Origin of the sequence: Paraburkholderia monticola (assembly GCF_001580545.1) — a bacterium.
In the GTDB taxonomy this organism is placed as follows: Bacteria; Pseudomonadota; Gammaproteobacteria; order Burkholderiales; family Burkholderiaceae; genus Paraburkholderia; species Paraburkholderia monticola.
Genome location: NZ_LRBG01000009.1, coordinates 55,966 through 113,636, shown reverse-complemented (window position 1 = coordinate 113,636; position 57,671 = coordinate 55,966). Strand labels below are relative to the sequence as shown.

At 65.1% G+C, this 57,671-nt stretch carries 45 protein-coding genes and 2 pseudogenes (2 of these 47 only partly in view); 14 read left to right on the top strand and 33 right to left on the bottom strand.

Annotation, left to right across the window (positions count from 1 at the left end):
* Window positions 1–1,716, bottom strand: the beginning of a protein-coding gene (locus CI15_RS12475; protein WP_062128166.1) for a DUF748 domain-containing protein. It extends 2,055 nt beyond the left edge of the window; only the first 1,716 of its 3,771 coding nucleotides appear in the window; it begins with the start codon at window positions 1,714–1,716; its stop codon lies beyond the left edge, outside the window.
* Window positions 1,717–1,929: 213 nt separating this feature from the next.
* On the bottom strand, window positions 1,930–3,345 hold the full coding sequence (locus CI15_RS12470; protein ID WP_062128164.1) for a DUF1254 domain-containing protein: 1,416 nt from the start codon (window positions 3,343–3,345) through the stop codon (window positions 1,930–1,932).
* Window positions 3,346–3,615: 270 nt separating this feature from the next.
* Between CI15_RS12470 and CI15_RS12465 the strand changes: the two genes are divergently transcribed.
* Both CI15_RS12465 and CI15_RS12460 read left to right on the top strand, forming a co-directional pair.
* A complete protein-coding gene (locus CI15_RS12465; RefSeq protein ID WP_062128163.1) occupies window positions 3,616–4,263 on the top strand; it encodes an FMN-binding negative transcriptional regulator in 648 nt (215 codons plus the stop codon).
* Between the two features lie 95 nt (window positions 4,264–4,358).
* On the top strand, window positions 4,359–7,001 hold the full coding sequence (locus CI15_RS12460) for a heavy metal translocating P-type ATPase (RefSeq protein WP_062128160.1): 2,643 nt from the start codon (window positions 4,359–4,361) through the stop codon (window positions 6,999–7,001).
* An 82-nt stretch (window positions 7,002–7,083) separates the two neighbouring features.
* On the opposite strand, the gene CI15_RS12455 is transcribed toward CI15_RS12460, so the two are convergent.
* A complete protein-coding gene (locus CI15_RS12455; protein ID WP_062128316.1) occupies window positions 7,084–7,737 on the bottom strand; it encodes a glutathione S-transferase family protein in 654 nt (217 codons plus the stop codon).
* A gap of 239 nt (window positions 7,738–7,976) precedes the next feature.
* Between CI15_RS12455 and CI15_RS12450 the strand changes: the two genes are divergently transcribed.
* Entirely contained in the window at window positions 7,977–9,410 is a 1,434-nt protein-coding gene (locus CI15_RS12450; RefSeq protein ID WP_062128158.1) for a polyhydroxyalkanoate depolymerase, read from the top strand.
* 50 nt (window positions 9,411–9,460) lie between these two features.
* Here the strand turns inward: CI15_RS12450 and CI15_RS12445 are convergent, their stop codons facing one another.
* From CI15_RS12445 to CI15_RS12420, 7 genes are all read right to left on the bottom strand, one after another.
* Complete coding sequence (locus CI15_RS12445; RefSeq protein WP_062128156.1) at window positions 9,461–9,895, bottom strand: cupin domain-containing protein; 435 nt, start codon at window positions 9,893–9,895, stop codon at window positions 9,461–9,463.
* 97 nt (window positions 9,896–9,992) lie between these two features.
* Window positions 9,993–10,604, bottom strand: coding sequence for a flavin reductase family protein (locus CI15_RS12440; protein ID WP_062128154.1), 612 nt, complete (start codon window positions 10,602–10,604; stop codon window positions 9,993–9,995).
* An 88-nt stretch (window positions 10,605–10,692) separates the two neighbouring features.
* Entirely contained in the window at window positions 10,693–11,568 is an 876-nt protein-coding gene (locus tag CI15_RS12435; RefSeq protein ID WP_062128152.1) for a 3-hydroxyacyl-CoA dehydrogenase family protein, read from the bottom strand.
* A gap of 215 nt (window positions 11,569–11,783) precedes the next feature.
* Complete coding sequence (locus CI15_RS12430) at window positions 11,784–12,095, bottom strand: hypothetical protein (RefSeq protein ID WP_062128149.1); 312 nt, start codon at window positions 12,093–12,095, stop codon at window positions 11,784–11,786.
* A gap of 451 nt (window positions 12,096–12,546) precedes the next feature.
* The gene (locus CI15_RS37275) at window positions 12,547–12,705 is read right to left on the bottom strand and encodes a hypothetical protein (protein WP_162842048.1); all 159 of its coding nucleotides are present in this window, start codon (window positions 12,703–12,705) and stop codon (window positions 12,547–12,549) included.
* Between the two features lie 247 nt (window positions 12,706–12,952).
* Window positions 12,953–14,296 (bottom strand): hypothetical protein, encoded by a 1,344-nt coding sequence (locus CI15_RS12425; RefSeq protein WP_062128147.1) that lies wholly within the window; start codon window positions 14,294–14,296, stop codon window positions 12,953–12,955.
* A 154-nt stretch (window positions 14,297–14,450) separates the two neighbouring features.
* The gene (locus CI15_RS12420; RefSeq protein ID WP_062128145.1) at window positions 14,451–15,134 is read right to left on the bottom strand and encodes an MgtC/SapB family protein; all 684 of its coding nucleotides are present in this window, start codon (window positions 15,132–15,134) and stop codon (window positions 14,451–14,453) included.
* 220 nt (window positions 15,135–15,354) lie between these two features.
* On the opposite strand from CI15_RS12420, the gene CI15_RS12415 reads away from it, so the two are divergent.
* Both CI15_RS12415 and CI15_RS12410 read left to right on the top strand, forming a co-directional pair.
* Window positions 15,355–16,488: an AGE family epimerase/isomerase gene (locus CI15_RS12415; RefSeq protein WP_062128315.1), complete on the top strand. Its 1,134-nt coding sequence runs from the start codon at window positions 15,355–15,357 to the stop codon at window positions 16,486–16,488.
* 301 nt (window positions 16,489–16,789) lie between these two features.
* Window positions 16,790–16,993, top strand: a complete 204-nt coding sequence (locus tag CI15_RS12410; RefSeq protein WP_062128144.1) for a cold-shock protein — start codon at window positions 16,790–16,792, stop codon at window positions 16,991–16,993.
* Between the two features lie 132 nt (window positions 16,994–17,125).
* Here CI15_RS12410 and CI15_RS12405 read toward each other — a convergent pair whose 3' ends face one another.
* On the bottom strand, window positions 17,126–18,748 hold the full coding sequence (locus tag CI15_RS12405) for a methyl-accepting chemotaxis protein (RefSeq protein WP_062128142.1): 1,623 nt from the start codon (window positions 18,746–18,748) through the stop codon (window positions 17,126–17,128).
* Window positions 18,749–19,030: 282 nt separating this feature from the next.
* On the opposite strand from CI15_RS12405, the gene CI15_RS12400 reads away from it, so the two are divergent.
* Window positions 19,031–19,465, top strand: a complete 435-nt coding sequence (locus tag CI15_RS12400; protein ID WP_062128139.1) for a PaaI family thioesterase — start codon at window positions 19,031–19,033, stop codon at window positions 19,463–19,465.
* 84 nt (window positions 19,466–19,549) lie between these two features.
* Here CI15_RS12400 and CI15_RS12395 read toward each other — a convergent pair whose 3' ends face one another.
* From CI15_RS12395 to CI15_RS12380, 4 genes are read right to left on the bottom strand one after another with little or no spacing between them, the layout of a single operon-like run.
* On the bottom strand, window positions 19,550–20,398 hold the full coding sequence (locus tag CI15_RS12395; protein ID WP_062128137.1) for an ureidoglycolate lyase: 849 nt from the start codon (window positions 20,396–20,398) through the stop codon (window positions 19,550–19,552).
* Between the two features lie 52 nt (window positions 20,399–20,450).
* On the bottom strand, window positions 20,451–21,194 hold the full coding sequence (locus CI15_RS12390) for an SDR family oxidoreductase (protein WP_062128135.1): 744 nt from the start codon (window positions 21,192–21,194) through the stop codon (window positions 20,451–20,453).
* Window positions 21,195–21,227: 33 nt separating this feature from the next.
* The gene (locus tag CI15_RS12385) at window positions 21,228–22,058 is read right to left on the bottom strand and encodes an amidohydrolase family protein (RefSeq protein WP_062128133.1); all 831 of its coding nucleotides are present in this window, start codon (window positions 22,056–22,058) and stop codon (window positions 21,228–21,230) included.
* Between the two features lie 7 nt (window positions 22,059–22,065).
* Window positions 22,066–23,106 carry an aldo/keto reductase gene (locus tag CI15_RS12380; protein ID WP_062128131.1) on the bottom strand — a complete coding sequence of 347 codons (1,041 nt, stop codon included), beginning with the start codon at window positions 23,104–23,106 and terminating at the stop codon, window positions 22,066–22,068.
* Between the two features lie 258 nt (window positions 23,107–23,364).
* Here CI15_RS12380 and CI15_RS12375 point away from each other — a divergent pair, with 258 nt between their 5' ends.
* Together CI15_RS12375 and CI15_RS12370 are read left to right on the top strand one after the other, a co-directional pair.
* The gene (locus tag CI15_RS12375) at window positions 23,365–24,150 is read left to right on the top strand and encodes an IclR family transcriptional regulator (RefSeq protein WP_062128313.1); all 786 of its coding nucleotides are present in this window, start codon (window positions 23,365–23,367) and stop codon (window positions 24,148–24,150) included.
* 129 nt (window positions 24,151–24,279) lie between these two features.
* Complete coding sequence (locus CI15_RS12370; protein ID WP_062128129.1) at window positions 24,280–24,825, top strand: hypothetical protein; 546 nt, start codon at window positions 24,280–24,282, stop codon at window positions 24,823–24,825.
* Window positions 24,826–24,867: 42 nt separating this feature from the next.
* Here the strand turns inward: CI15_RS12370 and CI15_RS12365 are convergent, their stop codons facing one another.
* The 7 genes from CI15_RS12365 to CI15_RS12335 all read right to left on the bottom strand — a co-directional run bounded on the left by CI15_RS12365 (window position 24,868) and on the right by CI15_RS12335 (window position 34,154).
* Entirely contained in the window at window positions 24,868–27,288 is a 2,421-nt protein-coding gene (locus tag CI15_RS12365) for a bifunctional acetate--CoA ligase family protein/GNAT family N-acetyltransferase (RefSeq protein WP_062128126.1), read from the bottom strand.
* Window positions 27,289–27,458: 170 nt separating this feature from the next.
* Window positions 27,459–29,060 carry a peptide chain release factor 3 gene (locus CI15_RS12360; protein WP_062128124.1) on the bottom strand — a complete coding sequence of 534 codons (1,602 nt, stop codon included), beginning with the start codon at window positions 29,058–29,060 and terminating at the stop codon, window positions 27,459–27,461.
* A gap of 723 nt (window positions 29,061–29,783) precedes the next feature.
* Entirely contained in the window at window positions 29,784–30,083 is a 300-nt protein-coding gene (locus CI15_RS12355; RefSeq protein ID WP_062128311.1) for an H-NS histone family protein, read from the bottom strand.
* A 125-nt stretch (window positions 30,084–30,208) separates the two neighbouring features.
* Entirely contained in the window at window positions 30,209–31,408 is a 1,200-nt protein-coding gene (locus CI15_RS12350) for a serine hydrolase domain-containing protein (protein WP_062128122.1), read from the bottom strand.
* 166 nt (window positions 31,409–31,574) lie between these two features.
* Complete coding sequence (locus tag CI15_RS35295) at window positions 31,575–31,778, bottom strand: hypothetical protein (RefSeq protein ID WP_075643694.1); 204 nt, start codon at window positions 31,776–31,778, stop codon at window positions 31,575–31,577.
* A 543-nt stretch (window positions 31,779–32,321) separates the two neighbouring features.
* On the bottom strand, window positions 32,322–32,588 hold the full coding sequence (locus CI15_RS12340; RefSeq protein WP_062128118.1) for a hypothetical protein: 267 nt from the start codon (window positions 32,586–32,588) through the stop codon (window positions 32,322–32,324).
* Window positions 32,589–32,687: 99 nt separating this feature from the next.
* Entirely contained in the window at window positions 32,688–34,154 is a 1,467-nt protein-coding gene (locus CI15_RS12335; protein WP_062128116.1) for a sigma-54 interaction domain-containing protein, read from the bottom strand.
* A 254-nt stretch (window positions 34,155–34,408) separates the two neighbouring features.
* Between CI15_RS12335 and CI15_RS12330 the strand changes: the two genes are divergently transcribed.
* The 4 genes from CI15_RS12330 (at window position 34,409) to CI15_RS12315 (ending at window position 39,860) form a co-directional block, all read left to right on the top strand.
* On the top strand, window positions 34,409–35,809 hold the full coding sequence (locus tag CI15_RS12330; protein ID WP_062128114.1) for a GntP family permease: 1,401 nt from the start codon (window positions 34,409–34,411) through the stop codon (window positions 35,807–35,809).
* Window positions 35,810–36,359: 550 nt separating this feature from the next.
* Entirely contained in the window at window positions 36,360–36,611 is a 252-nt protein-coding gene (locus CI15_RS12325) for a hypothetical protein (RefSeq protein ID WP_008921056.1), read from the top strand.
* Window positions 36,612–37,018: 407 nt separating this feature from the next.
* Window positions 37,019–38,011: a DedA family protein/thiosulfate sulfurtransferase GlpE gene (locus CI15_RS12320; RefSeq protein WP_062128112.1), complete on the top strand. Its 993-nt coding sequence runs from the start codon at window positions 37,019–37,021 to the stop codon at window positions 38,009–38,011.
* A gap of 118 nt (window positions 38,012–38,129) precedes the next feature.
* Window positions 38,130–39,860 (top strand): FAD-dependent oxidoreductase, encoded by a 1,731-nt coding sequence (locus CI15_RS12315; protein WP_062128110.1) that lies wholly within the window; start codon window positions 38,130–38,132, stop codon window positions 39,858–39,860.
* Window positions 39,861–39,877: 17 nt separating this feature from the next.
* Here the strand turns inward: CI15_RS12315 and CI15_RS12310 are convergent, their stop codons facing one another.
* The 4 genes from CI15_RS12310 to CI15_RS12295 all read right to left on the bottom strand — a co-directional run bounded on the left by CI15_RS12310 (window position 39,878) and on the right by CI15_RS12295 (window position 44,253).
* Window positions 39,878–40,477: a LysE family translocator gene (locus CI15_RS12310; RefSeq protein ID WP_062128109.1), complete on the bottom strand. Its 600-nt coding sequence runs from the start codon at window positions 40,475–40,477 to the stop codon at window positions 39,878–39,880.
* Between the two features lie 91 nt (window positions 40,478–40,568).
* Window positions 40,569–40,826, bottom strand: coding sequence for a hypothetical protein (locus CI15_RS12305; protein ID WP_062128107.1), 258 nt, complete (start codon window positions 40,824–40,826; stop codon window positions 40,569–40,571).
* A gap of 94 nt (window positions 40,827–40,920) precedes the next feature.
* Window positions 40,921–43,104, bottom strand: coding sequence for an NHL repeat-containing protein (locus CI15_RS12300; RefSeq protein ID WP_062128105.1), 2,184 nt, complete (start codon window positions 43,102–43,104; stop codon window positions 40,921–40,923).
* A gap of 246 nt (window positions 43,105–43,350) precedes the next feature.
* Window positions 43,351–44,253, bottom strand: coding sequence for a DMT family transporter (locus tag CI15_RS12295; protein ID WP_062128103.1), 903 nt, complete (start codon window positions 44,251–44,253; stop codon window positions 43,351–43,353).
* 192 nt (window positions 44,254–44,445) lie between these two features.
* On the opposite strand from CI15_RS12295, the gene CI15_RS12290 reads away from it, so the two are divergent.
* On the top strand, window positions 44,446–45,363 hold the full coding sequence (locus tag CI15_RS12290; protein WP_062128101.1) for a helix-turn-helix domain-containing protein: 918 nt from the start codon (window positions 44,446–44,448) through the stop codon (window positions 45,361–45,363).
* Between the two features lie 25 nt (window positions 45,364–45,388).
* On the opposite strand, the gene CI15_RS12285 is transcribed toward CI15_RS12290, so the two are convergent.
* The 4 genes from CI15_RS12285 to CI15_RS12270 form a co-directional block, all read right to left on the bottom strand.
* A complete protein-coding gene (locus CI15_RS12285) occupies window positions 45,389–48,433 on the bottom strand; it encodes an FAD-binding and (Fe-S)-binding domain-containing protein (RefSeq protein WP_062128099.1) in 3,045 nt (1,014 codons plus the stop codon).
* Between the two features lie 53 nt (window positions 48,434–48,486).
* Entirely contained in the window at window positions 48,487–49,236 is a 750-nt protein-coding gene (locus tag CI15_RS12280; protein ID WP_062128097.1) for a 2-keto-4-pentenoate hydratase, read from the bottom strand.
* Window positions 49,237–49,239: 3 nt separating this feature from the next.
* On the bottom strand, window positions 49,240–50,526 hold the full coding sequence (locus CI15_RS12275; protein ID WP_062128095.1) for an MFS transporter: 1,287 nt from the start codon (window positions 50,524–50,526) through the stop codon (window positions 49,240–49,242).
* 194 nt (window positions 50,527–50,720) lie between these two features.
* Window positions 50,721–51,941, bottom strand: coding sequence for a pyridoxal-phosphate-dependent aminotransferase family protein (locus CI15_RS12270; protein WP_062128093.1), 1,221 nt, complete (start codon window positions 51,939–51,941; stop codon window positions 50,721–50,723).
* Between the two features lie 171 nt (window positions 51,942–52,112).
* On the opposite strand from CI15_RS12270, the gene CI15_RS12265 reads away from it, so the two are divergent.
* Complete coding sequence (locus CI15_RS12265) at window positions 52,113–52,844, top strand: GntR family transcriptional regulator (RefSeq protein ID WP_062128091.1); 732 nt, start codon at window positions 52,113–52,115, stop codon at window positions 52,842–52,844.
* Between the two features lie 201 nt (window positions 52,845–53,045).
* On the opposite strand, the gene CI15_RS12260 is transcribed toward CI15_RS12265, so the two are convergent.
* The 3 genes and pseudogenes from CI15_RS12260 to CI15_RS35290 form a co-directional block, all read right to left on the bottom strand.
* Window positions 53,046–53,924 (bottom strand): hypothetical protein, encoded by an 879-nt coding sequence (locus CI15_RS12260; RefSeq protein ID WP_062128090.1) that lies wholly within the window; start codon window positions 53,922–53,924, stop codon window positions 53,046–53,048.
* Between the two features lie 39 nt (window positions 53,925–53,963).
* A pseudogene (locus CI15_RS12255) lies at window positions 53,964–55,334 on the bottom strand (ShlB/FhaC/HecB family hemolysin secretion/activation protein); the annotation flags it as partial.
* Window positions 55,335–55,338: 4 nt separating this feature from the next.
* Window positions 55,339–57,671: pseudogene (locus CI15_RS35290) on the bottom strand (two-partner secretion domain-containing protein); its annotated part runs 298 nt beyond the window's last position; the annotation flags it as partial.

Here is a 57,671-nt window from a genome sequence, read left to right as displayed (position 1 = left end):
GCTGCCGTCTTTCAGTCGCTGCGCGTCGACTGCGAGGCCGGTGACGTCCACGCTCGTCACGTCGGCCGTGCGCGCCGTGAGGTCCACGTGCTTGACGACGACGTTGCCCTGCGCGAGCGAAAGCACCGGCGCCTTCTCGCCGCGTGCCGCGAGCTTCACCGTCTGCATGTCCAGTTGCGTGTCCGCGACCGTCAGGGCCATCGGCGATTTCGACCAGTTCGCGTCGATGTTCGTCGTCGCCGACAGCGCGCCGTCAAGCGCCTGCGCGGATGTCGCCATGTCGAGATATGGCTGCAACGGCGGCAGCTTCAGCGACTTCAGATCGAGCTTCGCGCTCGCCGTCTTCGCGGCGAGGCCGACCGTGCCGTCGACGGCGAGCGAGCCGCCGCTGTTCGTCAGGTTCGTGCTCAGCGTGTAGTGCGCGGGCGCCGACGCGAGCGTCGAGAAATCGGTCACCGTGACCGCGAGGTTTTGCAAACCGGCGTCGACCGGACGCGATGCGGCTTCGTCGTGCACGTTCACCGTGCCATCGGCGAGTGTGAAACGTTTGATCGCCAGGTCGATCGGCGGGGTGGCTTTTTCGGCGGCAGCGGTTTTGGCGTCGCCCTTCGCGTCCGCCGTTTCCTTTGGCGCCGCTTTTTCCGGCGCGGACGCGAACATATGCTCGACGCTCAGTACGCCGTCCTTGTCGCGCGCGAGACTCGCGTTCGGCGCGTCGATGCGGATCTCGTCGAAGCGATAGACGCTCTTCAACGGCTCGAGCGATGCCGCCGCCACATGCACCGCGCGAGCCGCGAAGAATGGCGCCTTGCCCTGATCCTTCACGTCGACGTCGTTCAGGTCCACGGTACCGGCGACGCGCAGCGACGGTGTGTCGTCCGACATCACGAAGTTCAGCTTCAGATCGGTCGACAGCTTGCCCGATTGCACGATCACCGGCAGCTTCGACGGCACATAGGACACCAGCTTCGGCACGTCGAGCTCGTCGAAGCGCAGCGACACTTCCGACTCGCGCGATGCCGCGAACGGCTTGGTCCTGCCGTCGATCGCGATCTGACTATCGCCGTCGATGCGCGCGCGCAGCAGCGGCTCGACGAAGATGTCGGTCTTCGACGGCAGCGTCGCGATGAACGGAATGCCGAGCTTCCATTGATCGATCACGTGGCTCGTGCCGAGCAGCCGGTCGTCGAAGGTGATCTGGCCGTTCTCGACGCGAATGTTGGACACGGAGAATTGCGTCGGCTTGCTGTTGGGTTTTGCCGGTTGATTCGCGAATTTCTCGATCAGATCGCTGAAATTGAAGTGCTGCGCGTCGTAGCGCACGAGATGAAAGCGCGGCGAATCGACCTGCACTTCATTGACGATCGGTGCGCCGCGAAACACCGAACTCCACGACGGCTGGACGATGAGCCGGGAAATATCGACGAAGTCCCCCGCGCCGCCGCGCTCGCCGATATGCACGTTGTCGGCCTCGAAACGCAGCGTGTACGGATTGAGCGCGATGCGGCCGATCGAGGCCGGGCGGTCGAGCTGCTTGCTCAGTTGCTGGCTCGCGATATGGCGAATCAGCGGCGGCGCCGCGAAAAAGCCGAGCAGGCCGAACACGACGAGGAAGATCAGCAGGCCGATCAGAATCCGACGCGTGCGGTGCGACTGCGCGACTTCGCGCACGGCCTGCATGGAGGAGGATAAGGATGCTTTATTGAGGCTTGCCATGCTCGATCTGGGTGAATGCGGCGGCAAGCCCGCCGCTAAAAACAGAGATCCCGCAAGCGGCAGTATAAGTCGTGAATCAATGGTTAGACAGGAATGTCAGGACCCGTCTGACGATTCGTGCTGCCGACCGATTTGCTTTGCAGACCTGGCGATTTTCGACAGCGTTAGGTAACGAAGCCGAACGGCGCGCGGTGTGCCCACGCGCCGCTCATCTCACTGCCGCACGACTGCTGGTGGCTGCCAGCTGCCGTCGGTGGCTTGCGGCTTCGGCGCATACAGGCGCAGCACCAGTTGCATGTCCGCTCGCGGTGCCGGCAGCCAGTTGCCGGTCCGGCTACGCGTCGACGACACCACCACGTCGAGCGAACCATCGCGGTTGCGGCGTGCGCCATTGCGATCGCCGACCGCGAGCCGCGCCGCTGCGTTCTCGCTCAGCGCGCCGTCTTTCGTGTACGCGGTGATCGTCCAGAACCCGCGCACCGGCGGCAACTGATTCGCCGCGAAGTGGATCACGTAACGATTCGCGCCGTTCAGCGTGTTGCCGTCGCTGTCCTGCGTGACGACCGCGCGTACTTCGTCGTCCTTCGTACCGATGCCGAGCTGCGTGCTCGCCGCATACGCGCGCAGCCCATAGTCGGGACCGTAGTTGCCGACGGCGTCGCCGAACCAGCTCCAGCCGTTCGCGCTCAGCAGATTCGACGGCGGCGTCGCGACGCGATCGCGGCCGTCGGCGAGACCGGCCGCAAGCGCATCGGACGCCTTCGGCAGCTTCACCGGATCGCCTGGCGTGACGCCGAGATCGGCAAGGAATTTGAGCGCGTGCGGATCGGCCGGTGTCGGCGGATTGTCGGGTAACGCGTCGGCAAGACGGCTGAAGAAGCCGCTCGCGTCGAGCGCGGCGACCTGCTGCGCCGGCGTCCCGCCCGCGACGCCGCTCGCGTTGCCGCGCGGCGGCAGCGCCGCCGGCTCCGCGTCGCCGACGAAGACGCTCAGCGGCTCCAGACGGATCGCATGTTGCAGCTTACGCACCGCGTTCAGATCGCGCGCGCCGTTCGACTGGATGCGCACGCTGATCCACGCGTTGCGGGTCGGCACTTCGACGCGCTTCGCGCCCTTCGGCAGTTCGCCCTTCCAGCCCGGCGCGACGAACGCGAACGTTTGCGCGCGCAGGCCCTTTGCGGCGGCCGTGCCCGCGCCGAGCTGCGGCCCGGTCGACCACACGACGTTGGTCCACATGTCGAGCACGCGTGCATCGACGTAGCGGCCATGTGAATCGGGTAGCGCCAGGATCACCGGCTCGTCGCCGAGGTCGAGCCAGCCGGTCGAGTCAAGCGTATCGAGGCTCGGCAGCGGCGGGTTGATCGCGCCGATCGGCGGCAGCGCCTGCGCGTGACGAAGCGTATTGAAAGGCGCCTGGCCCGGAGCGGTGCCAACCGCCGCGTCGCGCGTGGCGCTCATCAGCACGAGCGGATAGCCGAATACGTAGGAGTCGGCGACTTCGTCCTTGATCCAGCCGGTGCTTTGTTGCGTCGCAATGGGGGTCGATGCGCAGCCGGCGAGCAGTGCGAGACCCGCGAGCGATGCGCAGGTTCGTTGAAGCAAAAACAATTCTCGGCGATTTTTTATCATTCGTTCAGAGTGCGGAGCGTGCAGTCCTATGTGAGATGCCGGTGTGCAGCGCCAGGTGCATGCGCGGTTCTCCCGAAAACACTGCGCAGCTGGTCCGCGGATTGCGATTCCGACAACATCGCGTTGTATCGTATCCTTGCTAACCAGGCAAGCACAAAGCGGGGATTTGCGCCTGGCAACGCGCATGCAGTTCACCAATGTGACAAACGGCCTCCCTGTCTGTCGATTCGCCCCCACTCTATATCGTCGTCCCGTATCCGGAGCGCTTCAATGTATATGCCCGCCCATTTCGAAGAGAACCGTCCAGAGGTTCTTCACCGCCTGATCGCCGAGCAGTCGTTCGGCACGCTGATTACGAACGGCCCCAATGGGCTCGACGCGAATCATTTGCCGTTCGAGGCGCAGGCGGACGCGGCGGATTCGTCACGTCTGGTGTTGCGTGCGCACGTCGCGCGGGCCAACCCGGTCTGGCAGGAAGCCGCGACCCATCCCGAAACGCTGGTGATCTTTCAGGGGCCGGCCGCCTATATTTCGCCGAGCTGGTATCCGAGCAAACACGACACGCACAAGCAGGTGCCGACCTACAACTATATGGTCGTGCATGCACATGGCAGGATTGTGGTCCGCGACGATGAATCGTTCCTGCGCGGCCTCGTCGCGCGACTCACGCGCAAGATGGAAGCCGGCGAGCCGGTGCCGTGGAAGATGGGCGACGCGCCGGCCGACTACATCGCGCAGATGCTCGGCGCGATCGTCGGGATCGAAATCGAGGTGACGCGGCTCGTCGGTAAATGGAAGCTCGGGCAGAACAAGGCGGCGGAAGACCGGCGCGGCGCGGCGCAAACCCTGCTCGCGCGCGACGGCGATCAGCAGCAGGCGGTGGGACAGGCGATGCTGGACGCGCCACCGGCGTTTTGACGGCGGCGGCATAATCCGGCCTTGACCTTCCAGTGATGGGAAGGTCGATACTGGATTGACTACGCGGCCCAATGCCGCCACGAGCCTTGCCTGCCATGACCGGACTTGCCAACCCGCAGCGCCCCGCCGACGCTGCCGCCTCCTCTGCCACGCGCGTCGTCGAACTCGAGATCGGCGGGATGACTTGCGCGTCGTGCGCGAGCCGCGTCGAAAAGGCGCTGGCGAAGCTGCCCGGAGTCGCGCGGGCCTCAGTGAATCTCGCGACCGAGCGTGCCCGCGTGGAAAGCGACGCGACGCTCGAACCTCGCCAACTGGCCGATGCCGTGCGCAAGGCCGGATACGAAGCGACGCCGCTCGCGAACGCCGATTTCAGCGAGCCAGCCGCGACGTATGCCGCGGCGCCCGCATCTGCGCTGCAACCCACTGAACTGGAAATCGGCGGCATGACCTGCGCCGCCTGCGCGTTGCGCGTCGAGAAGGCGCTCGCGAAAGTGCCTGGCGTCGCGCGCGCGTCGGTCAACCTGGCGACCGAAACCGCCACCGTTCATCCGCAAGACGCCGCGTCAGCCGATGCCGAAGCACTGATCGCCGCCGTCAGGAAAGCCGGCTACGAAGCGACGCTGAGCGCGCCGCCCGTCCCTACCGCCCCGGTCGATACGACGGCGACCATCGCCGCGACCGGCGAAGTCGGCGGCATGCTCGACACGCCGCAGATCCCCGCCGTCGACCGCAAGCAGATTCAAACCCGCCGCGACCTCGCGAGCGTCGTCGCTTCCGCGCTGCTGACGCTGCCGCTCATCGCGCCGATGTTCGGCGAATGGTTCGGCCTGCACGCGATGCTGCCGCCCTGGCCGCAGTTCGTGCTCGCGTCGATCGTGCAGTTCGTGTTCGGCGCGCGCTTCTATCGCGCCGCCTACCGCGCGGTCCGTGCCGGCGCCGGCAACATGGACCTGCTGGTCGCGCTCGGTACGTCGGCGGCGTACGGCATCAGCGTCTACGAACTCGCGATGCATCCGGGCGACGTGATGCATCTGTACTTCGAGGCATCGGCCGTCGTGATTACGCTGGTGCGCTTCGGCAAATGGCTCGAGGCGCGCGCGAAGCGCCAGACCACCGACGCGATCCGCGCGCTCAACGCGCTGCGCCCCGAGCGCGCGCGCATCCGCGACGGCGCCGGCGAGCGCGAGGTGCCGCTAGCGCAAGTGCGGGTCGGCACGCTCGTGATCGTGCTGCCGGGCGAACGCGTGCCGGTCGACGGCGCGGTGCTCGAAGGCCGCACGCATATCGACGAAGCGCTGATCACGGGCGAAAGCCTGCCGGTGCCGAAGCAGGCCGGCGACGCCGTCACGGCCGGCTCGATCAACGGCGAAGGCGCGCTCGTGGTGACGACCACCGCGATCGGCGCGGAGACGACGCTCGCGCGCATCATCCGGCTCGTCGAAAGCGCCCAGGCCGAGAAGGCGCCGATCCAGCGGCTCGTCGACCGTGTCAGCGAAATCTTCGTGCCGGCGATTCTGGCGCTTGCCGCGCTCACGCTCGTCGGCTGGCTGCTCGCCGGTGCGGGCGGCGAAACCGCGATCCTGAACGCCGTCGCCGTGCTGGTGATCGCCTGCCCGTGCGCGCTCGGGCTCGCGACGCCCGCCGCGATCATGGCCGGCACCGGCGTCGCGGCGCGCCACGGCGTGCTGATCAAGGACGCGGAAGCGCTCGAAATCGCGCATCGCGTGTCGATCGTCGCGTTCGACAAAACCGGCACGCTGACGCTGGGCCAGCCATCGGTCACGGCATTCGAGCCGGTCGGCGATGTGAGCCACCAGGAAGCGCTCGCACTTGCTGCGGCGGTGCAGCGGCATAGCGATCATCCGCTGGCGAAGGCGGTGGTGCGCGCCTACGAAGCGCAGTCTGGACAAACGGCCGACGGCAACGATGGCGCGGTCAGCGCCACGGCCGCTCGGGCCGTCGCGGGCCGCGGCGTCGAAGCCGAGGTCGGCGGCCGCAAGCTTGCGCTCGGTAGCACCCGCTGGCTGCGCGAGCTCGACATCGCGCTGCCGCCTGCGCTCGCCACCCGCGCGCAGGAACTCGAAGCGGCCGGCAACACCGTGTCGTGGCTGATGACCCTCGCGCCTCATGCGCCTCACGACCGCGAAGCTCTCGCGCTGATCGCGTTCGGCGACACGGTCAAGCCGACCGCCCGCGAGGCGGTCGCGCGGCTCGCGCGCATGGGCATCCGCAGCGTGCTCGTGACCGGCGACAACCGCGGCAGTGCGGCCAGCGTCGCGCAGGCGCTCGGCATCGACGAATTCCACGCCGAGGTGCTGCCCGACGACAAGGCCCGCGTGATCCGCGACCTGAAGATGAGCCACGCCGGCATCGTCGCGATGGCGGGCGATGGCATCAACGACGCGCCCGCGCTCGCCGCCGCCGACATCGGCATCGCGATGGCGACCGGCACCGACGTCGCCATGCACGCCGCCGGCATCACACTGATGCGCGGCGACCCGGCGCTCGTCGCCGACGCAATCGACATCTCGCGCAGGACCTGGCGCAAGATCCAGCAGAACCTGTTCTGGGCCTTCGTGTACAACCTGATCGGCATTCCGCTGGCCGCGCTCGGCTTGCTGAATCCGATGCTCGCGGGCGCGGCCATGGCGTTTTCGAGCGTCAGCGTCGTCACGAACGCGCTGCTGCTGCGGACGTGGCGCGCGACGCCGGGCCACGCCGTCGTGCAGGCGCGCTGAGCCTCGCTAGAGGTAGAGGTAGAGGGCCTGCCCGGATTCCTCCGGGGGTGGGTGGGCGTCGAGCGAACCGCGCCCGCTGCGCTCAAAACTCGACGTCCAGTTCGTCGATCTCCTCCACCTCCTGCCGCGCAAGCCCGATCCATTCGCGCATCTCGGGCAGCGCCATGATCCGCTGCCCGTATTCGACGATATCCGGATCGAGTCGCACGTCATAGGTCACGAATCGCGTCACCACGGGCGCGTACATCGCGTCCGCCGCGGTCCGCTCGCCGAACAGGAACGGGCCGCCATACTCCTTCAGACATTCGCGCCAGATCGTCACGATCCGCTCGATATCGGATTGCGCGCGCGCCCACACCTTGAAGCCCGGGAAATGCGCCTTCAGGTTCATCGGCAACGCCGAGCGCAACGACGCAAAGCCCGAATGCATCTCGCCGCAGATCGAGCGGCAATGCGCACGGGCGCCGATCTCCCCCGGCAGCAGCGCCGCTTCGGGCTTCAGTTCGTTCAGATATTCGGCGATCGCCAGCGTGTCCCAGACCTTGACGCCGTCGTGCACGAGGCACGGGACCAGAATCGACGGCGACAGCAACAGGAGTTCGGCGCGCGCCGAGGGGTCGTCGATCGGCACCACGATCTCTTCGAACGGCAAGCCGCTGAACTTCGTCAGCAGCCAGCCGCGTAGTGACCACGAAGAGTAGTTCCTGCTGCTGATCGTAAGCGTAGTATTGCCCATACGTGTGTCCTCCAGATCGGGCATCGCGCCGCACTTGCCGGTATCCATGCACGCCACCGTGCGCGCGCGCACCAAAGCGCGGCAAGGCCGGCCCATCTCGCAGACGCATGCAAGGGATATGCCGATGCGCCAGGACAGGTGGCAACGTTAGGCGACATGCGGACCAACCCGCGCGAGCGCCTGGCGCATCACTTGCTTTTATTCGGGTTCCTTTCTTTCAGTCGGGTTCGCGTGAAAGTATGAATCTGTTCACCTATCCCGCCTATCAGGCCTGCGCCGACATGCTGCTACCGATACGGCACGGCGCGGCGCTGGCGAACCGTTCGCTCGATGCGTGGTCCGCGTTCGCGGCCACCTCGCACGGACGCTCGCTGCGCGCCGCCTGCGAGTTGCTGATCCTCGGCGGGCTCACGTCGAAGCGGCCGCCGTTCGGCATCGACAGCATCGTCACGGAAGGCAAGCCGGTTGCCGTGGTCGAGGAAGTCGTCGCGCGCACGCCGTTCTGCTCGCTGCTGCATTTTCGTAAGGACGCCGTGCTTTCGAGTCCGCAGCCGCGCGTGCTGATGATCGCGCCGATGTCGGGCCACTTCGCGACCCTGCTGCGCGCAACCGTGCGCACGATGCTGGCCGAGCACGACGTCTACATCACCGACTGGCACAACCCGCGCGACGTGCCGCTCGGCGAAGGCCGCTTCGGCTTCGACGAATTCGTGCGCCACGTGATCGACTTCACCGCGCGGATCGGGTCCGGCACCCACCTGCTCGCGGTCTGCCAGCCCACCGTCGCGGCGCTCGCCGCCGTCTCCCTGATGGCCGCCGACGATCATCCCGCGCAGCCGGCCAGCATGACGCTGATGGCGGGCCCGATCGACACGCGCATCAATCCCACGCGCGTCAACGACCTGGCCAAGAGCCAGCCGATCGAGTGGTTCGAGCGCAACCTGATCAGTGCGGTGCCGTTCGGCTTCGCCGGCGCGCAGCGTCGCGTCTATCCGGGCTTCGTGCAACTGGCCGCGTTCATGTCGATGAATCCAGGCCGCCACGCCGACTCGTTCGAAACGATGTACTACGAGCGCGGCAAGGGCGATCCGCAGAAAGCGGACACGATACGTACCTTCTATGAAGAATACTTCGCGACGATGGATCTGACGGCCGACTTTTATCTGGAGACCGTCGACACCGTGTTCCAACGCCATGCGCTGCCGTTGCGCACGCTCGAGGTGGAGGGGCGGTTGGTGCAGCCGTCGAAGATTCGCCGCACCGCGCTGCTGACCGTCGAGGGTGAAAAGGACGATATCTGCGCGGTCGGTCAGACGCTCGCCGCGCAGGACATGTGCGAGCATCTGCGGCCGTATCTGAAGACGCATCATGTGCAAACGGGCGTCGGCCACTACGGCGTGTTCAGCGGACGTCGCTGGGAGCAGCAGATCTACCCGCGCGTGCGGGCCGTGATTTACGACAACGAACCCCGCGCGGTGCTCGTCAGTTCACGGGCGCGTCCGATCCAGCCGGTGCCCGCGGCGACCGCGGCCGAAGTCACGGCGGCCGCGCCGGTAGCGGCGGCCGTCGTCGGAGTGGAAGTGGAAGCGGGCGGCAGTGCCAGCGTCAACAGCGATTCCGGGGCAACCGAGCCCACTCCGTCCTCAAGTAGACGGCCGCCCGCGACGCCCTGAGCGTTGCGCGCGGCCGCGCGCGTCGCTTCGAGGCGCGCGTCGCCGTCCCGTCAAACCGTCGCATCACGCCAGGGCGTCGGAGCCGGCACTGCGCAGGGCGGCTCGGCGTCGATCGATCTGAAGTCGGCCGGCGACACGATCTCCAGGTACTCCATATCTTCCGAATAGTCGAACAGGTAATGGACGATGCCGGGCGCCTGATGCACGCAATCGCCGGCCGCGACGAGCGTCTCCTTGTCGCCGTACATGAAGCGCGCCCAGCCCTTCAGCATGATCACGATGTGGAAATCGGCCTCATGACGGTGCCAGCCGGTGCCTTGCTCTGGTGCGTGATTCGCCTTGACGAGTTGCGCGAGCACCTTGCCGCCGGTCGCCTCGGCGATCCCCAGATCGCGGTAAAGGAAGAAGTCGCGCAAGCCCTGATCCACGTACGACGTGTCCTGCGGACGGTTGTGGCTGAATTGCGTGGCGAATGAGGTGGACATGATCGCGCTCCAGGAAGGTAAGCCGGTACCGCAACCGGCACGATGGAGCGCCGGTTGCAAGCATCAAGCAGGCCAGTGGAGCGAGTGGGAAACGGGTTCAGGCCGTCGGCCGGATCATCTGGAACATCTCGCCGATCTGCGCATAGTCGGCGCGATAACCCGCGCGCATGATCGGTTGCGCGGCCTGCGTGTCGAACAGGCCGTCCTTCAGATACGCCTCGTCGATATGCACGCCGACCACCTGGCCGAGCGACAGATAGTTGTCCATCGGCTTGCCGTCGATGTCATGCAAACGCACGATCTGCAGCAGCTTGCATTCGAGCGCGGCCGGCGATTCGGCGACGTGCGGCACCGCGACGTTGCGCCCCGGCGCGGGCGTGAGTCCGGCCAGCGCGAACTCGTCGACGTGCGACGCGACCGGCGCCGACGAGCGATTCATCTGCTCGGCGAGCGGACGGGTGGCGAGGTTCCACACGAACTCGCCGGTCGCCTCGATGTTGGCGAGGCTGTCCTTGCGGCCCTCGCTGCTGAATCCGATGATCGCCGGAAAGGTCGCGAACGCGCCGAAGAAGCTGTACGGCGCGAGATTGAGGTTGCCCTCGGCATCGCGCGACGAAATCCAGCCGATCAGCCGAGGCGCGACGATCGCCTTGAAAGGATCATGCGGCAGGCCGTGACCGGCGGCGGGGTCGTAGAAGTAGTGGGACATGAAGTGGCTTTGGGTTGACGTGTGACGGTTGGCGCAACAGGAGGCGCAGAGGCAGAGCGCTGGGCACAAAAGGGCTATTTATACCGTACTAGCCGCGCTCGATCACGCGCTTGCGCCCTTCCCTGACGCGCGCGAGACGCGCTTCGTCCCAGTCATGGAAACCGGCGCCGCTGCGCACGCCGACACGCCCCGCGTCGACCTGCGCGCGCAGCAGGTCGATCACGTCCTCGTCCTTCGCGAGTTGCGGCATCAGATGCGACGCGATGTCGACGAACGTGTCGAGCCCGCCCATATCCGCGCCCTCGAACGGCCCGACGATGCCCCAGCGGCGCCCCAGCGACGCCTTCATCACCCGATCGACGACCTCGGGCGTCGCCGCCCCCGAACGCACGATGTGCAAGGCTTCGCGCAGCACCGCGAATTGCAGCCGATTGCCGACGAAGCCTGGAATCGCCTTGGCGAGCACGACTGGCTCCATGCCGATTGCGCTCATCAGTTCGGCGGTCTGTTGCACCACCTCGGGCGCGGTCGCGCTGCCGGGTACGACTTCGACGAGCGGAATCATGTGCGGCGGGTTCCAGAAATGCGCGATCACGAAGCGCTCTTTCGAGCACAACGGCGTGGCGAGCTGATCGGGTGGAAAGCCGCTGGTGTTGCTCGCGAGGATCGCATCGTCGGCGAGCAGGCCGGTCAAGGTCGCGTAGAGCCGATGCTTGAGCTCCAGCACTTCGGGAATCGCCTCGATCACGAAGCGCGCCTGCGCGATCACGTCGAGCTGCGCATGCGTTTCGATGCGCGCGAGCGCCGCCTGCTTGGCGGCATCATCGATGCGGCCCGCGTCGATCAGTTCGTCGAGCACGGCTTGCGCTTTCGGCACGACGCTCGCGAGGCGCGCCGGATCGACGTCGTGCACGATCGTCCGATACCCGTGCAACGCGGCCTGCGTCGCAATGCCGACGCCCATCAGCCCCGTGCCTACCACCCCTATCGCTACGTCCTGCAGTGTCTTGTCCACACGCGCTCCCGCTGCCGTCGATGAAAGCCCCGAAGCATAGCGCAGCACGTCGCAATACCACGGTTGGACTCGCACGCCCCAATGCGACGAAGCCGGTCTTCCCGTCACGGGAAGGCCGGCTTCGTGGACTTCACGCCGCCTGCTGCGGCGCCGTCAGACGCGCATTAGTAGCGCGGCGGCGGGCGGTGATCGTCACGATCGTCGCCGTGGTGGTGCGGATCGTATTCGTGCGGATGATGGCGCATCCACTCGTCGTGCTCCCAATAGCGATGGCCGTCCCAGTAACGATCGCCGTGCCAGCCGATGTTGACCGACACGCCGACCGGCATCATGTGCGGTTGACCGTACACGACCGGCGCCGGACCGTGCTCAACGATCACGCGCTCTTGCGCGAATGCGCTACCAGCCGCGATGAGTGCGCCGCCCGCGAGCAGCGTTGCGATAAGCGAACGCGATGTTTTGCCCAAGGTTTTCATAATGACCTCCCGTCAAAGTTTTGTTCCTGGCTAGCGTCCGTGTTTGCTCGGGTCCCGCGATTCGATTCGCTTGCGATCCGAACCAGACGCCGTACGCTTGAGACCCACTTTAGCGGCCCGAATCGCACGAATACGTGAGCACTTGTAAGCGCGGATTTCATAGATGGGGACGGATGACGGAAGCCCGATTTCGCTTTCGAGCCGCATTCAGCAAGGCTTACGAGGCGACGCTGTCGCTCGGATCGCAGAATCAGCGTGAAAGCTGGTTACATTCATTTCGGGGACGAAACATTTGGGAAGGAGTTGGGGCGCGCAATGATGCGTCGCGTTAGCAGCGGCCCAAAAACAAAAAGCCACGATCCGCGTTTCGCGAATAGTGGCTCAATGAAAAGCGCACCCGAGGTGCGCGGTCCCGGCGCGTTGTCTCGCGCCCGGGACGATCCTGCTGGTCTTAGTCCGTCAGCTTGATGCCGAACAGCGTGGCCTGTGCGCGGCGCACACGCTCTGCTTCGCGGGCACGCGCTGCATACGAGTAGTCCGAATCCAGCGGCAGATGGGGCGACGCAAAGAGGTCGCTGACCTTTTGGAACAGTGCAAAGATGTAGCTCATGGCGACTCCCGGTTAGTGACTGCATTGCTAGGGTTTTCCCTTAAGACGGATTATAGGGGTTTTCCCTAGGAAAAAGCTAGTGCAATGCAGCAAATTTTCGGCGTGGCGCAATGACGCGGTCTCGTTGGGCCGGAAGCCGTTGCGTCGACACAACATCTCCGATTTTGCTGATCCGGGCGGCCGGGCGTGCTTCGCGGAAACCGTTGGCCATCGAGCCGCACCGGGGCGGGGCGGCAAGACCTGTCGGTCAGTTCGAGCTCGAAGCTCTCGCTTTATGGCCGTGCAGAGTGTGAGCGTGTCTCGCATGCGCCGGCATCGCGCCGGGCTGGGAGGGCACGGTGGGCGCCGTCGCAGTGGGCGCCGAGGCAGCATTCGCTGTCGCTGCCGCTGCAGCCGGCGCGGCCATCGCCGTGTGCGCGTCGAGCAGGCTCACCATCGCTGCCTGCTGGTTCTGCATCATCTGTTCGATGCGCCGTTGTTGGGCCGTCGTCTCGCGCGTGAGGCGCATCAAAAGCAACGTCTGCGCGATGCCGATCGCCACCGTCGCCAGCAGCGCACCGACCACGATCGACAGCATCCATTTCATGCGTCGCGAATGATCGGTCGCGGCGTGGCGTTGATCGGCGATCACGCCGTAGAGCGCATCGACGGTGTCGGCGAAGGCCGTGGCTCGCGCGAGATCGAGCTCCGGCTCCGAGCGCGTCGCGGCGGCGGCTGCATCGGTGCGGGGTGCGTCACGCCAAGGCGTGGCGAATACGGCGTGGTTGTCGTCGTCCCGTTTCGGGGTCGCGGGTTCTTGCGATGGGGGCTGGACACCCGTCGCTGCCTCGTCGGTGGACTCGCCAGCGCCGCTGCCCTCGGTCACGGCGGACGTTGCAACCGAAGCCGAAGCCGAAGCCCCTGCCACAGCCGCGCCGCGCGATGCCGTCGCGGCTTTCGCGAAGGTCGCGGCAAAGCGCTGCGACGGCTTGCCAGCACCGGCCTTCGTTGCAGAATCCGCCTCCGCCGCCTTGCGCAACGCGGTCACGCTGCGCGCGACGGTCGCGGCGGCCATCGCCGAACTGAGCGGCGCAGATGCCTCGCGTGACGTTGCCGTCGGTGTGTTATTGGGCTTGTTGGCCTCGGCGATCGGCGTCGCAACGTGAGTCGCGCCGTTCGCGGCCTGGCTTGCGCCAGCGTCGGCCATCGCCAGCGCCGGCTCGACGTCGAACCCGCTCAACTGCTCGTTCACCGGCACGGGCCCATCCAGTTTCGTCGCACGCGCTACGCGGCGCACCGCTTTGTCGGGCGATGCATGTCCATCGAGCGCGCCGACCGCCTGCAGGACCACGTCCGGTAATTCGAAGCCATGCAGCGTGCCCTGGCGGACGTCGATGTTCATCGCCTCGAGCGCCGCGCGGGTGGGATCGTCGGGGAACAGGTCGAGCGTGCTGTCGTCGCGCGCGGCGCCGCTCAGTTGCGCGAGCCGTTGCGCCGAGCGCGCCGCGCGCGCCAGCTTGTTTTCGGTGTCGGTGGAGACGGCGCCCTGCCGCTGCTTCTTCGAAGCGGCGCGCCGAGGTCTGGACTGCGGAGATGCTACGGAATCTGCCATAGAGGAAAGAGCGGTCGTCGCCGGGAACGGGGCGCCGGATGCCGCTCGTCATTGCCATTGGAATATTTAGAGCCAGCATTGTCGCATGGCGCTTCGCCCGCGCCGAGGCCATTCCCCGACGATTTGCGGCGATTTGCGAGACCCCTCGCGGCTTTCACGACACCGCCGTGTCGCCGCGGAACTCGCGCACCCCCTGCAATTGTCGCAAGCGCGCGCAGATCGACTCATATTCCGCATTCGACACGCGATGCAGCGTGATGATCACCTCGTCGCACTCGGCCGCGTCGTCGCTCTGCTGCATCACGAACTGCTTGACGCGCGGACTCGCGGCGCCGAGTTCGTCGTGCAGCGAATGGAACGTCAGCGTGCCGCGCTCGACGATCATCGTCAGCTGACGCCGCTGCTTTGCCGTGATGAAGCGCCGCTCGAGCGGCTTGATGCCGGCAAGGATGATCAGGATGATGATGGTCGCCGCGATCGACGCCGTGTACAGCCCACCACCGACCGCGAGCCCGATCGCCGCGACCGACCACAGGCTCGCCGCGGTCGTGAGTCCGCGCACGATCTCGCCGCGCAGCAGGATCGAGCCCGCGCCGAGAAAGCCGATGCCCGACACGACCTGGGCGGCCATCCGCGATGGGTCGAGCACGACGTGCTCGCCGAGCACTTCGGCGAAGCCATAGGCGGAAACGATCATGATCAGCGCGGAGCCCACACAGACCAGCATGTGCGTGCGCAACCCCGCCGCCCACGACAGCCGCTCGCGCTCGAAGCCGATCACACTGCCGAGCGCCGCGGCCAGCACGAGACGGGCGATAAGTTCGAAATTGCCGAGCATGGTTGTTCCTCCTTATCTGAAAACCGGCGGGCGTGGCCGTTACCGCTGGTGCGCCCGCGTCGGTTAGAGCATTACGGACGCCTGCGCCGAGGTGTCAGCGCGAGTCGTTTGCTTTATGCTAAGCCGCACACCACCGCGGCCTCGGCAAGCGGGAATCCGGAACCGCCGCCTTGAACGCCGCCTCGACACATTGCGCACGCTGCGCCTGAACCACTCGACCATGCCAAGCACGACCTCTTCCCCTGCTTCGACGGCCGCCGCCGCGACCGCGCTGCGCGAGCACTTCGCGAACATCGTGCTGCCGATGTGGCGCGGTCCCGGCTTCAATCACGCGTTGGAGCTACCCTACGAGGCGCTTGATGCCGCCGGGGATCAGCCGCTGCCCGTGCAACGCTATCGGGCGATGGCGTGCGCGCGGCAGTTGTTCACGTTTTCGCAGGCGGGCGACATGGAGCACGCCCGCGTGCTGTTCGATTCGCTGACGCATACCTTTCAGGACACCGACCACGGCGGATGGTTCTACAGCGTCGACGCACTCGGCGTGCCGCTCGACACGACCAAGGACCTCTACACGCACGCGTTCGTCGTATTCGCGTGCGCGGAATATGCGCGGCGCTCCGACAACCATGACGCATTGAAGCTGGTGCACAACACGACCGCGCTGATCCAGTCGAACTTCGCGGCCGACGACGATCTGTTCAACGCGTCGCTCAACGTCGACTTTTCGAAGGTCATCGGCACGCCGCTCCAGAACCCGCTGATGCACTTGACCGAAGCGTGGCTCGCCGCCTGCGAAACGACACGCGACAATGTGTTCGGCGCCGCGTTGCGCCGCCTCGCCGGCGCGCTCGCGCGACACTTCGTGCATGCGCCGAGCGGCTGCATCGCCGAACTGCCGATCGGCGCGAGCGGCAACCGCCTGGAGCCGGGACATCAGTTCGAGTGGTACTGGCTGGTCAGGCAGGCGGGCGCGCTGTTCGACGGCACGGGGCTCGCCGAAGCGCTGGCGCGCGCCTTCACCTTCGCGCAGCAGCACGGCGTGGACCCGGACAGCGGCGGTGTGTGCGCATCGCTCGACGAAGCCGGCCATGTCAGCGACGCGACCCAGCGCATCTGGGCGCAGACGGAATACCTGCGCGCGCTCGCCTGCCACGAGGACCCGACTGTGCGAGCGGCGCTCCCACAACAGATCGCGCGTTTTCAGCGATGTTTTTTGCATGAACGCGGCTGGTTCGAATGCAAAACTTCGAACGGGGAAGTCGCGCGCGCCGACATGCCGTCAACCACGCCTTACCACCTCGCTACCGCGTACGCGGCGTTACCGGTGGCGACCGAATCAGTAGAGCGAACTTAGGTGAATTTATGCAACGATAGAAGACGTTACCGACTCAATCGAATAAGTAAGCAAAAAGTCGACAGGTGGATAGTGCATCGACCCGTTTCGAGCGATATTTAATGCCACTGGTAAACCCTGGCGAAAAAAAGTTCTCGTCTGACCCTCCCAAAGCGCGAAAAAATATCAGAACCGGGGAATACCCGGATGCAGGTTGATTGGCGTCTGTCACAAAGACGTGATACAACTCTTCCCTCGCGCTCGCACTCACTTCGAGTAATTGCGGTCGCGATGCAATACACAACATTTATTTGGATTAAAAATGGCAACAGGTACTGTTAAGTGGTTTAACGATGCAAAGGGCTTTGGCTTCATCACCCCGGACGACGGCGGCGAAGACCTGTTTGCACACTTCTCGGAAATCCAGGCATCGGGCTTCAAGTCCCTGCAGGAAAACCAGAAAGTGTCGTTCGAAGTCAAGCAAGGCCCGAAGGGCAAGCAAGCTGCGAACATCCAGCCGGTCTAAGTACTTTCAGGTACTTTGAGAAAGGCTTGGACGTCACGATAGGTGCCTCTACAGGCTCCTACGTCTAATGCAAAATGGCTCGCTTTACGCGAGCCATTTTCTATTTCTGCCTCGTTTTTAAGCGTCACCGCCTCAAAGCGCATGCATTCCGGTTAATGCGAATTCGGTATTGGCGGCAGACCTTGCGCCGGGCTGTTGCGTGCGCAACACACTTTCCGAAATTTCGAACACGGAAACTGCCTGCTTCAATTGCTCGGTCTGTTGATGCAGGGAAGCGGCCGCCGCCGCGGCCTGCTCGACGAGCGCCGCGTTCTGCTGTGTCATCTCGTCCATCTGAACGACCGCCTGGTTCACCTGCTCGATGCCGGTGCTCTGCTCGAGTGACGACGCGCTGATTTCAGCCATCATCTGCGTGACGCGCGAGATCGACGCCGACACATGGCTCATCGCCTCCCCGGCACGCTCGACGAGCGTCGAGCCGCCCTGAATCTCCGCGACCGATTCGCTGATCAGCGTCTTGATTTCCTTGGCCGACTGCGCGCTGCGTTGCGCGAGCCCGCGCACCTCGCCGGCCACGACCGCGAAGCCACGGCCTTGCTCGCCCGCGCGCGCCGCCTCGACGGCCGCGTTCAGCGCGAGGATGTTGGTCTGAAACGCGATGCCGTCGATCACGGAAATGATTTCGGCGATCTTGTCCGAGCTTTGCGCGATGCCGTGCATCTTGTCGACCACCTGATTGACGACTTCGCTGCCGCGCGAGGTTGCGTCGAGCGCGGTCTCGGCGAGCGCGTTGGCTTCGCGCGCGTGATCGGCGTTCTGGCGCACGGTCGCCGTGAGTTCTTCCATGCTCGACGCCGTTTCCTCGAGCGATGCCGCCTGGCTTTCGGTGCGTGCCGACAGGTCGGCGTTGCCGGTCGCAATTTCGTTGGCGCCGAGATGGATCGAGTCGGCCGATTCGCGCACGCTCTTGACGGTGCGTGCGACGCTCGCCTGCATCGTCGCGAGACCCGAGAACAGGCGGCCGATTTCGTTGCTGCCACGCGCGGCGATCGGCTGATCGAGGCGGCCTTGCGCGATGCGCTCGAAGTGGCGCCCCGCTTCTTCGAGCGGCGCCACGACGCCGCGCCGCAGCGCCAGATGCACGGCGAAGGTGCCGGCCACGAGCACGAGCAGGATCCCAACGCTGACGATGCGAAACGCCGCGACGCGCGCATCGATCGAGTCGAGCGATGCGCGGCTCGCCGCGTCGCCGAATTGCACGAAGTTGTGCACTTCGGTCAGATAGGCGTCCTGCATCGACTGCGTCGGCTGGTCGAGGAAGGCCTGGATGTTGTTCGAGTCGAGATACTGGACCAGCTCGGCGAGCGCGCCGTGCAGCGTCTTGTAGCGCTCCGCGAGCGCCGCGGCGCGCGCGCTGTTTTCGTCGCTGGTCTTCTCCGTGCTCATGAAGGCCGCGAACGACTGATCCGCGGCGACGAGCTGTTCGCGCGCATGCTGCACGATGTCCGTGGGCTCGGTGCCGCCGCGCACCATGCGCGTGCCGGCGCGCGACAGGTTGATGCGCGCGTCCATCAGGCGTTGCGTCGTCTGATTGACCGAGTCGACCTGCTTCAGCGCAATGTTCGAGAGATCACCGACGTCGTCGTGCGTGCGCGTCAGCGACCAGAAGCCCAGCCCTACCGTGACGAGCTGGAAGACGCAGAACGCGGCCAAAACACATAGCAGGCCGGATGCGACCTTGATCTTGCTGAACATCGTGGACACCTGGGACAAAAGATAACGAGGGTTACACCAGGGTTAACGGCAGGTCGACCGGCGGCTTGAGGCCAATTTCCTTAAAAAGCGCTCTATGTGCAGGTTTCATCGGCGATCGTCGCGATTGCGGTTGTTTTGCGCAACAATTCGCCGGTCATCGCATGGAATCACCTTGCGCAGCGCAGCGGCGCTTCCTAGAGTGGGTAGGGACCGTCCGGCGCGCGCCGGACGGATGCTCAGCCGTACTGATGCACTACACGGACTCCATCCGAAGGAACCACGATGACCGACCTACTCGACCGGGCGCGCGGCGCACTGCACGCCCAGCCGTTCAGCATGCTGCTAGGCGCGGAGCTGATGCACGCCAGCAGCGACGAGCTCACCCTCTGTCTGCCGATTCGCGATGAACTGCGGCAGCAGCATGGCTTCGTGCACGGCGGCGTCATCAGTTATCTCGCCGACAATGCGCTGACGTTCGCGGGCGCGCTGTCGCTGGGTCCGAGAGTCGTGACCGGTGAATACAAGATCAACTATCTGCGCCCGGCGATGAAGGGCACGCTGATCGCGCGCGCAAACGTCGTCTATGCGGGCAGGCATCAGGCGACCTGCCAGTGCAGTGTGTTCGTGATGGAAGGCAATCGCGAGAAGCTCGTGGCGGTTGCGCAAGGGACCGTGAACCGGATCGGCGAGAATGGCGACCAGGAAGCGGGGGCTTGAAGCCGCAGCGGCATGAAAAAAAGCCGCTCCTGCGCGAAACAGGAGCGGCCTTTCACAGCGAGATGACGAGACGAAAGCGCGGGCTTATTCTGCCGCGTAAGTCTTCTGCGTCTGCTCGCCCAACCCTTCGATACCCAGACGCACCGTCTGCCCGGCCTTCAGAAACACCGGGTTCGGCTTGACGCCCATACCGACGCCCGGCGGCGTGCCGGTCGAGATCACATCGCCCGGCTGCAGGCTCATGCACTGCGACACATACGACACCAGCTTCGCGACGCTGAAGATCATCGTCTTCGTGCTGCCGTTCTGGTAGCGATGGCCGTCCACTTCGAGCCACATGCTCAGGTTCTGCGGATCGGCGACTTCATCGCGCGTGACGACCCACGGGCCGATCGGGCCGAACGTGTCGAAGCCCTTGCCCTTGTCCCACGTGCCGCCGCGCTCGATCTGCCATTCGCGCTCCGACACGTCGTTGATGACGCAGTAGCCGGCGACATGCTCGAGCGCATTCGCCTCATCGACATACTTCGCCGCCTTGCCGATCACGACACCGAGTTCCACTTCCCAGTCGGTCTTCTTCGAGCCACGCGGAATTTCGATGTCGTCGTTCGGGCCGCTGATCGCGCTCGTCCACTTGTTGAAGATGACCGGTTCGGCTGGCACCGGCAGGTTCGATTCCGCCGCGTGATCCGCGTAGTTCAGGCCGATGCAGACGAACTTGCCGATCTTCGCCACGCACGGGCCGAGGCGCGGATTGCCCTCGACGACCGGCAGCGTGGCCGGATCGAGCGCGCGCAGTTTTGCGATGCTTGCATCGCTGAGCACGGCGCCGTCGATATCGCCCACCACCTTCGACAGATCGCGGATCTTGCCTTGCGCGTCGAGCAGGCCCGGCTTTTCGTGGCCTTTCGGCCCATAACGAAGCAGTTTCATCGTTGCACTTTCCTTTACGTTCAGTAGTGTTCGGTTCGTCAATCAAGCAGAATCAGTTCGACCATCCGCCGTCGATCACGTGAAGCTGGCCCGTCGTGAACGACGACTCGTCGGACGCGAGATACAGCGCGAGCGCGGCGATCTCCTCCGGCTTGCCAATGCGGCCCATCGGCTGGCGCGAGACGAACGCGGCTTGCACCGCGTCGACCGACGCGCCCTGCGCCTGAGCCTGCGCGGCGATTCGCTGTTCGAGCGACGGCGAGGACACCGTGCCCGGGCAAATCGCGTTACAGCGTACCCCACGCGTGACGAAGTCGGCTGCGACGGACTTCGTCAGCCCGACCACCGCGGCCTTCGACGCGCCGTACGCGAAGCGGTTCGGCACCCCCTTCACGCTCGACGCCGCCGACGACATGTTGATGATCGAGCCGCCGCCCTTCTCCAGCATGGCCGGCAAGAACGCGCGAATCATACGGTACATCGCCTTGGCGTTGAGGTCGAACGCGAAATCCCAATCCTCCTCGCTGCATTCGAGGATGCTGCCCGCGTGCACGAAGCCCGCGCAGTTGAACAGCACGTCGATCGTGCCGACTTCGGCGGCGAGCGCCTTGATCGCCGCGCCGTCGAGCACGTCGAGCTTGCGCGCTTCGAGCGGCTTGCCGGCGAGACCGTCGATGCGGATATCGGTGGCGATCACGCGTGCGCCCTCGCGCGCGAACAGTTCAGCGGTGGCGAGGCCGATGCCTTGTCCCGCCGCGGTAATCAGGGCCGTTTTGCCGGCCAGTCTTTGTGTCATCTACGACTCCAGTTGAATGGGCTGCTAACGAAATCAAAGCCGGTAAAACGCGGCCGCGTTCTCGCCGAACACGGCGTCGCGCTCGGCGTCGCTCAGCGACGCGAGCAGCGTGGTTGCCACCGAATGCCACAGCAGGTAATCGCCGTTCAGTTCGAGCACGGGCCAGTCGCTGCCCCACATCAGCCGCGCGGGGCCGAACGTGTTCAGCAGATGCTCGACGTAGGGCCGCAGCGTGTCCTCGGTCCAGCCGGGCGACGCCTCGGTCGCGAGGCCCGACAGCTTGCAGTGAACATGGGGGAACGCGGCGAGCCGCGTGATCGCGTCGCGCCACACTTCGTAGCCCGCCTCGCCGTGGCGAATCGGCGGCTTCGCGCCATGATCGACGACGACCCGCAGCGCCGGAAAACGCTGCACGAAGATTTCGACGTATTGCACGTGGCGCGCGAAGATCAGCGCATCGAACGCGAGGTCGTGCGCGATCAGGGCCTGGATCGCCGGCGCGAGATCGGGGTTCGCGATCCAGCCGTCGTCGGGCAGATCCTGCAGCATCGGGCGCACGCCCTTGAACTTCGGCTCGCGCGCGAGCGCCTCGATCAGATCAGGCGCGTTCGGCTGCAACAGCGGCACCCAGCCGACCACGCCCGCGATCGACGGCTCGTGCCGCGCGATGTCGAGCAGATAGTGGGTTTCGTCGAGCGTCTGGGCGGCCTGCACGACCACGGTCCGCTCGATGCCGGCCTGTTCGCGCAACGGCTTCAGATCGGCGGGGCCGAACGGCCGGTAGAGGATGGTCTGCTCCGGCGTCATCCACTCGTAGTCGCCCCGCGCGGGGTCCCAGTAGTGCTGGTGAGCGTCTATCGGCATGGTCGGATCAATCCTCGGGCAGCGGCGCGCGGGGGTCGAGCAGAGCGGCTTCGCGCAATGCGGCCCACAAAGCCACGGGAATCGGCTGCTCGAACGACGCGACGTTCTGGCGCAATTCGTCGGCACTGCGCGCGCCGGTCAGCACGGTGGCGACCGCCGGATGCGCATACGGAAACTGCAACGCGGCGGCGGCGAGCGGCACGCCGTGCGCGCGACACACCGCCTCCAGACGCGCGACGCGCTCGATCACATCGGGCGGCGCCTCGCCGTAATTGAACTTCAGATCGCCTTCGACGCCGCGCGCCAGAATGCCCGAATTGAACGCGCCGCCGAGCAGGATGCTGACGCCGCGCGCTTCGCAGGCGGGCAGCAGGTCGTCGAGGGTGGTCTGCTCGAGCAGCGTATAGCGGCCCGCGAGCAAGGCGCAATCGATATCGAACTCGGCCATCGCCTCGAGGATCGCGGCGCCCTCGTTGACGCCGAGGCCGACCGCCTTGATCGCGCCGCTCGAGCGCAGGCGCTCCAGCGCGCGGAAGCCGCCGCCTTCGGTCAGTTGTTTCCAGTAGTGCGGATTCTGCTCGCCGTGCGTGAGGCGGCCGATGTCGTGGATGAGCAGGATGTCGATGTCGACGATGCCGAGGCGCTGCTGGCTATCCTCGTACGAGCGCAGGATGCCGTCGTGCGTGTAGTCGTAGACCGCTTCGAACGGCAGCGGATTCTGCCAGCCCTCGCGATTGTCGAATGGCGAGGTGCGCGGCACGAAGCGGCGACCGACCTTGGTTGTCAGCACGTACTCGTCGCGCGGATAGCGCCGCAGCGCGTCGCCGAGCCGATGCTCGGCCTTCGTGTTGCCATAGAGCGGCGCGGTGTCGAAGAAGCGCACGCCCGCGTCCCAGGCGGCGTCGACGGTTGCCTGAGCCTCCTCGTCGGACAGGTCGCGGTACAGGCCGCCGAGCGGCGCCGTGCCGAGACCCAATCCACTCACCTGCAGCGAGCTGCGGCCGATACTGCGCCGCTGCCCGACTTTCGATCCGATCGATGCCGACATGAGCGTGTCTCCTGTTTTTGGTGTTTTTACCATGCGACGGGCGAAATGCGCCGCCAATTTGGCACAGGCCATTCAGGCGTGCTTTAATTCACCAATAAACGTATTATTCATATCCGAATTTTTCCAAGTCAAGAGAACTGCGCGGCACGGATGCCGGGGTTTTCCCTGGACATGGGCCATTCAGTTCGCGAAATGCTACGCATCGGCCCGTGCGCACCAGATAATAAGAACTCCAGACGAATGTTTCCAATGATCACGATGGACGCCGAAGACAAAGACGACGACCGCTACCGCGCCCCCGCGCTCGACAAGGGACTCGACATTCTCGAACTGCTGTCCGAGCAGAAGGAGGGTCTCACACGCGCCGAGATCACGCGACAGTTGGGCCGCAACGCGAGCGAGATGTATCGCATGCTCGAGCGTCTGGTCGCGCGGCAATACGTGGTGCGCTCGGCGGCCGGCGATCGCTACTCGCTGAGCCTGAAGCTGTTCGCGCTCGCGCACCGCCATCCGCCGATGAACCGGCTGATCGCGGAAGCGCTGCCGCTGATGCAGCGTTTCGCCGACGCGGCCGAGCAGTCGTGCCACCTCGTCGTCTATGACCGCGGCAACCTGCTGGTCATCGCGCAGGTCGACGGACCGGGCACGTGGGGCATGTCGGTGCGGCTCGGCTCGCGGGTCGGTCTGATCGACACCGGCTCGGGGCGCGTGATGCTCGCGTTCCAGAGCGTCGAGCAGCGTCAGCAGATGCTTGCCGAGCACACCAGGGTGAAGGGCGAAGTGACGATCGATCGCGACGCGCTGGAGGAGGCGTGCGAGCAAATCCGCGCGGAGGGGTTCTGGCAGAAGGACAGCCAGCAGAGCTTCGGCGTCACCGACGTGACGTTCCCGATACTCGCGCCGTCGGGACAGGCGATCGCGGTGCTCACCTGCCCTTATCTGCGCCGGATCGACGAATACGTCGCGCCGACGGTCGATGCGGCCACCACGTTGCTGCGCGACACGGTGCAGGCGCTGTCGATGTTCCACGAACAGGCCGCGTAATCCGCAACTTGCGCGGCAACTTGCGCGGCGGCGGTTCACGCAACGGCGCGCTCGCGCACATGGTTTAGAATGGCGGCCCTTCCAAAATTACGCCGCATGACGGGCTCATGTGGGCGCATCGATTGAGCAATGGCCAAACTTCTGACCGATTCCGAATTCCAGCGTTTTTCCGAACTCCAGCAGAAGCAGTCGAGCTTCACGATCACCCCGGCGGAAGCCGACGAGCTGCGCGATATCGTCGCTCACGCGCAGAAGCGCCGCGACGACCGCGCCGCCGCGATGCAAAGCATCGAAACCTTCATCCAGCAATTCGACATCACGCCCGACGAGCTGTTTTCGGCCGAGCAGATCGGCGAAGCGGCGCGCACCTTCGGCCTGATTCCGGCCGCGCGCAAGGAACGCGTGCTGCCGCCGTCGCTGACGTTCAACGGCAAGCCGTATCAATGGACCACGCGAGCGCTGCCCGACGAAATCCGCGTGCCGCTGTTCGACGCGTTCAAGGGCGGTGAATCGGTGAAATCGTTCATCTCGACGCTGAAGGACGCGAACCGCTGTGCGGCGACGATCGCTCGGCTCGAGCGCGAAACGGGCGCCGTCTATGCCGAGACATGGCTCGAAGAGCTGTCGGTCACGCGCGCTCAGGTGGACGAGGCCGCGCAGAAGTTGGCGGCGTGATCGGTTGAAATCGGGCGCCGGGCGGGTCGCGCGGTAAGCGGCTCAATGCGCGGGCGGAATCCCGGCGGAGGAATCCGGACTCGCGCCCGCCGTTTCGTCGAGCGCCATCCGGAAGCCGACCACACCGGGGTCATCGGTCCGCGTGATCGTGAAACCGCTGGCCTTCGCGAGCGCGATCATCGCGGTGTTCTCGCGCAACGCTTCGCCGACCAGCCAGTGCGTATCGCGCGCCCGCGCGTACGCAATGATCCGCTGCATCAGCAACTGACCAAGGCGCCGCCCCTTCTGGTCCGAGCGCACGGTCACCGCGAATTCGGCCGTCTCGTTGTCGGGATCGGCCACCGCGCGCACCACGCCGAGCGTCTGCGCGACGCCGTCTTCGTTGTCGACCGTCGCGATCAGCGCCATTTCCCGGTCGTAATCGATCTGGGTCATGCGCGCGAGTTGCGAGTGCTCGAACGTACCGACCGAGCCGAAAAAGCGCAGGCGCAAATCTTCCGGCGTCATCGCCTCCACGAAAGCGCGATGCGCGTTTTCGTCTTCCGGGCGAATCGGCCGCACTGTCACGCGCAGGCCCTGCCAGTCGATCGTTTCCTCGAAGCGGCGCGGATACGGCACGATCGCGAGCCGGCTGCGCTTCGCGCCGACGCGCAACACGGGATCGACCACCATCACGCGATCGCGATAGACCCTGAGCTTCAACGAGAGGCCGACGATCTCGCGTACGTCGCACACCACTTGCGACAGCGCGGTGAGCGCCGCGAGCGTCGGCTCCGGCGCGGCCAGCCTCGCGTAGTGCGACCGCGTGACGATATCGCGTGCCAGCGTCGGATTGAGCGGCGGCAGGCCGTAGACGTGCACCCCGTCTGTCACGCCGTCGACCGGTGGCGCAACGAAGCGGAACACCGGACCGAAGTTGTCGTCGTCATGCAGCTCGACCGCGACGTCGACGACCGGTTTTGCCGTGCCCTCGGCATCGGCGCCCGCACCGTCAACCCCTTCCACCTGCAAGCCGAAGCGCGCCAGAAACCGCGCCGCCCCCTCCCCCACCAGCTCGCTTTCGCCCGCCGCCAACGCGTCGCGAGCCTGCGCCTGGGCGGCATCGATCGCCTCGGGAATCTGCGCGGCCAGCCCCTCCGGCATTTGCATCAGCAGCTCGCGCCCCAGCCGGTACTCGACCAGACGCGCGAACGCGCGCGCGAGCCGCTGCGGCGTCGTGTGCACCGGGATGCCCTGCGCGTGCAGCGCGTCGCGCCGCGCCGCATCGACGCCCCCGAAGAAGCACGCAAGCAGCCCGCGGTAGGCGAACTGCTGATGATCGATCAGCGTCTGCGCGACGTCGTCGACCGGCGCGCCATGCGTCGATGCGTGCACCACGAACGCCGTGCCCGTCGCGCGATGCTCGGCGAGCAGCTTCAGCGCGGTGCCGAAATGCTCGGGACGCGCGTCGTCGCCGAGTAGCAACGGATTGCCGGCGATCGCGCGCGGCAGCGACTCGCGCAGCGCGTCCGACGCCTCCGCCGGCCACGGCGCGAGCAGGCCGCCAGCGGCGGCGAACGCGTCGCGCGCGAGCGTCGCGAGACCTCGGTCGCTCGTAATCAGCGTCGCGGTGGCGCCAGCCGCCACGCGGCCGACGCCGAGCGTTTCGATTTCGTCGAGCAGATCGTCGAGCGCGTCGACGCGCACGAGACCCGCGCGCCGGAACGCCGCCGTATAGAGCCCGTCGGCAGGATCGTCGCGGCCGGAGCGCAGCGCGAGCACCGGCTTGTTGCGCGCCGCCGCGCGCGCGGCCGACATGAACTTGCGCGCCGCTCGCACGCTATCCACTTCGAGCAGGATCGCGCGGGTGCCGGGGTCGCTCGCGAGGTAATCGAGCACGTCGCCAGCATCGACATCGGCCTCCGCGCCGAGCGCGACCGCGTGCGAAAAGCCAAGCCCGCGCGCGTGCGCCCAGCCGAGCACCGCGTTGGTCAGCGCGTTCGACTGCGACACCCACGCCACGCCGCCGGCCTTGACCGTGCACGACGGTGCGCCCAGATGCGCGCCGAGCGCCGGCGACACCACGCCGAGACTGCCCGGCCCGACGATGCGCAACAGATGCGGCCGCGCCGCCGACAGCGCATGCCGCAGCGCGAGCCGGTCTTCGTCGCTGCGCACCTCGCCGACGATGATCACGGCGCGCGTGCCCATGCCGCCGAGCTTGTGGATCAGCGCGGGCCACGTCGCGGGCGGCGTGCAGATCACCGCGACGGTGGGCGCCTGCGGCAGATCGCCGATATCGTGAATCACCGCGTGGCCGCCGAGCTGCGCGTGCTTCGGATTGACCGGCCACAGCGGCCCCTGAAAGCCGCCTTCGAGCACACGCGCCCAGACCATTGCGCCGGTGCTGCCCGGCCGCTCGGACGCGCCGATCACGGCGACGGATTTCGGGCGAAACAAGGCGTCGAGGTTGCGAACGGTCACGGGCACTCCATGCGGTTGGACAGGAACTGGAGCCGGCTTCGCGGCGAGGCGGGTGGTTCCGTCAGCATAGGCGAAGTGATGCGCTGGTGCGGCGGTTGTTGCGACGGCCAAGAAAAAAGCCGCGTCGAACGACGCGGCTTTTTACCTGCGAAACCAGCGGACTTGCGGCTTTACATCGCCTTCCTGAACGGCGCCCCCGAGTGCTCGCGCAACTCGTTGAACACGATCTTCGGCCACGCCTTCTGCGCGACTTCGATCTCCGACACGTGCGAGGCCAGATAGGTCGGCGCGTCGGACGCATCGAGCGCGATCCGCGCCGAGTACGAATCGGTGAAGCGGCGCAGTTCGGCCGCATCGTCGCAGGTCACCCAGCGCGACAGGCGATAACGCGCCGGCGCCATGCGCACGTCGACCTTGTACTCGGTCGACAGACGGTGCGAGACCACTTCGAACTGCAGTTGCCCGACCGCGCCGAGAATCATCAGGCCGCCCGCTTCCGGACGGAACACCTGGATCGCGCCTTCTTCGCCGAGCTGCTTCAGCGCTTCGCCGAGCTGCTTCGCGCGCATCGGATCGACCACTTCGACGGTCTGAAAGATTTCCGGCGCGAAGAACGGCAGGCCGACGAACTGCAGCTGCTCCCCTTCGGTCAGCGTATCGCCGAGACTCAGCGTGCCGTGATTCGGAATCCCGATGATGTCGCCCGGGTAAGCCTCGCTCACGGTCTCGCGACGCTGCGACAGGAACGTCACCACGTTGTTCGCGCGGAACGTCTTGTTCGAACGCGTGACCTTCACCGCCATGCCGCGCTCGAAACGCCCCGAGCACACGCGGATGAACGCGACGCGGTCGCGGTGCGCCAGGTCCATGTTCGCCTGCACCTTGAACACGACGCCGGTGAACTTCGGCTCGTCCGGCTGCACCGGACGCTGCACGGTCATGCGCATCGACGGCGGCGGCGCGAGGTCGACCAGCGCGTCGAGAATTTCCTTCACGCCGAAGTTGTTGATCGCCGAGCCGAACAGCACCGGCGACTGCTGGCCGGCGAGGAACTGCTCGCGATCGAACGCGGGCGTCGCGCCGCTGATCAGGTCGATTTCTTCCTTGGCACGCACCCACGCCTGGCCGAAACGGCGCTCGCCTTCCTCGTCGCCCAGTGCCTGCAGCGTTTCGACCGCGCCGCCGGCCGTATCCTGGCCCGCGCGGAACACGCGCACCTGGTCGTGCTGGACGTCGTAGACGCCCTGAAACTCCTTGCCCATGCCGATCGGCCACGTGAACGGCACGGCCGACACGCCGAGGTGCTGCTCGATTTCGTCGAGCAGTTCGAGCGGCTCGCGCACTTCGCGATCGAGCTTGTTGATGAACGTGACGATCGGCGTCTTGCGGCTGCGGCAGACTTCGAGCAGCTTCAGCGTCTGCGCTTCGACGCCGTTCGCGCCGTCGATCACCATCACGGCGGCGTCGACCGCGGTCAGCACGCGGTAGGTGTCTTCGGAGAAGTCCTCGTGGCCCGGCGTGTCGAGCAGGTTGATCACGCAATCGCCGTACTCGAACTGCATCACCGAGCTCGCGACCGAAATGCCGCGCTGCTTTTCGATTTCCATCCAGTCGGACGTCGCGTAGCGGTTGCTCTTGCGGCCCTTCACGGTACCGGCGATCTGGATCGCGCCGGAGAACAGCAGCAGCTTTTCGGTGAGCGTGGTTTTACCCGCGTCCGGGTGGGAAATGACCGCGAACGTGCGGCGGCGTTTGAGTTCGGAGACTGACATCGGGTCTGGCGGTCACGGAAAGGGGTTCGGGCGTTTCCCGGCGGCCTTGGCGGCCGGTATGCCGCGCGTGGCGCGGGGGCGTCGAGCTGCGGGAGTCGGGCGCGGGCCCGGATCGGCCGGCGCTCGCGCCGCATCCGAAAACGGGTGGCGAACGGGTCACGACCCAGCGTTCGACAATGCGGGAATCGCTGGCGCACATTGGCGCAAGGTGCGAATGATACACGTCTGGCGCGCTGGCCGGGGGAAAGGGGGGCGCCGCGCATGCTTGCAGCGAAAGGTGAGGGTTTTCGGGACTTGCACCGGCGAATCGCGATTCGCGGCCAACGGTGAGGATCGCGAAGCGCATGGCCGCACCTGCTACATCGCGCGCACGCCAACCGCGATGCGCGAAAACACGGCGAGAAAGCGTTGGAACGCTACGAACACGCTCCGGCTCGACGCCTGTAAACGCCCGCCAGCAAAGGCTGACGCGGGTTTTCGGCAAGCCCCGCGCAGCGCTGCGACACGCCGGCAATCCCAACGCGCGGCGGTGCGTCGCGCGACAAAGCCTGGCTCACCGAAGCATCCCGCGAGATTCGAATGCTCCGGCGAATCTCGCTGTACACGTTCAGGTGTCACGCAAAGGTGAGCGTTTTCGGGACCTTCGCAACGGTGCGGGCCGAATTGAGCGGCGCATCACTTCAGAGAAGCTGGGACGCGTAACCATTCACGACACGACGAAGCTCACTCTTCGATCAGAAACCGCTCGCGATTCTTGCCAACGAGCCAGGCAGGCGAGCGCCCACGGCCGCTCCATGTTTCGCCGGTCTTCGGATTGCGGTACTTGGCCACCGATGTCGATGTCGACTTGCGGCGCGGCTTGGACGAAGCGCTCGTGAATCCGAGCTCTTCGGCGGTCAGATCGTATTCGGCGACCTTCTGCTTGATGTCGGCGATAGCTTGCGCAACTTCTTTCTCGCGTGCCGCTGCGACTTCCTTGTGGAGCTTTTCGAGTTGCGCAGTCAACTGTTTGTAAGAGGCCATGCCGGTGTTCCCCCCTCGGTTGAACGAACTGCGATGAGCCGCGACGAATTGTTTGCGGACACTATCAGACGAATAAATCACAGGATAGTGAATCGTGCGGTCGCGTGCATGCGCGGCGGACACGCTCAAGCGTCGATCGAATCGTAGACGCGGCGTTCGAAGTCGATGGCCATCGGGAAGGGGTCGATCGAGCGGCGCTGGATCAGCATCAGGCCGATCATGTTCTCGACCGGATCGGCGAACCAGCTCGTGCCGTACGCGCCGGGCCAGCCGAACGAACCCAGCGAGCGGTAGCCGAGCGGTAATTGCTGCGCCGGATCGTCGACGATCGACAGCCCGAGTCCAAAGCCCTGCCCCGCCCAGATCACGTGACCGAAGGCCGGCAGGCGGCGCTGGTCGCGGCTCAGGAAATTGCTGCGCATCAGATCGACCGAGCGAGGCGACAGCAGTCGCGTATCGCCCACGCGCCCGCGCCCGAGCAACAGTTGCGCGAACTGCAGATAGTCCTCCGCGGTCGAGACCAGCCCGCCGCCGCCGCTCTGGAAGCGCCGCGGATTCGCCCAGCGGCTCGCCGCCGCATGATCCTCGACCACGCGACGTCGCGTGCCCGGATCGATGTTGTACGCGGTCGCGAGGCGGCCAAGCTGCGTGTCGGGCACCCAGAACGCGGTATCGCGCATGCCGAGCGGCTCGAAAATGCGCGTGCGGAAAAATTCGCCGAGCGGCATGCCGCTCACGCGTTCGATCAGCACACCTAGCACGTCGGTCGCGACGCCATAGTGCCAGCGCGAACCGGGCTGGAACATCAACGGCAACCCGGCAATGCGCGCGAGCCATGCGCTGGCCTCGCCGCTCGCCTCGAAGCCGTTGAACGCGGCAGCGTAGGCTTCGGCAAGCGGTCCCGTCGCCGTGAAGTGGTACGCGAAACCGGCGCGATGCGTGAGCAGGTCGAGCACCGTGAGCGGCACGCGGATCGGATCGGTCTGGTCGAGCGGTCCGGCCGGATCGCGCAGCACGCGTGGCGCCGCGAGTTCGGGTAGCCACAGTGCAATGGGCGTGTCGAGCGCGAGGCGGTCTTCCTCGATCAGCATCATGATCGCGGCGCTCGTCACCGGCTTCGTCATCGATGCGATGCGAAACAGCGTGTCGCGCTGCATCGGCAATTGCGCGGCTTCGTCACGTAGGCCTAGGGGCTCGAAGTAGCCGATTTCACCACGCCGCCAGACGAGCGATACCACCCCCGCCACTTCGCCCCGCTCCACATAGCCCTGCATCGCGTTGGTCAACGTCGCGAGCCGGCTCGCGGCAAGTCCTGCAATCTGCATGTTCGTCCTGTGTCGGTGAAAGAAAACGTGCGTGGGCCGCGTGCGCGTGGGTCGCGCGCCGATGCCGCTTTAGCAATTAAACCCAAAGATAAAACTTATTCGGCCAAAGCGTACACGACGAAATTTCTCAACGACCGCTTCCGATTGGCGGACATCAGGATGACTTTCAGGCTTTCTGCCGTTTTTCCAAAGCGCAAAGCGCGGCGTCGAGGCGTTTGATGCGCGTTGCCTGCGCCGGCACGATAACCGCGCCCGAAACGTGCTGGAGACGGTTTCGCCAGTAAGACAATGGAATACGGTCTCCTGCCGAAATATGGGAAATTATCTGTTCCAGATGCTCAATGTCTTTTTCGAGTTGCTGATGATTCATTGCTTTCCCCGGATTCTATTGGATTAATTTTGAAGCAAACAAATCGAAAGCATGAAGCCGCGATGGCCTGCGCGGCTCGAAGTAACACGCGCCGGTAGCGGAAAAACCTTCCGGAGCGTCTGCCGCAGCGGAAAAAACGGCAGATCCTGCCCGTCGACGTTAAATCGCCAACGGTTTGAAAAGAATACTGCTGTCAAACCTCGCGTTCCGTTAGCTGCCGCACCGACTTCGTTCAACGCTCCAAAAAGGGGTAAAGATAATTTGCTGTCAGGGCGCAAAGGATAATCGTTATCCGGCGGTTCAGCGTTGTAAAAATGCAGCTGACTGATTACTTGACCCGATACGCATGCTAACCGTTTATCGGACCCACATTACACGCATGGAATTATGACGGGCATGTGCCAACTGGAATGACACGAGCGTGCTAATTGACTGGATTGGGAATTGGCCGAAATTGGCCCGAGTGGCGAAGAAGCAAGCCGACGACGCCCACGATTCGGTCAGCCGCGCGCGCCGGCATTGCACCGGCGCGGCATGCGCGTCCTACTTTGCGGCTGCGCGGCAGGCGTAGATCAGGTTCAAGGTACCGCCCTCGGTCGACTGGCGCACCACGTCGAACGCGCCGTTACAACCCGCGGCCGCCTGCTGCACGCACGAGTCAGAACCTGCCGGGCATTGCACGAGCGTGGTCGCACGGCCGTCCGGCAGGAACAACGGCGCGCTGCTGCTGCAACCGCCAAGCGCGACGATCGCGCCGACAGCCAGCATGACGCTCGAGCGGCGCGCAAAGAAGGAAAGGCTGCGTTTCATGGAGACCCCGGTCACGTCTTGTTTTTCGATCTCGCGATTGTGCCACGCAGCCCTCGTGCTGCGTCGGTTGGCGCGGCACGGCAGGCCGGACGCGGGACGTCAAACCTCGATGCCGTGCGCAGCGATCTTTTTGTACAGCGTCGCGCGCCCCATGCCGATCTGTTTCGCCGTGTCGATGACGCGGCCGCCGTTCGCGCGCAACGCGTCGCTCAGAAAGCGCTTTTCGAACGCGGCCATCGCGTCGTTCCATGAGGTCGGTTCGACCGCGCTGGCAACGTCGGCACTCGCGGGCGCCGGAGCTGGCGTCTTCGTCGCTGCGACCGTGCGGCCCTGCCCCGAGCCGATGAACGGCGCGAGCGCGCGCGCATCGATGCGTTCGCTGTCGGACAGCATCACGGCGCGCTCCAGCGTGTTGCGCAATTCGCGCACGTTGCCCGGCCAGTCGTACGCGCACAGCAGCCGCAACGCGTCGTCGTGCAATTCGAAGTGGCGGCCGCCGCGCGCCTGCGCGGCCAGGTCTTCGAGCATCGCGTAAGCCAGCGCCTCGATGTCGGAAGGACGCTCGCGCAGCGCGGGCGCATGGATCGTCAGCACGTTGAGCCGGTAGAACAGGTCCGCGCGAAAGCGTCCGGCCGCGACGAGCGCGGGCAGATCGGCCGACGTCGCCGCGATGATCCGCACATCCGCGCGCACGATCCGGTTCGAGCCGAGCGGCTCGAACTCCTGGTCCTGCAATACGCGCAGCAGCTTGCCCTGCAACGGCAGCGGCATGTCGCCGATCTCGTCGAGAAACAGCGTGCCGCCGTTCGCGAGTTCGAACTTGCCGACCCGCCCCTTGCGATCCGCGCCCGTGTACGCGCCAGGCGCGGCACCGAAGAACTCGACTTCGAGAAGCGTGTCGGGAATCGCCGCGACGTTGACGCTCACGAGCGGCTGATGCGCGCGCGCCGAGCCGCCGTGAATCGCATGCGCGAGCAGTTCCTTGCCGGTGCCGGTTTCGCCGAGCAGCAGCACCGGCGATTCGAGTTGCGCCGCGCGGCGCGCCTGGCGCTTCACTTCGAGCGACGCCGCGCTCGTGCCGACGAAACTGCCGAACGTATAGCGCGCGCGGCGCGCCTGCGCGAGCGACTGGCGCGTCGCGATCAGTTCCTGCTGCAGCCGCGAGTACTGGGAAAACAGCGGCGACAGTGCTTTGAGCTCGTCGAACAGTGCGAAGCCGACCGCGCCGATCGTCGCGCCGGCATCGTCCTTCAGTGGCAGACGCGTAACGACGAGCGGCTCGCGGTCCGTCTCCATGATGTCGAGCAGGATCGGCTTGCCGGTGTTGACGACCTCGCGCATCAGACTGTTCGGAATCACCGCTTCGCAATCGCGGCCGATCGCCTGCTGCGGGTCCGCGAAGCCGAACCGCGCCGCGTAACGCTTGTTGATCCAGACGACGCGCGCTTGCCCATCGACGATGAACGTTCCTTCGCTGAAGTTTTCGAAAGTGCGAAAAAGCGAATCCATCGCGCCGCGAAGCACGTCATCATAGGTGTCGGGCAGACCCGTCCAGTCGGTCATCATGCTGTCGCTGTCTCCGGCTAAGGTGGTGTTTCTGGTTGTCTCCATTTGTAGACAAATTTATCTCCAAATGGAGATCGCGGGCAAGCCTTATATATCAAGATTTACCCTGGTTTCACGGTAGATCCAGCGGATTTGAGTCCCGTTATAGAGACGTTTGGGTACAATCCGCCGACGTTGCCCTGGGCCGCCGCCGCGCCGCGCCGTCGCTTCATCAGGACGGCAAAAATGTAGAACAACCAAGGTTAGGAGACTCAATGACCTTTCTCATCGTTATCGCCGCGCTGGCGTTTCTGATGTTCGCCGCGTATCGCGGCTACAGCGTGATCCTGTTCGCGCCGATCGCGGCGCTCGCCGCCGTCCTGCTCACCGAGCCCGCCGCCGTCGCGCCGGTCTTCACGAGCATCTTCATGGACAAGATGGTCGGCTTCGTCAAGCTGTACTTCCCGGTGTTTCTGCTCGGCGCCGTGTTCGGCAAAGTGATCGAGCTATCGGGCTTCTCGGAGTCGATCGTCGCGGCCGCGATCCGCTATATCGGCCGTTCGCGCGCAAATGCCGTGATCGTCGCGGTATGCGCGCTGCTCACCTATGGCGGCGTCTCGCTGTTCGTCGTCGTGTTCGCGGTCTATCCGTTCGCGGCCGAGCTGTATCGCCAGAGCAACATTCCGAAGCGGCTGATGCCCGGCGCGATCGCGCTCGGCGCGTTCTCGTTCACGATGGACTCGCTGCCCGGCACGCCGCAGATCCAGAACATCATCCCGACCACGTTCTTCAAGACCACCTCGTGGGCCGCGCCGACGCTGGGCGTGATCGGCTCGCTGTTCATCATCGTGGTCGGTCTGTCGTATCTGGAATGGCGCCGCCGCGCCGCGATGGCGACCGGCGAGGGTTACGGCACCGAACTCGTCAACGAGCCGGAGCGCGTCGAATCGAAGCAGCTGCCGCATCCGCTGCTGGCGGTGGCGCCGCTCGTCGTGGTCGGCGTTTCGAACTTCCTGCTGACGCGCTGGATTCCGACCTGGTACGGCCCGACCTTCACGGTCACGCCGGACATCCTGCCGGGCCTGCACGCGCCGGTCGAAACCAGCGTCAAGGCGCTGGTCGGAATTTGGGCCGTGCTGGGCGCGCTGCTGCTCGGCATCGTGATGGTCGTCGTGACGGCGTTCGGTCGCGTCAGCCAGCGCTTCGCGGTCGGCACGAAGGCCGCGGTGGCGGGCGCGCTGCTGGCATCGCTGAACACCGCGTCGGAATATGGCTTCGGCGGCGTGATCGCAGCGCTGCCGGGCTTTCTCGTCGTCAGCAATGCGCTGAAGAGCATTCCGAATCCGCTCGTCAACGCGGCGGTGTCGGTCAGCACGCTGGCGGGCATCACGGGTTCGGCGTCGGGCGGTATGAGCATTGCGCTCGCCGCGATGTCGGATACGTTCATCAAGGGCGCGCAAGCCGCGAATATTCCGCTCGAGGTACTGCATCGCGTGGTCGCGATGGCGAGCGGCGGCATGGATACGCTGCCGCACAACGGCGCGGTGATTACGCTGCTCGCGGTGACGGGCCTGACCCATCGGCAGTCGTATCGCGACATCTTCGCGGTCACCGTGATCAAGACGCTCGCCGTGTTCTTCGTGATCGCGGTGTACTACGCGACCGGCCTGGTGTGAATGTCGAAGCGGAAAACTGTCCTTTGATCTGATAGATCCGCATTACTCCCACCTCGACAGCACGCCGCCGAAGCACGAGGATGGAGTTGTCAGCGCCCAATCGTTGCAAGGGCAGGCTGACCCGAGTAACAACGGCGTTTAACGGCCCGTCCCAAACCGGACGGGCTATTTTTTGGCGGGTTCGAAATGGCTGCGAAAGGTGAGGAAATCCGGGAGACGACGCCACCGGCAACGGCGCGCTTCATCGACTCGGGTCGCGAGGCGCACCGGACCGCTGTGCGCGTGCTAGCCCGCCCCCGCGTCACCTGCATGACAAAACCCGAACCCGCATCACACCCTGGCGGGGCATGAAAAATGCGTCCGTCCCGACATCGAGTCGCGTTAAACTGACTGGACGCAAAGCGAGCGCGAATGCGCGAGCGGCGGCATCATACTCGACTCAAACCCGGGCGAGACAGAGGCAGACGCAACACGGCACGACGGCGCGGCAGACGGCACGCCATCCGCCCCGTACAATGGTTCCATCACCAACGCAACAAGGACAACTTCGATGCGCATCACCGGGTCCTCCGGGTCAATGGCCCTGCTCACCGAATACGACGACGCAACGGCGCGCGAACTTCGCTCGCTGCGCCTCGAATCGACCGAAGACGGCAAAGGCATCCTGCTGATCGAGGTCGATGAGCGCAAGCCGGGCATCCATCGTGAAGTGCGCTACGAAATCACGCCCGCGGAGCTGATTGCCGCGATCCGCGCGCATGGCGCCGAGTTGCCGGGCGAGCAACACAATCATCGTCAGTGAATGAGGCGCGCGGCGGGCGGGACCGTCCCGTGACTCGTCTGCCTCTCGCGCCCGTCGCGTCGCAGTTCGACGCACACGCGCGGGATTATTTGCATGGGACGCGCCTGCGCGCGTCGCCGTGCCGCCGTTTGTTCCGCTCACACAGCCAATCGACGCTTTCCTACGGGTTTTAGCACGCGCTTTCGCGCATTTCATTACCCGCGCTTTCGCTGCCTTCAGCACGTTGTCATAAGCTATCGCCACGCTTGTATCTTCGGGGATGCCGCGCCCATGCCGGTTCGATCCCCGTCGGATGACCGGCCGATTTCCGGGCCGTTTGCACGTCTCGAAAATACGTCCATAATCCTTGCATTCTCCTTTGCATTCCTTAGCGCGCTGCACCCGCAAGGGTCGCGGATGTTAAACCGATGCTACATGAACTCGTCGAGCAATACGGACCGGCGCTCGTCTTCGTCAACGTGCTGGCCGCCGCGCTCGGACTGCCGGTGCCGGCGATGCCGTCGCTCGTGCTGTTCGGCGCGATGGCCGCGATGCACCCCGGCTCGGTCGGCACGCAATTGCTGCCGGTCCTCGTGCTGTCGATCTTCGCGACGCTGATCGGCGACAGCGCGTGGTACCTCGCGGGACGCATCTACGGCGGCAATACGCTGAAGACGATCTGCCGGCTGTCGCTGTCGCGCGACACCTGCGTGAAGAAAACCGAGCGCTTCTTCGGTCGCTGGGGCGTGCGGGTGCTCGCGGTCGCGAAGTTCGTGCCGGGACTGTCGATCGTGTCGATTCCGATGGCCGGCGCGATGCACACGCGCTACCGGACCTTTCTCACCTACGACGGCGTCGGTGCCGCGCTGTGGTCCGGCACCGGGCTCATCATCGGCGCGCTGTTCGCGCGGCAGATCGACATGCTGTTCGCGATCGCCGGGCGGCTGGGACGCACGGCGGCACTCGTCGTCGTCGCGCTGCTGTTGCTGTACGCGGTGTACCGGTGGATCCGGCGCCGTCAGTTGATCGCGAAGCTCGCGTCCGCGCGCATCGAGGTCGACGAACTCGCGAAGCTGTACACGGCCGGCGAGGCGCCGATCGTGTTCGACATTCGTTCGCAGGAAAAGCGCAAGCTCGACCCGTTCGTGATTCCAGGCGCGCAATTCGCCGACGAACGGCAACTCGACGAAATCGTCGCCACTTATGCGCACGATCAGAAGCTGGTGATCTACTGCTCCTGCCCGAACGAAATTTCCGCGGCATGGATGGCCAAGCAGCTCAACGAAGCCGGCTTCTCCGACGTGCTGCCGCTGCGCGGCGGCATGGAAGCGTGGCGCGACTCGGGCAAGCCGGTCGACTCGCTTCCCGATACACACCCGCCGGAAGTCGCGATCGACGACATCGCGCCCAAGGCCGTCTAGCTGGAACGAGCGGCGGCATCGTCCGCCTGAAGCGCGCGGCAGGGCTCGCCCCGGCATGCGGGCGCGCGCCGCCTTGCCTCCCGTTCAATCGTGCAATGAACATCGAAGGAGCGGTTCAATGCTTTCGACTCAGGACGTTTCGATTCAAGAGGTAGAAGGACAGCAGGGAGTCGTCGCCGACGCGCCGTATTCGTCGCTGTCGACGCGCATGCATCAGATGTTTCCCGTGCTCACTTGCGCGGAGATCGAGCGGATGCGCCGCTTCGGCGAGATCGGTTACTGGAAGTCCGGCGAGCTGCTGTTCGAAACCGGGCACACCGGCCCCGGCATGTTCGTGCTGCTCGAAGGACGCGTGAAGGTCTATCAGCGTGACGGCATCGGCCGCGAGGTCGTGATCAGCGAGCGCGGCGCCGGGCATTTCCTGGCCGAGGTCGCGCAGCTGTCGGGCAAACCCTCGCTCGTGAACGGCCGCGCGCTCGACGCCGTCGAGGCGCTGCTGATTCCGCCCGAGCGCCTGCGCGCGCTGCTCGTCGCCGAAGCGGAACTCGGCGAGCGCATCATGCGCGCGCTGATTCTGCGGCGCGTGTCGTTGATCGAAAAGGGCGCGGGCGGACCGATCCTCGTCGGCAATAGCAGCGACGCGCGGCTCGTGATGCTGCAAGGCTTCCTGTCGCGCAACGGCCATCCGCATTCGGTGCTCGACGAACGCGACGAAGACGCGCTGCGTCTGATCGAGCAGTTCGCCGCGCAGCGCGAGGACCTGCCGCTCGTGATCTGCCCGGACGGCACGGTGCTGCGTCATCCGAGCATGCCGGAACTTGCCACTCGCTTAGGTCTGCTGCCCGATCTCGACGACTCGCACGTGTACGACGTCGCGATCGTCGGCGCGGGGCCGGCGGGACTGGCTGCCGCGGTGTACGCCGCCTCCGAGGGACTTTCCGTGATCGTGCTCGACAGCCGCGCGCCGGGCGGCCAGGCGGGCGCGAGCTCGCGCATCGAAAACTATCTCGGCTTTCCGACCGGCATCTCGGGCCAGGCGCTCGCCGGCCGCGCGTTCGTGCAGGCGCAGAAGTTCGGCGCGCACGTCGCGATTCCGGTCAACGTGCAAGCGCTGCAATGCGGGCAGTCGCCGTATCGGCTCGAACTGAAATGTGGCGGTCACATCAGCGCGCAGGCGATCGTGATCGCGAGCGGCGCGGTGTACCGGCGACCCGCGCTCGACGGGCTCGAGCACTTCGACGGACGCGGCGTCTATTACTGGGCGTCGCCGGTCGAGGCGAAGCTGTGCAAGCGCCGGGAGGTCGTACTGGTGGGCGGCGGCAATTCGGCTGGCCAGGCGATCGTCTATCTGGCGACGCACGCGGCGAAGGTTCACGTGCTGATCCGCCGCAGCGGTTTCGAGGCGACGATGTCGCGCTATCTGATCGACCGCATCCGCTCGCTGCCGAACGTGTTCGTGCATCCGAATTCGGAAATCGGCCGGCTCGACGGCGATGAGGAGGGCCTCGTGTCGGTCGCGCTGAAGAGGCCGCTGCCCGATGGCGTCGACCACTTCGACACGCGGCATCTGTTTCTCTTCACCGGCGCGGATCCGAACACCGAATGGCTGCGCACCTGCGGCGTGCAGCTCGACGCGAAAGGCTTCGTGCTGACCGGCATCGCCGCGGACGGCTCAGCCACGGCGTGCGATCTCGGCACCACCGTCGAGGGCGTCTATGCGATCGGCGACGCGCGCGCCGGGTCGACGAAACGCGTGGCCGCGGCGGTCGGCGAAGGCGCGGCCGTGGTCGCGCAGATCCACCAGTTGCTCGCGCAGACGAGCGGGGAAGCGGTGGCGCTCGGTGCCTGAACCTCGGTGCAGCGCTTTCAGTGCAACGCCGCCCACGCGAGCGACACCGAAAACACGGCCAGCACGATCGACGCGCCGCGCTGCACTTTCACCGGCTCGAGCCAACCAGACCGGCCGCTGCCGAGCGCCGCGCCGAACGTGATCCAGGCGAGCGCGATCGGCGCGGCGAGGCACACGAACGTCCCCATCGCGAGCAGATAAGCGGGCAACTGCATGAACGCGACGGCCGGAAAGATCGTGCCGCCGAACAGCAGCCCTTTCGGATTGAGCAAAGTCGCGACGAACAGCGTGCGCACGTTGCTCGCGCGCTGCGTCGAGCCGGGCAGCGCGACCGCCTGGCGCCACATGTCGAGCGCAAGCCACGCGATATACAAGCTCGCGGCCACACGCAGCAGCGAGGGCAGCCACGGCCATGCATGCGCCGCATGCGCGAAGAAGCGTCCCCACGCGGAAATCGACACCAGGTAGCCCGCCAGTTCGGCGGCGATCAGCGGCAGCGCACGGCGCCGACCGTTGCGCAAACCGGCCGCGGCCAGTAGCGTGTTGGTGGGGCCCGGCGTCACCAGGACCACGACGATACCGGTGGCCAGCAACGCGAACTCGGTCGCAGAGAGCATGAAAAAAGCGCACGGTGAGTTACACAGTGCGCTTTGTATCACAGACGGCACGATGCCGCGCCGAAGCGGCCTTGCGTGTTCAGCGCCCCGCTCAGCGGTCCAGCTTCGCGCGCAACTCGCGCGCGGCCTCCAGCAGTCCTTCGTAACCCGAACGCGCATGCTCCGGCAGATCGGGATCGCCGACCAGCGCGCCGAGCGTTTCGATCAGACTGTACACAATGCCTTTCGCCGCGCCCGACGCAATGCCGCCCGAGGACACCTGTTGATCGACGTGACTGAGCGCCGCGTCGAGCTGCGCGATCTCCGGACGATCATCGGAGGGCGGCTGGGGAGAAACGTCTTGCGTCATGATCGAACATCGCTCCTTTGAGTGCATCGGTAAAGTTGTTATATACCGATCGTGCGCCGCCGTCTATTCGTGTTCGGCGCGAGGACGACCTGCATCAAGGCGTCCAGCGATACATCAGGATCTTCGCGCGCGCGTCGTCTTCGACCAGCACCACGTACTCGCCGTTATCGCGCTCGACGGCGCTGATGCCGAGATACACGTCGACCCAGCCGCTCGTGCCGCCGACGCTCGCGCCCGGTGTCATGTAACCGACCGCCGTGCCGTTGCGTGCGTCGTAGACGTCGACACGATCGGTGTACAACTCCGCGACGAAGATATAGTTGCCCGCCACCGCGACGCCGACCGTGGTCGTCTGCGGATCGCTTTGCGTGTTCCACGGCAGCGAGATCGTGTACACCAGGGTCGGGGCGCCGCTGCTCCAGTTGTCGTAGCGCGCGAGCACCGGTCCCGCTTCTTTCCAGTGCGTGGCGTCCCACGGAATCGCGCTCGTGAAGCCCGACAGATACATCGTGTCGGTCGATGCGACGTAGACGAGCCGCGCGAGCCGCGTAAACGGCGCGGGCATCGCGAACATCTTCGAACTCGCGTACGTGTAGATCGGATTGCCGGCGGAGTCGAGACCTTGCAGCGGCATCTCGCGCACGCCGCTCAAGGGTGTCGCGAGCCACACGTTGCCGGGATCGTCGACCCACCAGAAGCCGTTGCCGACCGTGCTGCCGGTCGACGGATTGCTGCTGATCTCGCTCGCGTCGACAGCGCCATCGCCATTGCTGTCGCGCCACAGCCATTCGCCATAGGTCGGCTGCCCGGCGGGCCATGTGCCCGGCAGCGGATTCTGCGCGAGCAGGCCCGACGGAATCGCGACCTCGCCATGCGCGGCATCGAAGCGATAGACGTTCAGATAATGCGCGCCCGAATCGAGCGTATAGAGAAAGCGCTGGCCGTCGAATCTGCGCACTATCGGTTCGCCACGCACGCCGCGCGGCTCGTGAAACGCGGGGTCGTCGGGATAATCGAAGCGGTCGAGCGTGAACGCCGCATACGACCATTGATGGCCGACCGGCTGGCTGTAGTCGAGCGTGAAGCGCTTCGAGCCCGTGTACACGGACGCGGGCGTGGCCGGATCGAACGCGCCACTGTCGACGAAGGTCAGACCGTAGAGCCGCCAGTTCAGCACGCGCGTGCCATACACGTAGCTCTCCAGCACCGCACCCTGCCCGACCGACGCCGAACCCGGCGCGCGCGGCCCCTCGCCGTTCTGCGCGACGTACAGATTGCCCGCCGCGTCGACGCCGATGCCGGTGATGCCGTTGAAGCGCACGTCGCCCGGCACGCCGCGCACCGGATGGAAGATGCCGTTGCGTGTGCCGATCGAGGTGCCCACCTGCATCTGGCCGCCCGCGCCTTTGTTGAACACGAGAATCTGCTGCGCGGCGCCGTTGTCGGCGACCAGCAACTGGCCGGATGGCGTGACCGTGAGGTCGGTCGGGACGGTGCCGGCGGGCAGCGTCAATGGACCGGCGAGCGCGGTGCCGTCGGCGCGGAAGTGCAGGACGCTGAGGTTGCTGCTCGCGAAGCCGCTGATGACCCACAACGTCGAGTCGGTGTCGATCGCGATGCGGGCGGGCGCCGCGACGCTCCACGAGCGCAGCGGCTGCATCGTCTGCGCGTCGTAGACGACGATCCGGTTGCCGTACGTGTCGGCCACATAGAGCTCGCTGTCGGTCGCGGCGAGGCCGCGAATGCTCGCGTCGGTGCCGCTCGTCGCGGTTTCGACCGCGACAAAGCTGTTCTTCGTCGCGTTCGCGCTATTGCCGATGCCGCCGGAAAACGGCGCGCCGGTCGCGAGATTCGCGAGCGTGCGTCGCGTGATGCCGTACCACGTCTGATTGGCCGGCGGATAGTCGGCGCCGACCAGCGCGTTGCTCTCGTTGCCGATCGACATCGCCGCATACAGGTATGTGTGGTTCACCGCGACCGCGTCGCCGCCGGCCGCGCCCCAGCCGTGGGTCGAACCGGCCACCGCGAATTTATCGCCCGCGCGATAGGCGGCAATTTCACTGCCGCTTTCGTCCCACGGCGAATTCGTATAAACGGTACCATCGGCGCCGACGCTAATGGCCTGAATATCCTGCTGCATCCATTTACCGTCGCCAAATCCGAAACTATTACCGATCCATGACGTCGTGTAATTCAATTGGGATTGCGCGGAGGCAGTCGGCGAGATCAGGCCGTGGATCAAAACCACGGCCACGCCAAGGCGGGATAAGAGCTTCACGGCGGTCGTTCCTTCTAGGCGCGAATTGGCGTTTTATCCTCTCATATAAAAATAGCAAATTTACGGATAAAAAAATGGCTATTTAATCTCAATCTATTCAGATAATTCCAATGGCATAGAATTACGTTTCTAACGTAATCTTCCCGTCATGAAGCCGGTAAAACCGGCTCCTGCAAAGACTCACCGAACAGTCATTCAGTCTCTTTCTCTGCTCCCGAAAATCCTCACCTTGAGCGGATAGGCGCATCACGTGCGCGCCGCCCGCCGACGCACGAAAATTCGCCGCGTCAGATCGAATGCAACCAGATTGCCGGCCACCACGAGCAGCAGGCCGACCACCGCGAGCGCGGACCATCGATAGCCCTCGAACAGCGTCGACGCCACTAGCGCGACGATCGGAAACAACACCGTGCAATACGCGGCCCGTTCCGGGCCCAAGCGGCCGACCAGCATCAGGTAGGCCGTGAAGCCGATCACCGAGCCGAACACCGCGAGATACGCGAGCGCGCCGAGATAGCGTGCCGAAGGTTCCAGCGCGAACGAGTAGCCGGCGAACAGACTGCCGACCGTCAGGATCGCCGCGCCGATCAGCATCGCCCAACTGTTGGTTGCGAACGGATGCAGGCCCATCGACTGCATGCGGCTCGACAGCAGGTTGCCGGCCGAGAAGCACATCGTGCCGAGAAACGCGATGCCAAGCCCGAGCCACGCGGTGTGGTCGCCAAGGTGGCCGGCCATCTGCTGCACGAACAGACAGACGATGCCGACGAGCCCGAGCAACGCGCCTGCAATCGCGCTCGGCTGCAGCGGACGGCCCATGAACAGGCGCCCGTTGATCGAGTTCAACAGCGGCGCGGTCGAGAACACCACCGCGACGAGCCCGCTCGGCACGATCTGCTCGGCGTAGTAGAAGCACAGGAAATTCAGGCAGAACAGCGCGAGACCCTGCGCGACGAGGTAGCGCCAGGCGTCGCGCGGCGGCCAGATCGGCCGGCGCATGATGCGCAGCAGCGCGAACAGCAGCAGCGCGGCGATCCAGAAACGCCACGCGATCGACACGGGCGGCGGCACCACATCGAGTTGCCATTTGATCGCGATCCACGTGGTGCCCCAGATCAGCACGGTGACGGCATAAAGCATCAGATTCATGGTCGGGCCTCAGACTGCAATGACGGGCTGCAATGACACGCAGCATTGACGATGCCCACTATGCAACCGCGCCGCCGCCCGCAATTGTCCAAACTTGCGCACTTTTTCGCGCCGCCGGGCGGCCGGACGAGGCGCGCCGTATACTGGCCGCTCAGCCCTTCGCCATCCACCGGAAACCCTTCCCTCGCCGCCGTGAACGCCAGTCCGTCCGTCCCCGTGATATCCGCCGCCGGCACGCCTTTTGGCCTGCAGTCGGTGTGTCACACGCTCGCCAGCGCGAACGCGCACCTGGACCGCTTCGCGTGGCTCGGCGACGGACTCGCGATCGCGGTCTGGACGCGCGACACGAAGGAAGCCGAGACCGTCTACGAGCGGCCCGGCCACCACACGCTGTCGTGCTATCTGGATGGCGGCTATCGCACCGAGCGCCAGAAAATGCCGGGCCATTACGGCGCGCCGTCGCGTCTGTGCGCGCTGCCCGGCGATCACGAATCGCGCTGGTGGGTGCGCGGCCACATGCACTTCATGCACCTCTATTTCCTGCCCGAGCATTTCACGCGACGCGCGGTGCAGGAGCTCGACCGCGAGCCACGCGAATTGACGCTCGCCGACCGCACCTATTTCGAGGACCCACGCATTGCGAGTCTGTGTCAGTCGCTCGTCAACGAGGAGTGGCACAGTCCCGACGGTCTGTTGCGCACCAACGAGACCGCGCACGAAGTGCTGAGCCTGCTATTGCGCGGGCAAGGCGTGCGGCGCGCGAACGTGGCGCTGAAGGGCGGGCTCTCGGCCGCGACGCGGCGGCGTCTCGCCGACTATATCGACAGTCATCTCTCGCAGCCGTTGACGCTCGGTGAGTTGTCCGGCGTCGCGGCGCTGTCGGAATTTCATCTGGCGCGGATGTTTCGCGAGTCGTTCGGCTTGCCGCCCGCCGCGTGGATCGCGCAGCAGCGGCTCGATCGCGCGCGCAGGCTGCTGCGCACGACGACGTTGCCGCTCGCGCAAATCGCCGACCAATGCGGTTATGCGAACGCAAGCCACTTCAGTCACCGATTTCGCGAGGCGGTGGGGGTCACGCCGGGCGCGTTCCGGCAAGCTATCGGCGCGTGAGATTCGCGTTTCGGTTCGCTCCGCGTCATGGCAGCGCCATCGCCAGCACGCGCGCAACGTGAATCGCATCGACGCCCGCGCCGTCGTGAATCTGATGCCGGCAGCTGGTGCCGTCGGCGACCATCACCGTGGCCGCATCGAGCTTGCGCACCGCGGGCAGCAGCGACAGCTCCGCCATCGCCTGCGAGCTCGCGTAGTGCTCCGCTTCATAGCCGAAGCTGCCGGCCATGCCGCAGCACGACGATTCGACCGTCGATACCTTCAATTCGGGAATCCACTTCAGCACGGTCTGCACCGGCGTGAACGCGTCGAACGCCTTCTGATGGCAGTGGCCGTGCACGAGCGCCTGCTGCATCGGCAGCGGTTTCAATTCGAGCTGCAAACGCCCGGCCTTTTCTTCGCGCACGAGGAATTCCTCGAAGAGAAACGCATGCTGCGCGAGGCGCCGCGCTTCGTCGCCGAAACCGTACTGCAGGAATTCGTCGCGCAACGACAGCAGGCAGGACGGCTCGAGACCCACCACCGGCACGCCGCGCTCGACGAACGGCCTGAACAGATCGAGCATGCGTCGCGCTTCCTGCTTCGCTTCATCGACGAGGCCTGACGCCAGAAACGTGCGGCCGCAACACACCGGGCGCTCACCCGGACGGGCGTTGAAGTGGACCGTGTAGCCCGCCGCTTCGAGCACCCGTTGCGCGGCACGCGCGTTGTCGGGTTCGAGGTGGTTGTTGAAGGTGTCGACGAAAAGCACAACTTCTTTCAGCGAAGTGCCTTGCGGGTTCTTTTGGAGCGCGTTGCCGCTCGACTTCGCGGACACCGCATCGGCCAGAAACGCCCTCCTGAACCGCGGCAAGCTCCGCTCGGCCGCGAACCCCACCGAGCGCTTGAACCACGCCGACAACACCGGCACGTTGTCCGCAAGCGCCAGCAGTGCCGGCACGCGGCTCGCCGCGCCCGCATAGCGCGGCATGAACGCGACGAGCTTGTCGCGCAAGCGCACGCCGTGCGTCTTGGCACGCGCGGCCCGCGCCTCGATCTTGAACTTCGCCATATCAACGCCGGTCGGGCAATCGCGCTTGCAGCCCTTGCACGACACGCACAGGTCAAGCGTGTCCTTCACGTCGTCGCTCGCGAGTCCGCTTTCGCCGAGCTGCCCCGATATCGCGAGTCGCAGCGTGTTCGCGCGCCCGCGCGTCAGATGCTGCTCGTCCTTCGTCACGCGATAGCTCGGGCACATCGTGCCCGCGTCGAATTTACGACAGTGGCCATTGTTGTTGCACATCTCGACTGCTTTCGCGAGGCCGCCGCTCAGATCGTCGCCGCTGCCGGGTGTGCTTTCTTCACCGGTCAACGGATCGCGCTTCACGTTCCACGCCGACCAGTCGAGCGCGGTGTCGATACGCTGTTCGCGGTAGCCCGGCGCAAAGCGGAAATTGCGCGCGTCGTCCATCCTGGGCGGACGCACGATCTTGTCGGGATTGAAGCGATTGTCCGGATCGAACAGCGCCTTGATCTCGCTGAACGCCTCGTTGAGCCGCGGCCCATACTGCCACGCGACCCATTCGCCACGGCACAGACCATCGCCATGCTCGCCGGAATACGCGCCCTTGTACTCCCTCACGAGCGCGGCTGCTTCCTCGGCGATCGCGCGCATCTTCGTTGCGCCGTCGCGCCGCATGTCGAGAATCGGCCGCACGTGTAGCGTGCCGACGCTCGCATGCGCGTACCACGTGCCTTCGGTGCCGTGGCGATGAAACACGTCGGTCAGACGGCTCGTGTAGTCCGCCAGATGTTCGAGCGGTACCGCGCAATCTTCGATGAAGGACACCGGCTTGCCGTCGCCCTTCATGCTCATCATGATGTTGAGCCCCGCCTTGCGCACTTCCCACAGCGCCTTTTGCGCGTTCGCGTCCGGCATCTCGACGACCGCATCGGGCAAGCCGAGCTCGCCCATCAACTCGGCGAGCTGCTTGAGCGACGCGAGTTGCGCGTCGCGATCCTCGCCGGCGAACTCGACGAGCAGAATCGCTTGCGGCTCGCCGACCAGCGCCTTCTCGATCACCGGACGAAACGCGGGATTGCTCAACGCGAGATCGATCATCGTCCGATCGACCAGTTCGACCGCCACCGGCTTCAGCTTGACGATGTGCTGCGTGAGCGCCATCGACTGCCGGAAGGTCGGAAAGTTGACCACCCCAAGCGCCTTGTGCGCGGGCAGCGGCGCGAGCTTCAGCGTGATCTGCCGGCTGAACGCGAGCGTGCCTTCCGAGCCGACCAACAGATGCGCGAGGTTCGCGCTGCCATCATCGGTATAGGCGCGCGGATTCTGGCAGTCGAACAGATCGATGTTGTAGCCCGCGACGCGGCGCAGCACCTTCGGCACGCGCGCGGCGATTTCGTCGCGCTCGCGCTGCGCGATCCGCGTCACGCCCGCGATGATCTGCTGCAAACGCTCGCCTTGCGGCGGCTCGCGCAGCGAGGCGAAGCGCGCTTCGCTGCCGTCGGCGAGAATCGCGTCGATCGCGTCGACGTTGTGCACCATGTTGCCGTATTCGATCGAGCGCGAACCGCACGAGTTGTTGCCGGCCATGCCGCCGATCGTGCACTGCGCGGCCGTCGATACATCGACCGGAAACCACAGGCCATGCGGTTTCAGCCACGCGTTCAGATGATCGAGCACGACGCCGGGCTCGACCGTCACCGTGCGCGCATCGGCATCGAACGCGACGATGTTGTTGAGCCACTTGCTCGTATCGACGATGAGCGCCTCGCCCACCGTCTGACCGCATTGGCTCGTGCCCGCGCCGCGTGCGAGCAGCGGCACTTTCTCGCTGCGCGCGATCTCGAGCGCGACGCGCAGATCGTCCTGATCGCGCGGCACCACGACGCCGACCGGCGTGATCTGATAAATCGACGCATCGGTCGCGTAGCGGCCCCGGCTCGCGAGATCGAACAGCACATCGCCGCGAAGCGATTGACGTAGATGCTGCGCGAGCGGACTCGTTGCGCGCGCGGCGGAAGGAACCAGATGGATCGGCTTGACGAGCAAGCCCGCGGTGGGATTCGTCATTTCATCGGCCTATGAGGAGTGCGCAGAAACCGCGCGACTCGAATTGCCAGGGTCTAGTACAGCGTGAAATGCACCGGTGCGAGTCCTTCGATATGCCCGCTCGCCGTGCCCGTCTCACGCGGAAAAAACATGCCCGTGTACGAGCCCGCGGTGACCACCATCTCCGGCGTCACCGCAATGCCGCGCGAACTCGCATGATTGACGAGCCACGTGAGCAAGCGGCGCGGATCGCCGGCCGGGTTCGCGGGTGTCGCTTCGACCACATTGCGTCCGTTGAACTCGAAACGCAGCGACGGCGCGACGAACGGAAAATCCTCGCGATATCGCGTGAATTCGCCGACGATCAGCGCGCCGTGATTCTGCAGGTCCGCCAGTTGCGCGAGCTTGTCGACGTCGGGCCACGCGGCATAGCGGCTCGCGACGATCTCGATGGTCGCGCCGATCGAGCCGATGCCCGCGAGCACTTCGTCTTCGTGGTACGGCGTCGCCGACGGCTCGAAGCGGCGGCCGAAACGGAACGCGACTTCGAGTTCGAGGCCAAGTGGTGCGAAGCCTTCCTGCGACAGACGGGCGCCGTCCGCGTGCAGATCGGTGGCGGGCAATGGCGCGCCCTGAATCGGCCCGCTTGCCGATTTCGCGCCGATCTTCCAGCCGCCGATCCGCGCGCCGCACGCGCTCAGGATCTCGTGCTGGATAGCGTAGGCCGCGTCGGCATCGGATGGAAGCTGCTGTTGTGGCACTGTGTCGAGCGTAGAACGAGCGCGGCGCGCATCGGCAAGAAGCTGGCTCAGTGATGTCGTCATGTTTTACACGCCCAAACTGGTGGAAACCTGCGCCTTCTCCGATGCCGCGAGTTCGAAGCGGCTCTCCGGCTGCATGCGGAACGCGAGCACGACGCCGACGCCCATCAGCAGCATGCTGCCGAGGAACGGCAGATCCCAGTTCCCGAAGCGGTCGATCAGAAAGCCGCCCATCACCGGCGAGATGATCGCGGCGAGCGCCGAGCCCGTGTTCATCATGCCGCTCGCGGTGCCGGAGAATTCCGGCGCGATGTCCATCGGGATCGCCCACATCGGGCCGATCGTCATCTCGGCGAAGAAGAAACCCGAGGCGAGACAGGCGATCGACAGCGCCAGATCATGCGTGAACATCAGCGGAATCAACGACAGCAGGCAGAACAGCATGCACACCGACACCATCCAGCTGCGCGCGCGTTTGAGGCTGCCGGTGCGTTTGAAGATCGCATCGGTGACGATGCCGCCGAGCGTGTCACCGATCACGCCGGCAAAGAACACGACCGAGGCGAAAATCGCCGACTTCTGCAATTGCAGATGATGGTTGTGCAGGAAGTACAGCGGAATCCAACTGAGGAACAGCCACAGCGTCCAGCCGTAGCAGAAGTAGACGATCGTGACCGGCGTCATACGGCGAAACAGCTTGCCCCACGGCAGGCCGGTGATTTTCGGCTTCGGGGTGGGCAGCACGGCGAGTTCTTCGGCCGTGATGCGCGGATGATCTTTCGGATGCTCGGTGAACGTGAACGCCCACGCGACGACCCACACCAGACTCAGCGCGCCGCAAATAAAGAACGATTCGCGCCAGCCCCAGTTGGTCATCACGAGCACGATGACCGCCGGCGCGACCGCATTGCCGACTCGCGACGCCGCGTGGGTGATGCCCTGCGCGAAGCCGCGTTTTTCTTTCGCGACCCAGCGCGACATCGCCGAGGTTGCGGCCGGGAACGTCGCGCCTTCGCCGAAACCGAGCACGAGCCGCGCGGCGAGCAGCGATGCGAGGCCGCCCGCGAGGCCCGTGAACACCGTCGCCAGACCCCAGATCGCGCCGCAGAACAGCAGCGTGCGGCGCGCGCCGAAACGATCGCTGACCCAGCCGCCGATCACCTGAAACAGCAGATACGGATACGCGAAGGCCGAGAACACGAGGCCGACCTGCGTATGGGTGAGATTGAATTCCTTGCCGAAACCCGCGGCCGCGGTGCTGACGTTCACCCGATCGAGGTACGTGATGAAGTACATGATGCAGAGCATCACTAGAACGAGACTGGTCGCACTGGTCAAACGAAACCGCTTCATCGTCTCTCTCTCCATGGCATGTGTCGACGGCGCGCCTGAAGTGGCGCGCTGCGTCGTCGCCCGTCGGCGGCGAGGGCCGCTATGGACGCATTGCAGGTTGTTCTGGCCGCGTTCTGTGCGCAGCTCGATGAGGACAGCGTTCCTTGGTGTTGCGGGTTGTTTCTGGCGTCGCCCCTGCGAACACCGCGCGACGATCAGGCCGCGGCCTTCAGGCTGGACGTTTTCGGCGCCTGGCTCAGCCACTCCATCGCGGCCGGCATGCCGCTTTCCCTGACCGGCACGCCAGCAAGCCGCAGACCCATCTCGCAGCCGGCCAGCGTCGCGAGCAGCATCAGATCGTTGCAATCGCCGAGATGGCCGATCCGGAACATGCGGCCTTTCATCTTGCCGAGGCCCGTGCCGAGCGACATGTCGAAGCGTTCGTAGATCAGCTTGCGCACCGCGTCGGCATCGACACCGTCGGGCATCATCACGCCGGTGAGCACCGGGCTATAGACGGCGGGATCGGCGCACTGGATGTCGAGCCCCCACGCGCGCACCGCGCGGCGCGTCGCTTCGGCGAGCCGCTCGTGACGCGCGAACACGTTGTCGAGCCCTTCGCCGAGAATCATCTCGATCGCTTCGTGCAGCCCGTACAGCAGGTTCGTGTTCGGCGTGTACGGCCAGTAGCCGGCCTTGTTCATCTCGACGATTTCCGGCCAGTCCCAGAAGCTGCGCGGCAGCTTCGCGTGCTGGTTCGCGGCCATCGCCTTCGGCGAGATCGCGTTGAAGCTGATGCCAGGCGGCAGCATCAAGCCCTTCTGCGAACCGGACACCGTGACGTCGACACCCCATTCGTCGTGGCGATAATCCGCGCAGGCGAGACCGGAGATCGTGTCGACGAGCAGTAGCGCCGGATGGCCCGCGGCGTCGATCGCGCGACGCACGGCGGCGATGTCGGACGTGACGCCGGTCGAGGTTTCGTTGTGCACGACGCAGACCGCCTTGATCGCATGCTGCGCATCGGCGCGCAGACGCTCCTCGATCATCTGCGGCTGCACACCGCGCCGCCAGCCTTCGATGCCGGGCAGCCCCAGGAATTCGGGTTTCAGGCCAAGCTTCTCGGCCATCTTTTTCCACAGCGTCGCGAAGTGGCCGGTCTCGAACATCAGCACCTGATCGCCCGGGCTCAGCGTGTTCGACAGCGCCGCTTCCCACGCGCCCGTGCCGGAGGCCGGATAAATGACGACCGGCTGCTGCGTCTTGAAGATCTTCTTGATGCCGTCGAGCACCTTGAGGCCCAGTTCGCCGAACTCGGGGCCGCGGTGGTCGATGGTCGGATAGCTCATCGCCCGGAGGATGCGATCGGGCACCGGACTCGGCCCCGGAATCTGCAGGAAGTGACGGCCAGCGGGATGAAAATCTAGCTTCAGCATCGAACTCCTCCAATTGAATTTTGCATTCAAAAAACTATATCAGACGAAGCGCGACGCTCCCAAGACGAAATTTGGCCGCTGACGCCCGTGTTTACCCGCGTTTTCATAGTGATTAACGAATCGTTCAGGTTCCGATAAAATCCCACCTCATGTAGAGCTGAGGGTTTTTGTATGCAAAATTCGGATTTCGACGCGGGTATGACCGCTGCCCCGGTGATGCCGAAGGTCGAGCGTCAGCGCCTGCACGACACGGTGGTTGAGCACATCCGCCGCTTTATCGTCGAGGGTGTGCTGGAGCCCGGCAAGAAACTGAACGAGCGCGAGCTGTGCGAAACGCTCGGCATTTCGCGCACGCCGCTACGCGAAGCGCTGAAGGTGCTGGCTGCCGAAGGGCTGATCGAGATTTCGCCGAATCGCGGCGCGTCGGTCTCGAAGATGTCGGAAGCGGAAGTCCGCGAAACCTTCGAATTGATGAGCGGCCTCGAAGCGTTTTCGGGTGAACTCGCGGCCGAGCGCATCACCGCGGCCGAGCTCGCCGAGATCAAGGCGCTGCACTACGCGATGCTCGCGTGCCGCGCGCAGAACGATCTGCCGGGCTACTACAGCCGCAACCAGGCGATCCACGACAAGATCAACGAAGCGGCGAGAAATTCGGCGCTGCGGCAAACCTATGTGTCGGTCAACCGTCGGCTGCAGGCGCTGCGCTTTCGCTCGAACTATCAGACGCCGAAGTGGGACCGCGCGATTCACGATCACGATGAAATGCTGAAGGCGCTCGAGGCGCGCGACGGGAAGAAGCTCAGCGCGATCTTGCGGCAGCATCTGCTTGATAAGCGCGATGCGGTTTTGCAGGTGCAGATGCAGGAAGAGGTGGTGGCGTCCGGCTCTGTGTTGAAGGCGTGATGCGGAAGATAAGTCGTCGTCACACGCGCGGACTGTTTTATACCTCACGCTGCCAAGGCGCGTCGGCACCGAGCCCTTCAGGCCAATGACCGCGTCTGCGAGCCGTGTACCTTCCGCAAACCTGGCAGACGGCCCCGCAGATGGTGCTGTGTCGCGTCGTTTTTCTATTCGTTGCGTCTCAGTCGGTTGTCGCACGCATCGCTATTTGCACGACAACACGACGACGCCGCCAATGGCCTGTGCATTCGGCAACGTAGCCGAGTAGCCGAGCGCGACCAACGGCTGCGTCGCGTCATGCCCGACGACAACTGACTGGATCGAGAGTTGTCCGGTGGTCGATGTGCCGTTCAGCGGTGCTTGTGCGTTTGTCAGCGTGTAGTTGGTATTGGCCAGATTGATCGACATGCTCAGGTTATCGAGCGTACGCGTGCCGAGATCCAGCGTCGCCGATGTGGTGCCGAGAGTACCCATAGCATCGCCGTTATTGCTGGCTACGGTATCGGCGATGACCTGCGTACAGGCCAGCGTTCCGCTCGTTGCGGTCAGCGCGAGCGGCGTGCCGACGGCGTAGTGAACGCCCTGGCCAGGGTTGTAGGTATTGCCGTCCGTATCCTCAGCCTGGTTCCAGCGACCGATCGCCACGTCGCTCCCGACACCCTGGATATCCGAAACCATGCCATGGTCAAGTCCAAGACAGTCGGTCGCTGCACCCGATGACGCCAGCGTCGTGAATGCACCGCTCGCCTGTTGTACCTGGCTCGAAGCCGGTGCGGCGGGCGCAGTGAAATTCCGGTTCTTCTGAACGTCCACCGGCAGATTCGGCACAACCACGACCGCCAGCGTGCCATTGCTGGCCGCCACCTGCGAGGCCGAGCCGGAGTAGGTAAAGCTGCCGTTCGGGCTGCAAGCTACCTGAGCCGATGACTGTGGAGGCGTGGCCGAAGGCGATTCGGTCACGGGCGTTGACGACGTAGACGACGTCGCGACGGACGGACTGTCATCGCTGCCGCCACACGCGGAAAGCGAAGCTGCGACCAGTACAACAGCGAGGAAATGGCGACTGCGGAAAGGCTTTTGCATAGGATGGCTCCAGATATTGCGATTCATCGGATTGACTACTCAAAACTGCCCAGACACTTGAAACCCAATCGTCACGCTCGGCGCGGGAAAGCCGGAGGGCGCATAGATCGGTGTGCCTGCGAATACGTCATAGCTGTACGTACCGAGACGCGACGGCACCGAACCCTTCAGGCCGATGGCCGCGCCTGCGAGCTGCGTGCCCGCGAGATTCGAAGCGGATGGACCCCACAGGTGGCCGTAGTCGAGGCCTGCATAGAGCAGCTGTCCCGTCTGCCCGAGCGGATACTGGAGTTCGTTGCGCCAGTAGAAACCCTTTTCTGCCGCGAGCATCGTCTCGCCACTGAAACCGCGCACCGTGTAGCGGCTGCCGATGGTCAGGTCGTCGATATAGTTCAGTTCGTCGTTGGTGAACTGCCCGTGTACCGTACCGACATAACGAAACGCCTGACCGGCCACCTTGAACGGCACCGAGAGGTTCGCGTCGAGCGTCGCCATCTTGAAGCGGTAGGTCGGGCCGCCCGGCGTATCGGGCTGAGCGCCTAGGCCGCCGATACCCTGCCGGTAAGCGAGCGTGCCGTCGAACTGCGCCGCGCCGAAGTAGTGGCGATTGGTCAGACCCGCCTCGATGAACGTATTGTCGCGGTACTGCTGGGGTATTTCGGTATCCTCGATAAAGCTCGCGCCGAACCGCTTGATGAGCTGAAACTCGACGCCCGACACATCGTTCTGGCTGCGGTAGATAACCCGCTCAAGTTTGAAGCCCGCCGTCTGCGCGTTGCCGCTCGCTACGAAAATCTGGCTAGCCTGTGCAACCCGCTGATAGTACGTATTCGTATAGCCGTAGAGCGTGCCAGTCCAGTAACCCCAAGGTACCGCATACGAGGCGTTCCAGCCGTGCGTACCAAGGTCGTGATTGCCAAACTGCAAATCCTGGTTGAAGCCCGCCGAGAGAATGTCATTCAGGCCCAGGAGGTTGTACAGGCCAAGCGACACGTTACCGATATAGCGCCCCGTTTCGTCGGTGCCCGAGTTGTCTGCCGAGACGACGAGCGACCACGGCTTCGTGCGCTTGACGGTCACGACGACGTCGCTTTCGCCGGGCGACGTACCGGGCACGATCTGCATGGTCGCGTCCTGGTTCGGTACGCGCTTCATCTGTTCGAGACCCTGCTCAAGGTCGCGCAACTGGAGAACGTCGCCGTCGCGCGCGGGGAACGCAGTTTTGAGGGTGCCGCGCGTATCGGGGTCGGCAAACTTCAGACTGCGGATAACGCCCGGTATGAGGGCGAATTTGAGCGTCCCTTTCGACAAGTCCTGTGCAGGCAACAGGACGCGCGTCGTAACGTAGCCACGACTCAGGATGACGCCTTGCAGGCCCTTCGTTAGCAGGTCGAGGCCCTGCTTGCCGATCCGTCGCGCCGAGCGCGAGCTGGTTCGCCTCGATATCGCCTTTGCTGTTGTCGAGCGTGGAGCCGATCGAGAGCGCGAGATTCGGCGCGACGATCGAGCCGCCGGTATTGGTCAGCGACCCGCTGTGGATTGTCCCGTTCGAGGCCGCGCCAATCTCGCCTCCGTTGTTGCTCAGCGTACCGCTCGCGAGGCTCAGGTCAGTATTCGACAGCAGCTTGCCGTTTGTGTTGTCAAGAGCGTTTCCGACCGTTGCCGACAGGCCGGTCTGGCCGAGAACCAGACCAGCAGCGTTGCCGAACGCACCGGCCTGGGCGATGACCCGCCCGTTGCTCTGGATGGTACCTCCAGCGTTCGAGATCGACCCCGCGCCGTTGCCCGCGTCAAGCGTCAGCGTACCGGTACCCGCGTGCGTAATCGTGCCGCCATCGTTGTCGAGCGTAGCGGGTGCAAGGGTCAGGTCCGTGCTGTTCGTCTGGAGCCTACCGCCCGCCGAATTATCGAGCGTGCCCGATACCGCGACGTTCATCGGCCCGCTACCCGTCTGCGTAATCGTTCCCGCGTGATTGACGAGGCTTGTCGCATTCAGCGAGACCTGCGCTGCCTGCGTCGTCCCTGAGCTGTTGTCGAGCGTCGTCGCGCTCTCGCTAACCGTCTGGCCTGCCGTAATCGAGCCGCCGCTGTTGGTCAGTTTCGAACTGGCGTTGACCGTCGTATTGCCCGACGCGCCGAGCGAACCGTCACTGTTGTCGACCGATTGTCCGGTCACCAGGAGGTTCGTCTGTGCCGATACGGTGCCGTGGTTCGCGACGGGTCCGCCCTGAAGCGTCACCGCGCCATTGCCGCCGATAACGCCGCCCTGTGCGCCGGTTGCGGTCGTACCCGCCGCGTTCACAAGCTGCCCCGTCGTCGTGACCGAGAGGCCATCCCCGTTGAGCGACGTGATGCGACCCGCCGTATTGTCGAGGGACGTTCCGGCGACCGACATACCGGCGGCACTCTGCATCGTCCCCTGGTTGTTCGCGATGGCGCCACCGCTGACCTGCATCGTGCCCTGCGAGACGATCGAGCCGCCCTGGTTTGCGATCTGGCCGGACGCCTGCGCGACGAGTTGCCCTTGTGACGAAATTTCGCCCTTCTGGTTCGAGAGATCGCCCGCGTTGAGAGCGACGCTGCCGCCAGTCAACGAGCCGTTGTCGTTGGAAAGCGTACCTGTTGCATTTGCTACGACCGCGCCGCCTGCGCTCGTCGTCGCGCCCGCGAGGTTCAGGTCGCCAGCCGTTGCCGTCAGCGATACGTTACCGTTCGCCGCGGTCTCGCTACCCGCGAGATTGACGCCGCTACCCGAGAGGGACGCATTGCCGCCTGCAACGTTTTCGCCGGTCGCGTTGAGCTGTCCGGTCGTCGAAACTTTGAGGTCGCCCGAACTACCGACCGAGCCATCGTTGTTGATGCCTGCGCCGAGAATACCGGTCGAATCGAGGGACCCGGCATTGATCGCGGTGTTTTGCTGTGCCGCGAGGGTCCCGCTATTGGTCACCGTGCCCGTCGAGGCGATGTTAGTGTTCTGCTCCGCGTAGACGGTACCTGTATTCGCCACGCCTGCCGCGTTGATGCCGACATTGCCGGTCGCGGTCATCTTGCCCGACTGGACGAGTTGGCCCGCAGTCGTCAGCGTCAGATCGCCCGCCTGTGCGGCAATCGTACCGGCATTGGCAACCCCAACGCCGTTCTCGTTGCCCACCAGGGTGATCCGATTCGCATACATGCCGCCGAGTTGCGAGACGTCGATAGAGACGGCGGGCGCGGTACCACTCCCCGCGATCGGTGTCGGCGTGAGGCTCGCGTAGTCGATATTGTTCGCGCCAGTAGTAACGTTCAGCGTATTGGCGTAGATCGCCGCGTTAGCCTGCACCGCTCTCGCCAGGAGGTCGACTTCATCGATATTCGAGGCGTTGAGGCCCGCTCCCTGGACCGTAATCGTGCCGCCGGTTACGCTAAAACCGGTCAGGTTGCCGCTGCCGTCGATCAGCGGATTACCGGTGGTGAGAATACCTTTTGCGGTATTAATGAAGCCGCCACCGTCGACAATAAGGCCACTCGAATTGGCGACCACGACCGCTGCCGTTTTCTGTCCGGCGACTTCGAGATACCCAGCCAGGCGGCTTGGATTGTTGCTGTTGACCTGGTTGACGATAATCTTTGCAGCGTCGTTCGATCCAAAATTCGGATTGCCGGATACCTGTCCCGCGAGTTGGGTGTTCGTATTGACGGGCGAATTATTGAGGATCGCGCCGCCAGACGACACGTCAAACCGTGAATATGTGTTAAGCGATACAC

Excerpts from the sequence above, each read along its gene's own strand:
- CI15_RS12470 (WP_062128164.1), bottom strand. The coding sequence starts at position 3,345 with ATGATAAAAAATCGCCGAGAATTGTTTTTGCTTCAACGAACCTGCGCA.
- CI15_RS12465 (WP_062128163.1), top strand. The coding sequence starts at position 3,616 with ATGTATATGCCCGCCCATTTCGAAGAGAACCGTCCAGAGGTTCTTCAC.
- CI15_RS12460 (WP_062128160.1), top strand. The coding sequence starts at position 4,359 with ATGACCGGACTTGCCAACCCGCAGCGCCCCGCCGACGCTGCCGCCTCC.
- CI15_RS12455 (WP_062128316.1), bottom strand. The coding sequence starts at position 7,737 with ATGGGCAATACTACGCTTACGATCAGCAGCAGGAACTACTCTTCGTGG.
- CI15_RS12450 (WP_062128158.1), top strand. The coding sequence starts at position 7,977 with ATGAATCTGTTCACCTATCCCGCCTATCAGGCCTGCGCCGACATGCTG.
- CI15_RS12445 (WP_062128156.1), bottom strand. The coding sequence starts at position 9,895 with ATGTCCACCTCATTCGCCACGCAATTCAGCCACAACCGTCCGCAGGAC.
- CI15_RS12440 (WP_062128154.1), bottom strand. The coding sequence starts at position 10,604 with ATGTCCCACTACTTCTACGACCCCGCCGCCGGTCACGGCCTGCCGCAT.
- CI15_RS12435 (WP_062128152.1), bottom strand. The coding sequence starts at position 11,568 with ATGGGCGTCGGCATTGCGACGCAGGCCGCGTTGCACGGGTATCGGACG.
- CI15_RS12430 (WP_062128149.1), bottom strand. The coding sequence starts at position 12,095 with ATGAAAACCTTGGGCAAAACATCGCGTTCGCTTATCGCAACGCTGCTC.
- CI15_RS37275 (WP_162842048.1), bottom strand. The coding sequence starts at position 12,705 with ATGAGCTACATCTTTGCACTGTTCCAAAAGGTCAGCGACCTCTTTGCG.
- CI15_RS12425 (WP_062128147.1), bottom strand. The coding sequence starts at position 14,296 with ATGGCAGATTCCGTAGCATCTCCGCAGTCCAGACCTCGGCGCGCCGCT.
- CI15_RS12420 (WP_062128145.1), bottom strand. The coding sequence starts at position 15,134 with ATGCTCGGCAATTTCGAACTTATCGCCCGTCTCGTGCTGGCCGCGGCG.
- CI15_RS12415 (WP_062128315.1), top strand. The coding sequence starts at position 15,355 with ATGCCAAGCACGACCTCTTCCCCTGCTTCGACGGCCGCCGCCGCGACC.
- CI15_RS12410 (WP_062128144.1), top strand. The coding sequence starts at position 16,790 with ATGGCAACAGGTACTGTTAAGTGGTTTAACGATGCAAAGGGCTTTGGC.
- CI15_RS12405 (WP_062128142.1), bottom strand. The coding sequence starts at position 18,748 with ATGTTCAGCAAGATCAAGGTCGCATCCGGCCTGCTATGTGTTTTGGCC.
- CI15_RS12400 (WP_062128139.1), top strand. The coding sequence starts at position 19,031 with ATGACCGACCTACTCGACCGGGCGCGCGGCGCACTGCACGCCCAGCCG.
- CI15_RS12395 (WP_062128137.1), bottom strand. The coding sequence starts at position 20,398 with ATGAAACTGCTTCGTTATGGGCCGAAAGGCCACGAAAAGCCGGGCCTG.
- CI15_RS12390 (WP_062128135.1), bottom strand. The coding sequence starts at position 21,194 with ATGACACAAAGACTGGCCGGCAAAACGGCCCTGATTACCGCGGCGGGA.
- CI15_RS12385 (WP_062128133.1), bottom strand. The coding sequence starts at position 22,058 with ATGCCGATAGACGCTCACCAGCACTACTGGGACCCCGCGCGGGGCGAC.
- CI15_RS12380 (WP_062128131.1), bottom strand. The coding sequence starts at position 23,106 with ATGTCGGCATCGATCGGATCGAAAGTCGGGCAGCGGCGCAGTATCGGC.
- CI15_RS12375 (WP_062128313.1), top strand. The coding sequence starts at position 23,365 with ATGGACGCCGAAGACAAAGACGACGACCGCTACCGCGCCCCCGCGCTC.
- CI15_RS12370 (WP_062128129.1), top strand. The coding sequence starts at position 24,280 with ATGGCCAAACTTCTGACCGATTCCGAATTCCAGCGTTTTTCCGAACTC.
- CI15_RS12360 (WP_062128124.1), bottom strand. The coding sequence starts at position 29,060 with ATGTCAGTCTCCGAACTCAAACGCCGCCGCACGTTCGCGGTCATTTCC.
- CI15_RS12355 (WP_062128311.1), bottom strand. The coding sequence starts at position 30,083 with ATGGCCTCTTACAAACAGTTGACTGCGCAACTCGAAAAGCTCCACAAG.
- CI15_RS12350 (WP_062128122.1), bottom strand. The coding sequence starts at position 31,408 with ATGCAGATTGCAGGACTTGCCGCGAGCCGGCTCGCGACGTTGACCAAC.
- CI15_RS35295 (WP_075643694.1), bottom strand. The coding sequence starts at position 31,778 with ATGAATCATCAGCAACTCGAAAAAGACATTGAGCATCTGGAACAGATA.
- CI15_RS12340 (WP_062128118.1), bottom strand. The coding sequence starts at position 32,588 with ATGAAACGCAGCCTTTCCTTCTTTGCGCGCCGCTCGAGCGTCATGCTG.
- CI15_RS12335 (WP_062128116.1), bottom strand. The coding sequence starts at position 34,154 with ATGATGACCGACTGGACGGGTCTGCCCGACACCTATGATGACGTGCTT.
- CI15_RS12330 (WP_062128114.1), top strand. The coding sequence starts at position 34,409 with ATGACCTTTCTCATCGTTATCGCCGCGCTGGCGTTTCTGATGTTCGCC.
- CI15_RS12325 (WP_008921056.1), top strand. The coding sequence starts at position 36,360 with ATGCGCATCACCGGGTCCTCCGGGTCAATGGCCCTGCTCACCGAATAC.
- CI15_RS12320 (WP_062128112.1), top strand. The coding sequence starts at position 37,019 with ATGCTACATGAACTCGTCGAGCAATACGGACCGGCGCTCGTCTTCGTC.
- CI15_RS12315 (WP_062128110.1), top strand. The coding sequence starts at position 38,130 with ATGCTTTCGACTCAGGACGTTTCGATTCAAGAGGTAGAAGGACAGCAG.
- CI15_RS12310 (WP_062128109.1), bottom strand. The coding sequence starts at position 40,477 with ATGCTCTCTGCGACCGAGTTCGCGTTGCTGGCCACCGGTATCGTCGTG.
- CI15_RS12305 (WP_062128107.1), bottom strand. The coding sequence starts at position 40,826 with ATGACGCAAGACGTTTCTCCCCAGCCGCCCTCCGATGATCGTCCGGAG.
- CI15_RS12295 (WP_062128103.1), bottom strand. The coding sequence starts at position 44,253 with ATGAATCTGATGCTTTATGCCGTCACCGTGCTGATCTGGGGCACCACG.
- CI15_RS12285 (WP_062128099.1), bottom strand. The coding sequence starts at position 48,433 with ATGACGAATCCCACCGCGGGCTTGCTCGTCAAGCCGATCCATCTGGTT.
- CI15_RS12280 (WP_062128097.1), bottom strand. The coding sequence starts at position 49,236 with ATGACGACATCACTGAGCCAGCTTCTTGCCGATGCGCGCCGCGCTCGT.
- CI15_RS12275 (WP_062128095.1), bottom strand. The coding sequence starts at position 50,526 with ATGAAGCGGTTTCGTTTGACCAGTGCGACCAGTCTCGTTCTAGTGATG.
- CI15_RS12270 (WP_062128093.1), bottom strand. The coding sequence starts at position 51,941 with ATGCTGAAGCTAGATTTTCATCCCGCTGGCCGTCACTTCCTGCAGATT.
- CI15_RS12265 (WP_062128091.1), top strand. The coding sequence starts at position 52,113 with ATGCAAAATTCGGATTTCGACGCGGGTATGACCGCTGCCCCGGTGATG.
- CI15_RS12260 (WP_062128090.1), bottom strand. The coding sequence starts at position 53,924 with ATGCAAAAGCCTTTCCGCAGTCGCCATTTCCTCGCTGTTGTACTGGTC.